This window comes from Halosimplex marinum, from assembly GCF_051414075.1.
Lineage (GTDB): Archaea > Halobacteriota > Halobacteria > Halobacteriales > Haloarculaceae > Halosimplex > Halosimplex marinum.
Genome location: NZ_JBLKNY010000005.1, coordinates 487527 through 544958, shown reverse-complemented (window position 1 = coordinate 544958; position 57432 = coordinate 487527). Strand labels below are relative to the sequence as shown.

Genomic DNA, 57432 nt, shown 5'->3' with positions numbered 1-57432 from the left:
GCGGGCGCCGACGCCGTCGTCCAGGCGTGGCTCCCCGGCGAGGAGGCCGGCAACGCCGTCGTCGACGTGGTCTTCGAGGGCCACGACTCCGGCGGCCACCTGCCGGTGTCGATGCCCAAGTCCGTCGGGCAGCTCCCGGTCCACTACAGCCGCAAGCCCAACACCTACAGCGAGACGTACGTCTACGACGACGCCCAGCCGGTCTACCCGTTCGGCCACGGCCTCAGCTACGCCGAGTTCGAGTACTCCGACCTCGATCTGTCGGACGTGGAGGTCGAGCCCTCGGGCACGTTCACCGCGAGCGTCACCGTCGAGAACACGGCCGACCGCGACGGCAGCGACGTGGTCCAGCTGTACGTCTCCGCCGAGAACCCCGACCTGGCCCGTCCGGTGCGGGAACTGGTCGGCTTCGAGCGCGTCGACGTCGACGCCGGCGAGTCGACGCGGGTCACCTTCGAGCTGGGCGCGAGCCAGCTCGCCTACCACGACCGCAACGCCGACCTCGCCGTCGAGGCCGGCGACTACGAGCTCCAGGTCGGCCACTCGGCCGAGGAGATCGCCGAGACCGCCCGCCTGTCGGTGACCGACACGAAGCGGGTCCCGCGGACGAGCCGCCGCTACTTCACCGAGACGAGCCTCGACCGGGCCTGACCGGTCCTCCGGTCGCCGTTTCTACCGCCTCGGGCCGACCGTCCGCGCCCGGCACCTGCATCGCGGCCACCTTGCACGTTCATTATCGAACGTGATACAACCGTCCGTCGACAGAACGACCCCCGTTTCACGCGCGCACGCGGGGACAATTTTATTTGTGATCTGTTTCTCTCCGTCCTTTCGGTCGCGGGTGCGGCGTCGCGAGCCCGGCACGTCACGAGTCGTGTTCTCACGCCTGATAGCGCTCGTCGACGGGACGGCCGAGGGCGGCGGTCGGTCCTTCGCCGGTGTGGCAATCCTTTTCGGGGGCCCACGTCAACCGACGGGCATGGTTCGGGCGTCGGTCGACGACGGAGGGATCGGCTCGTGAGCGAGCAGGGCGACGAGCAGACGGGCAGGGAGGCGGCGGCCGAGGCGCTGTGCGAACAGAACCGGAAGATCCTCGGCGTGTTCACGATCGCCGTCGTGTTCCTGCTGCTCCAGCTCCCGTACCTGGTGGTCACCGACGCGGATTCGTCGCTGTTCGTCGTGGCGGTGATGAACGTCGTCGGGAGCGCCGCGTTCGCCCTCCTCAGCGGCTGGGCGCTGTGGTTCTGTCGACAGCGGGCTATCTGAGGACGGGCGGAGCGAATCCCGACTGGGGTGGTCGGGATCCGATCCCGCCGGCTGGGTGGCTACGGGCCGTGGGACCGACGGGAGAAATCCGGGGGGACAGTCAGGCCGACGACGTCGCGCGGGCGTACAGCTTGTTCGCCAGCAGGAAGCCGTACGCGGTCGCCCCGAGGATGATGAGGGTCGTCCCGAAGATACCCAGCATCGCGGCGAAGACCTTGTGTGCGAGGACGATCCCCTCGACCTGTCCGAACGCCTGGTACTGGTCGGGGATCCCGTTCATCAGCGAGATCGGGCCGGCCTCGCCGCCGATGACGATGGCGGGCGTCCCGTTGATGAGCGTGGCTCCCAGGACGATACAGCCCACGCCCATCACGATGATCATCAGCGAGACGTTCCCGGTCATGAAGTAGTACAGCCCAAGCAGGTACGCCCGGACGCCGTCCGCCTCCTGCCGGCCGCGTTCGAGTTCCTGTCGCATTGCGATAGACTGTTTCACACACCTATTTGAAGGTTGCGCTTGCGGGCGCGGCCGCGTCGCGCGCCTCGGCAAGATCAGCGACGGCCCCGTATGAAATAATCAGGAAGTTTTATATAGAGCTGGCAGAAGGTAGAGGTATGCGGAAGCCTGACAGCATCCGTGACAAGGAGTTATCGCGACGCCGGTACGCGCAGATACTGGCTGGAATGGGAGCCGCGGGCGTGGCTGGCTGTGGGAGCGACGGTGGATCCACCGACACACCCGGCTCGGACGCTACCCCGACACCGACGCCCAGCGGCGACGGTGGCGACGGCGGCGACGGCGGCGACGGTGGTGACACCGAGACCGACAGCGCCACCGCGACCGCCGAGGAGCCGGTGACTCGACAGATCAACTACGCGGTGGCGAACTCGCCGGACGTGTTCAACTGGAACCCCTGGACGCCCCAGGACAACACCATCGGCGACCTGTGGATGTCCGACCTCCACGGGCTGCGGAACGTCCACACGACGAACCTGTCGTACTCCGGGACGACGGTGCCGTCTCCGCACAAGCCCAACCACGAGGAGATCGAGATCATGACGTGGATCTCGGGCTACGAGGTCGAGCCGCCGTACGACTGGTACGACCACCACGACGAGCGGTCGGCCTACTGGAACGGCGACCCCCACGACGCGGTCGCCCGCGAGACGCACAACCACGTCCACTGGTTCCAGGACGGGAACAAGTTCACCGAGGGCGCGACGTTCAACGAGCGCGCCGAGTCCCAGTGGACCCACCACATGTGGCAGGCGAAGGGGTCGGTCCCCGAGCAGGACCCGAACCCGACGGCACGGGTCGTGCTACGCTCGAACGCCGGCCCGGTCGACGGTAACCCGCCGATCCACCCGGACTTCACCGAGCCGTACCTCGAACGGTACCGGGACGCGGGCAACTCGGACCAGGTCAGCTCGATCACGGACGAGCTCGTCAGCGACCGGATCAGCCTCGACCGCATGGCCATGGAGGGCGGCACCGACGAGATGCTCGCCGGCACGGGTCCCTACCGGCTGGAGTCGATGGACGACGTGGGCTCCGAGCGGGTGATCCTCCACCTCAACGAGGACCACCCCAACGCCGAACACACCAACGTCGAGCGGCTCGCGCTCTACTGGGCGGAGGGCGACCGGCGTCAGACGCTCGTCAACGAGGGCGTGCTCGACGTCGACTCCGGGGCCGTCACCGACAGCGGGGCGACCACCCGCGAGACGCTCCCGGACCACGTGCAGGAGTTCACCCGGTGGCTGCGCGCGACGGGCGGCGACGTCTGGCAGCTCAACTGGCAGAACGAGCACCTTCAGAACCTCTGGGTGCGCCGCGCGCTCATCGAGGCCATCGACTGGAACGCCGTCTCCGCGAACGGCTGGGGCGAGGACGCCTCCCAGGTCACCCAGCACGACACCTTCCTGCTGGACGCCCAGTCCGAGAGCACCTTCTCCGAGGACTTCCTCGATAGCCTGCACCTCTACTCGCGGTCCTCGAACAAGGAGAACGCCAACGAGTACATGCGGCGGGCGGGCTACAGCAAGCAGGGCGGCCAGTGGGTCGACCCCAACGGCAACCCCGCGTCGATCGACCTCTCCTCGCGGTCGGGCAGCCCCGCCAACGTCCAGGGCGCCCAGACCATCCGCGCGAACCTCGCCAACTGGGGCTTCGGCGTGAACTTCACCACGATGGGCTGGAACAACTGGTCGACCTCGATCAACCCGAACGAGGGGCTCAACTACGACTCGACCATGTTCTGGCACGGCGACCCGTACGTCTTCCAGTACTACCACGACCGCGGCGCGTGGTGGGACCTGGGCCTGGTCGCCGGCAGCCCGACCGGCAACCCCTTCGACGCCGACCCCGAGGACGAGGTCGACACCCAGGGCAAGCCGATCGTCCAGGACGTGCCCAACGAGCCCGGCGCCTTCGAGGCGCCCGACGAGGCCGGCAAGTCGCCCGACCTCGACAACGCGACCGAGGTCAACCTCGTCGAGACCGTCAACCAGATCCGCGCGCCCGGGAACAGCGAGGAGGAACTGCAGGAACTGTACCGCACCTGCGCGAAGTACTACAACTTCTACGTCCCGCACTTCGTCTTCCACCAGTACCTGATGGGGTCGTTCGGCGACGTCCGCGACTTCGACTGGCCGGACCCCTCGGCCCGCGCGTTCGACTACGAGCGCTCGTTCGGTATCGAGGACGTGCTCGTGCTCGGCGGCATCGCCCAGGCCAGCACCGACACCGACTTCGAACCGCCGCAGTAAGCGGCTGACTCCCCGTATCGACCGCCGACCACCCGGGTCGCCCGGGCCGACGTTTCTCTCCGTTCGTCGCCCGACAGCGAGAGCGCTCGCTACGGTTCGATCCGTACTCTCGGAACACGGCGGGGTCTCGCCGTCCGCCGGCCCGTCACTCGTCGGTCGCCGGGCGGATCGCGCCGTGTTTCAGCATGTGGAAGATCGGCTGGCCGGCGGGGCCGGCGGTCCCGTATTCGGGGTCGGCGTCGTAGGACGGCCACTCGAAGTCGCGGGTGTTGCCCCAGAGGCCGTCGACGGCGTTGCCCAGGTAGATGTCGGGGAGGGCGTCGTTCCACCAGGTCGCGAACGTCGCGACGGCGTCGACGGTCGCGGCCCGGTCGTTCGGCGCCTCGATGGTCCGCCAGGTCTCGAGGAGGTCGACCGTCCGGCGTTCGCCCTCCGGGGCGTCGACCGCCCCGGGCGTCCGGGGGACCGAGACCTCGACGGGTTTGCCGCGACTGCCCGCCTCGGCGTCGGGGCCCGAGACGCCGTAGCCGACCGTGGTGGCCCCGTCGCTGGTCACGTCGTAGACGCTGTAGGGGTCGCCGTCGAAGTTCCAGACGACGATGTCGTGGGTGTGGTTCGAGACGGCGGCGTAGACGTTGCTGTTCGTGAGCCGGTCGGTCTCGACGTCGAAGCCGAACCGCGAGAGGCTCGACGCGACGACCTCGGTCGCGGAGACGAAGTCCGACCACACCGGCGTCGCGATCCGGATCCGCGGCCGCTCGCCGTCCGGACCGCGCCAGTCGCCGTTCCGGTCGCGGCTGTAGCCCGCCCCGCGCATGTACTCGGCGGCGGCCTCCTCGTCGGCCTCGACGGGGTAGCGGTGGAGCTGTTCGCGGACCTCGTCGGGGAGCCACCGGCGCGCGGCGGGCGCGGAGAGACCGGTCTGCCGTTCGATCGGCTCGCCCCAGTCGGCCACGTCGACGATCTGGTCGACCGGGACGACCGAGAGGACCGCCCGCCGGACGGGGCGGCGCCCGAGGTGTGGGTCCCGCCAGTCGAGCACGAGCTTGGTCCCCGAGTCGGTCGGGTAGGTCGCGAGCTGTTCGAGGTTCTCCGGCGGGTCGCCCCGCTCGTCGGCGAGGTCTCCGGTGCCGCCGTCGAGCCACCCCTTGTCGACGAGGTTCTCGATCGAGACCGACTGGACGACGGGGAACCACAGCCGCGGGACCGCGACCTCGTCGGCGCGGGGATGGTCGTCGTAGCGCTCCAGCATCAGCCGGTTGATCGACACCTCGACCAGTTCGTAGGGGCCACAGCCCAGCCCCTCGTCGGCGAGCGTCTCCAGCCCGGGGCTGTCGGTCCGGAGTTCGGCGACGACCTCGGTGCGGCGCTCGTCGGTCCCGGCGTCGCGGAGCCGCTCCAGCCACGGCTCGTAGCGGTCGACCCGGGTCCGGACGGCGCCGCCGACGGCCGTCGAGAGCGCGAGCGGTCGGTCGAGCGGTCGGTCGAAGCGATACCGGAGGGCCCGGTCGTCGCGGAGCTCGACATCGTAGCCCCGGTCGCCGGCCACGAACGACCCGATGCGCTCCTCGACCCACGCGTCGCGGGCGGTGACGGGGTCGCCCGACCACCACGTGTACCCGTCGGCGTAGGTGACCGTCGCGGCGTCGCCGTCGACGTCGAGCGACTCGACCACCTCGCCGAGCCGGCGGTCGCCGCCCGGCGTGGTGTAGGACTCGGCTTCGAAGAGGATCGAGTAGAAGGCCGCGGGGTCGGAGGAGGACCACGGCCCGACGTGGACGTTCTCGGGGACGTACGGGAACTGGAAGCCGAACACCCGCGGCGAGTCGACGATATCGTTCGGCTCGGTGCAGCCGGCCACCGACCCGGCCAGGCCGGCGCCGACCGCGGCGAGGTACGCCCGCCGGCTCAGACCGTCGCCCGCCCGCCCCTCGGAACCAGGATCCATCGCCGCGAGGTTATGGACGACCCGCCTTAAGGCCTCCGGGGCCGAGATCCGTCCGCGGGCGGTTCGTCCGGGAGTCCCCCCGCGGAAACCCGAGACGCTCCGGGTGCGAACGGATCTCTCCCTCCACCGACCGCGCGGGGAGCGCCCATCGCTACCGAGCGGATCGCGCCATCCGCGCTCCGGCAAGCGGAAAAGACATATAGGGTCGATCGTACAAGTCGTAGTATGGATGATTATGTGTCACAGGAAGCCCTGCGGTTCGTCGTGATCGGGCTCGTGGCGATGGCGGCCGTCGCCGTCGGCGCCGCGACCATCACGGCGACCGTCGACACCGGGGCGGCGGCCGGTGGCGGGCAGGATCCGGCCCAGGATCCCAACGAGCAGCGGCAGAACCAGGGCGGCGGAAACGGTGACGGCCCGGGCGGCGGGGACGGTCTCAACCGCAGCGGGGACCCCTCCGGCGGCGACACGGTCCAGTACACCACCTGTATCGAGCCGCTGACGACGTGGTACGGCGGACTCGTGTACTTCGGCGCCGCCGCGATGCTCGTCTTCCTGATCAAGCGGCGCTACTCGTTCGGCGCGGCGTTCCTCGGGCTGTACGCGCTCGCGCCGCCCGTGCTCCTGGCGTACTTCCTGGGGACCGACTGCGCGACCGTCGGTGGCCCCGGGCTGGGTAACAGCACGGCCAACGTCGGGACCAACGCGTCCGCGTCGCCGGTCGCGTCGATGGACGTGCCCCCCGCGGCCATCCTCGGCGTGTTCGGCGTCGTGCTCGTCGCGACGGCCGCGGTCCTGTTCCGCGCCTCCGGCGACCAGGCGATCACCACCATGGAGGAGGAGGCCGTCGACGAGGGCGAGGGCGCCGACGTGATGGACCTCGCTCAGGCGGCCGGCCGCGCCGCCGACCGGCTCGAAGAGCACAACGCCGACGTGGACAACGAGGTCTACCGCGCGTGGTGGGAGATGACGAGCATGCTCGACGTGCCCAACCCCGACAGCGCGACGCCCGGCGAGTTCGCCGAGGCCGCGGTCGACGTGGGGCTGGGCGAGGACGACGTGGCCGAGCTGACGCGGCTGTTCGAGGAGGTCCGCTACGGCAAGCGCGACGCCGAGAGCCGCGAGGACCTGGCCATCGACGTGTTCCGCAACATCGAGCAGGAGTACGGCGGTACCACCGACTCGTCGGTCGGCGAGGAGGGTGACGATGGATATTGAGACGATCCTCAACCGCATACTGATCGCCATCGGGGCGATCCTCTTCGCCGCCGCGGCGGCGATGATCGTCGTCCCCGACCTCTCGAGCGCCCTCCCGTCCGCGACGCAGGGGGTCTTCCTGGTCGGGATCATCGCGCTGGTGACCGGGCTGGGCGTCGTCCGCCGGCGGCTCCGCGGCGAGGTCGAGGAGACGGTCACGCCCGACCCCGAGCGGCCCGCGGGCAACCCGATGCCCGGCGAGGACGTCGACCGGATGCTCTACGAGATGACCCACCTCCGCCAGGGGGTCACCGAGAACCGCGAGCACCTCGAGGAGCGGCTGGAGAATCTCGCGGTCGCGGTCATCCGCAACCGGGAGGACTGCTCGGTCGAGGAGGCCCGGCGCATCCTCGAGGCGGGCGAGTGGACGGACAACGAGACCGCCGCGGACTTCTTCCGGGGCGAGCGGACCGCTGCCGAGGAGGCCGGCCTGTCGGAGTCGCTGCTGTCGGGCACCGACGACGTGGCCGCCTTCGAGAACCAGTTCCGCGTCACCGTCGAGGAGCTCATCGAGGTCGGCGACGTGGACGTGAGCCACGACGTCGACGTCAAGGAGGGCGACGACCGCTCCTTCTTCGACCGCCTGCTCGGCCGCTCGGCCGACGACGGCGACGAGGACGACGCCGTCGAGTCCAACTGGAACGAGCCGAACTCCTCGGTGCCGACCTTCGACACGAGCGAGCCGTTCGAGGACGTGAGCCTGCAGCACACGAACCGCTGGCTCGGCGTGACGGCGTTCGCGCTGGTCGCCGTCGGCGCCGGCGTGATGACGTTCACCCCCGGCCTGATGCTCGCCGGGACGGTCGGCATCGCCTACACCATCTACGGGCGCGTCTCCGCCGTGCCCAAGACGGAGGGGCTGGTCGTCGAGCGCGAGTTCGACACCGACGACCCCGAGCCGGGCGACCTCGTCGAGGTGACGCTGACGGTCCGCAACGAGAGCGGGTCGATGCTGCCCGACCTGCGGATGGTCGACGTGGTGCCGGACTCGTTCGTCGTCACCGACGGCGTCCCGCGCCTGCACACGGCCCTGCAGTCGGGCGCGCAGGCCCAGCTGGAGTACACCGTCCGCGTCGAGCGCGGCGAGTACGAGTGGCCGCTGCTCGTGGTCGCGCGGGACTTCAGCGGCGGCGTCGAGCGCACGTCGCTGGTCACGCCCGACGCGGGGATGCGGGTCACCCCGCCGCTGCGGGTCACCAACGACGTGCCGGTGCGCGCCCAGACCACGCAGTACGCCGGCGACGTCGACACCAAGCAGGGCGGCGCCGGGCTGGAGTTCCACTCCGTCCGCGACTACCGCCCCGGCGACCCGATGAACCGCATCAACTGGAAGCAGGTCGCCAGCACCGGCGAACTCGCGACCATCGACTTCCGCCAGGAGAAGGCCGCGACGGTCACCATCCTGTTCGACACCCGACAGAGCGCGTACATCTCGGCGGGCGTCGACGAACCGCACGCGGTCGACCACTCGGTCCACGCAGCCAGCGACATGTTCGGCGCGCTGTACGACCAGGGCAACCTCGTGGGCGTCGCCGCCTTCGACACGGTGCCCTGCTGGTACGCGCCCGGCGCCGGCAGCGAGCACCTGGAGAACGCCCGGGTCCTGTTCGCCCAGCACCCGGCGCTGTCGCCGCGGCCGCCCGAGCGACAGGACCACGAGAGCCAGTACATCGACCCGATGACCCACGTGCGCCGGCGGCTGCCGAGCACCTCGCAGGTGTTCCTGTTCTCGCCGCTGGCGGACGACTACGCGGCCGAGGTCGCCCGGCGGCTCGACTCCGAGGGCCACCTGGTCACCGTCATCAGCCCCGACGTGACCGTCGACGAGACGGTCGGCCAGCGGCTCACGCGCATCGAGCGGACCGCGCGGGTCCGGTACCTCCGCGAACGGGGGATCCGCGTCATGGACTGGGACCCCGACGAGCGCCTGTCGCTCGAGGTCGAGAAAGCACAGACGAGGTGGGCATAATGAGTTTCGACATCCAGGACGACGAGTTCAACGCGGTCGAGGTCACTCACTCGCCCGCACGGTTCAGTAGTATCATCGCGGTCGCCGCGGCGCTGCTGGCGGTCGTGACGACGGCACTGGTCGCGCCGCTGTCGGCGCCGGTCGGCCTGTTCGGCCTCGCCGGCGTCGCCGCCGGCCTGTTCGTCTTCGAGTCCGAGCGGCTGACGGTCGCAGGCACGGGGATCGTCTTCATCGGCATCGTCGTCGCCGGCTTCTTCGGCGACGTGCCGGAGTTCCTGCTGTTCGCGGCGCTGGCGACGATCATCTCGTTCGACCTGGGAGGGAACGCCTTCAGCGTCGGGCGTCAGATGAGCGACCAGACCGAGACCCAGCGCGGCGAGGCCGTCCACGTCGCCGCCACCGTCTTCGTCGGCGTCATGGCCGCCGGCCTCTCCTACGGCCTCTACATCGTACCGTGGGGCTCGCTGACCGTCCCGGCCCTGACGCTGCTGTTGCTGTCGGCGCTGTTTTTCATCTGGTCGATCCGCCAGTAGGCCGGTCGACCGCTTCCGCTCGCGTCTCCCTTTTCGTCCGCTGTTGCACCCCTCGCCGAGTCGCTCCGAGTCCGTTCTCCGACCGTCGCGCCACTGCGACGCAACCGTCGATATCCGGTCGCTGACTGGCGCGTCAGTCAGCTTTCCGTCATGGAAAACCGTCTTACACCGTCAGGGTTAAGAGGCATAGCACGGGCTATCTTACCATGGCACAGAGCGACCTATCCATACAGGAGGCCAGTGACCAGTTGGAGGCAGTCGTCGACGAGATCCAGTCGTCGGTCATCATCGAGGAGGAGTTCCTCGAGACGGTGCTCGTGGGACTGCTCTCGAAGGGCCACGTCCTGCTGGAGGACGTACCCGGGACCGGCAAGACGCTGACCGCGAACAGTTTCGCGACGGCGCTGGGCCTGTCTTTCTCCCGCATCCAGTTCACACCGGACCTGCTCCCCAACGACGTGACCGGGACCTACATCTACAACGAGCAGGAGGGCGAGTTCGAGTTCAACAAGGGGCCCATCTTCGCCAACATCGTCCTCGCAGACGAGATCAACCGCGCGCCGCCGAAGACCCAGGCCGCGCTGCTGGAGGCGATGGGCGAGGGCCAGGTCACCACCGAGGGTGACACCCGCCAGCTGCCCGAGCCCTTCTTCGTCATCGCGACACAGAACCCCGTCGAGCAGGAGGGGACCTTCCCGCTGCCCGAGGCGCAGATCGACCGCTTCAACATCAAGTCCTCCATCGGCTACCCCGACGTGGACGGCGAGGTCGAGCTGCTCCGGCGGCGCAACGACCGCACCTCGACGACCCCGTCGGTCGGGCAGGTGCTCGACCACGACTCGGTCATGAACCTGCAGGCGGTTCCGGACACCGTGACGGTCACCGAGGACATGCTGGAGTACATCGCGGCCGTCTCGCGGGCCACCCGCGACGACCACCGCGTCGAGACGGGCATGAGCCCGCGCGGGACCCAGCGCCTCTACGAGACCGCCCGCGCCCAGGCCGTCATCGAGGGGCGCAACTACGTCACGCCCGACGACGTCAAGACGGTCTCCCAGCCGGTCATCGCCCACCGCCTGGGCCTGACCGCCGAGTCGCAGGTCAACGACGTGGACAAGTCGGAGATCGTCGACGAAGTGCTCGAGGAGATCCCCGTCCCGACCATCGAGGCGCCGGCGTAACGACCAACCGGAGGACACATCATGGGTGTTTCAAACGCGGTTCGGAACCCGGGCTCGTACATCAGCAGGACGCTGAGCCTCTACTGGGCGCTGCTGACCGACCCGGAGCGGTTCTACGACGAGTACATCGGGACGCGGCGCGTCAAATCAGAGTTCGCGCTGGTGCTGGTGACCGGGCTGGTCGGCCTCGTGGGCAACTACCTGATGCTCCAGGAGCTGATCTTCCAGTTCGAGGGCATCCAGTCGGTCGTCATCAACGAGCAGGTCCGCTTCCAGCTCCAGCAGCGCGTCATCGAGCCGCTGCTGGGGGCGTTCCTGCTGTGGATCTGGTTCGGGGTCGGGACGTACTACGTCGCCTGGCTGTACACGACGATCGGCACGACCTACGTTGCGATGAAGCGGGCGGCGTGGGCGCTCGCCCCGATCCTGATCGGCAACCTCATCCACACCGCCGCGATGGCCTACGCCTCGACGACGCTGGAGGTCACCGAGGACGACGTCACCATCGCGACGAGCATCTCCGACGTGGTTGCGGGGTTCGTCTGGTCGCAGGCCAGCGGTGAGACGGTCGTCCTCGCTGCGACCGCGGTCGGGATCGCCTTCGCGGTGTGGACCGGGTACATCAGCGCCTACGCGATCAAGGACGTGCGCGACCTGACGACGACCGAGGCGTACAAGGTCGCCGCCGTCCCGACGCTCGGCTACGTCCTGTACATCGCATACAGCGTCGTCACCGCACTCTGACAGAAGAATTAAGAAGTTGTGACACTCCAACACACACTATGAACTATTACATACGGCGGTTCAGCCAAGCGATCGTGACCTTCGTCGTGGGGATGTTCATCACGTTCGCGCTGTACCGACTCGTTCCGGGTGGGCCGGTCCAGGCGATCATCGCCGACCGGGTCCAACAGATGCAACAGCGCGGCCAGCCGGTCGACACGCAGGAGGTCGCCGAGATGGCCGAACAACTGACGGGGATCAACCCCGACAAGCCGATCCCGATCGCCTTCTACGAGTGGCTCCGGGACATCATCCTCTACCAGGACTTCGGCGAGTCGATCCTGTTCCAGGACCCCGTCTTCGACATCCTCTTCCGCGGGATGCCGTGGTCGATCTTCCTGAGCGTCTACGGGCTCCTGCTGGGCTTTACCGCCACCATCGCGGTGGGCGTGTTCATGGCCTGGCACGAGGGGACCAAGATCGACTCCGGGCTGACGGTGTTCGTGCTCGTGATGCGGTCGATCCCCTACTACGTGGCCGCGATCGTGATGCTGTCGGTGCTGGCGTTCCAGTGGGGACTGTTCCCGACCGGCGGCCGCGCGCCGCCGGCGGCCGACCCCGGGTTCAACCTCGAGTACATGATCGGGATCGCGAGACACGCGGCACTGCCGATCCTGTCGAACTTCATCGTCGGCTTCGCCGGCGGTGCCATCGGGATGCGGGCGCTGACCGTGCGGGTCATCGGCGGTGACTACCTGCGGTCGGCGCGCCTGCGCGGACTGGGTACGAACCGCATCCTGACCCGGTACCTGACCCGCAACTCCATCCTCCCGATCTACACCGGGTTCATGCTCGGTATCGCGGGGATGTTCAGCTCGAACGTCATCACGGAACAGATCTTCCAGTACCACGGCGTCGGCTGGTTCATGCTCGAGGCGGCGGTCAACCAGGACTACCCGCTCGTGATGGCCGCGTTCGTGTTCTTCTCGGGCATCACGGTGACGGCCATCCTGATCGCTGACCTCACCTACGGGCTCATCGACCCGCGGGCCGGGACCGGCGCGACGAGGGAGAGCTTCTAAGATGTCCGAGAAAACACCAAAGAGCGACGGGGGCGTCACACAGGAAAGCATCTTCGGCTCCGACGAGGAGGCCGAGCGCCGCCGGACGCCGCCGGCCGAGCGCGCCCGCCGCGCGTTCGACTTCTACATCGCGACGCCGTTCCGCGTCGCGTGGTCCGACTGGCGGACCCGCATCGGCGGCGTCGGCGTCCTGTTCTACCTGCTGATGGGCACCGTTGGCGTCTGGCTGGTGCCCCCGCCCCAGATCAACGAGGGGCCCTACTACCTCCAGCCGTTCCGCGACTGGTCGATGCCCCTGGGGACCGACAACCTCGGCCGGGGCGTCTTCAAGACGCTCGTCCACTCGACGCCGGCGATGATGAAGATGGCGCTGGCCGGGATCGTCTTCTCGGTCGGCGTCGCGGTGCTCGTCGGCATGATCGCCGGCTACAAGGGCGGCGTCATCGACACGGTGCTGATGACCATCGCCGACGTGTTCATCACGCTGCCGGGCCTGCCGCTGATCATCGTCCTCGCGGCGATCTTCTCGCCGGAGGACCCCTTCATCGTCGGGACCATCATCGCCATCGACCAGTGGCCGGGGCTGGCCAGGATGTTGCGCTCGCAGGTGCTGTCCCTGCGCGAGGAGGACTACGTCGAGGCGGCGCGGTCGATCGGGCTCTCGACGCCGACGATCGTCGGCCAGGAACTGGTCCCGAAGGTCGCGCCGTTCGTGCTCGTCTCCGCGGCGGGCGCCGCGGTCGCGGTCATCTTCCAGTCGGTCGCGCTGTACTTCATCGGCGTGCTCCCCTTCAACTCGTTCAACTGGGGCGTGATGATGCAGCTGGCCTACGAACAGGGCAACGCGATCTCCGCGCCCGGCCGCGCCGGCCACTGGATGCTGTTCCCGCTGCTGGCCATCTCGGGCGTGAGCTTCTCGCTGATCCTCTTCTCGCAGGGGCTCGACCGGGTGTTCAACCCGCGCCTGCTGGCGCGCCACTCCGAGACGGTCCCCGAGGACGAACAGGACGGGGCGGGTGACCTGTGATGCCCGCCCGTGAACCGACCGACCGACCGGAGGTGAGCTGACATGGCAATCGGACAATCGAACCAGTCGACCGAGGAGGAGACCGCGGAGGCCGACGATCCCGACGAGGACATCGTCATGAGCGTCGAGGACGCTCGCGTGCAGTTCGGGATGTCCCGCGGACAGGCGTGGGTGCTCAACGACGTGAGCCTTGACGTCCGCCGCGAGGAGATCTTCGCCGTCGTCGGGGAAAGCGGCTCCGGCAAGTCGATGTTCGCGGCCGCGCTGATGGACGCCGTCGAGGACCCCGGCCACCTCTCGGGCGACGTGACCTACTACCCCCGCGAGGACGAGGGCACCGACACCCCGAGCGCCGACCAGATCGGCTCCTACGACGCCGTCGGTGACGACTCGATCGACGTGCTCGGGATGAGCGAGGGCGAGCTCAAGAACTTCCGCTGGGAGCAGGTCTCGATGGTGTTCCAGGGGGCGATGAACTCGTTCAACCCCACGATGAAGATCAAGGGCCACTTCCACGAGACCATCCAGGCCCACAACGCGGTCCTCGACGAGCGGATGGAGCACGTCCGGGACCTGTTCGAGGCGCTGCACCTCGACCCGGACCGCGTGATGAACTCCTACCCCCACGAGCTGTCGGGGGGGATGAAACAGCGCGCGCTCATCGCGCTCGCGCTGGTGCTCGAACCCGAGGTGCTCGTGATGGACGAGCCGACCGCGGCGCTGGATCTTCTGATGCAGCGGTCGATCATCTCGATGCTCCGGGAGCTGCGCGACGAGTTCGACCTGACCATCGTCTTCATCACGCACGACCTGCCGCTGGTCGCCGGCCTCTCGGACCGCATCGGCGTGATGTACTCCTTCGAGTTCGTCGAGGTGGGCGACACGCGCTCGCTGCTGAAAGACGCGGCTCACCCCTACACCCGGGCGCTGTTGCGCTCGGTGCCGAGTATCGAATCGAACATCGACGAGATGGAGCCCATCGAGGGCGCGCGGCCGGACCCGGTGAACATCCCGACGGGGTGTTCGTTCCACCCGCGGTGTCCGATCGCCGACGACCGCTGTGAGATCGAGGACCCCGACCTCGTGACGGTCGACGAGGACCACGAGGCGGCGTGTTTCTACACGGACCAGGCCCGCGACGAGCTGACCTACACCCTCGACCACGGGACCACGGAGGACGAGAGATGAGCACAGACGAACCCACGGCCGACGACGCGACGGCCGACGACGCGGCCGTCGACGAGGAACCGAGCGACGAACCGATCCTGTCGGTCGAGGACGTGAACGTCCACTACACGCCGGGCGGGATCGTCAAGCGCGCGCTGACCGACAAGAAGGTCCGCGCGGTCGACGGCGTCAGCTTCGACCTCTACGACAACGACATCGTCGTGCTGGTCGGGGAGTCGGGCTGTGGCAAGACCACGCTCGGCAAGACCGCGATCGGCCTCGAACAGCCCACCAGCGGGACGATCACCTACCGCGGCCAGGATATCTGGGACGCAAAGGCCAACCCGCGCGACGCGGACATCGAGTTCACCGAGATCCGCCGCGCGATGCAGATCATCCATCAGGACCCCGCCAACGCGCTGAACTCCTCGCGGCGGGTCAAGGCGATCCTCGCCGACCCGCTCAAGAAGTACCGGACCGAGCTGGGGCCCAAAGAGCGGGAGGACACCATCTACCGCTACCTGGAGTACGTGGACATGATGCCGCCGGAAGACTACGCCGAGCGGTATCCCCACCAGCTCTCGGGCGGCGAGAAACAGCGGGTCGCCCTGGGTCGGGCACTGCTGATGAACCCGGACGTCATTCTCGCCGACGAGGCCATCTCGGCGCTGGACGTGAGCCTGCGCGTCGGGATGATGGACCTGATCCTCGACCTGCAGGACACGTTCGACACCTCCTACATCTTCATCAGCCACGACCTGGCCAACGCCCGCTACCTCGCCAAGCGCGCGGGCGGCCGGATCGCGATCATGTACCTCGGGGAGATCGTCGAGATCGGGCCGCCCGAGGAGATCCTCCAGAATCCCACGCACCCGTACACGAAGGTGCTGAAGTGGTCGACGCCGACCGTCGACCCGGACCTGGCGAAACAGCGCATCCAGGAGGACCCGCCGGTCCGCGAGGTGGACGTGCCCGACCCCGAGGACCCGCCCTCGGGCTGCAAGTTCCACACGCGCTGTCCGGAGGCCCGCGAGGTCTGCACGCAGGAGGAGCCGGGGATGTTCGACACCGCCGGCGAGAGCGAGACCGCCTGCTTCCGGGCGCTGGAGACCCACGAGTACTGGAACAGCGCGGAACTGGCCGACGCGTCCGAAGACGAGTACGACGCCCAGGAGTCGTCCAGCTTCAGCGACTGAGCCGGTCGCGGACGCGTTTCTCTTTTCGATCCGTCCGCGTCGCGGGGCGGTCGCGCTCGGTCCGAAAGCAAATCTTATTTCCCCCAGACGCGGCTTTGAGCACACATGGCACAACAGATGGCCGACGGACCGATGGTGGTCCTCTCCGACGAGAGCCAGCGTACGTCGGGCGAGGACGCCCGGTCGATGAACCTCGAGGCGGGGCGCGCAGTCGCGGAGACGATCCGGACGACCCTCGGGCCGCGAGGGATGGACAAGATGCTCGTCGACCAGGGCGGCAACGTCGTCGTCACGAACGACGGCGTGACGCTGCTGGAGGAGATGGACGTCGACCATCCCGCCGCGGACATGATCGTCGACGTGGCGACCACACAGGAGGAGGAGGTCGGCGACGGCACCACCTCCGCCGTCATCCTCGCGGGGGCGCTCCTCTCGAACGCCGAGGACCTGCTCGAACAGGACATCCACCCCACCTCCATCGTCTCGGGCTACCGCCACGCGGCCGAGACGGTCACCGAGGTGTTCGAGGACATGGCGACCGAGGTCGACCCCGAGGACACCGACGTGCTCGAACAGGTCGCCGGCACCGCGATGACCGGCAAGGGCGCCGAGTCCGCCAAGGACCTGCTCTCCTCGATGGTCGTCAGCGCCGTCCGCGCGGCCGTCCGCGAGGACGGCACCGTCGACCAGGACGCCGTCGACGTGCGCCAGTTCTACGGCGCCTCCATCGACGACTCCGAGTTCGTCGAGGGCGTCCTCTTCGACATCGAGCCGGTCCACCAGAACATGAGTCGGGACGTCGACGACGCCGACGTGCTCGTCTACGAGGGCGACATCGAGGTCTCCGAGACCGAGGTCGGCGCCGAGGCGTCGGTCGGCGACATGACCGACCTGCAGGGCTTCGTCGAGCGCGAGCAGTCCGAACTCGCCGACAAGGTCGACAAGATCGTCGAGGCGGGCGCCGACGTGGTCCTCGCGGACGGCGGCATCGACGAGTACGCCGCCGAACTGCTCGTCGAAAACGGCATCACGGCGTTCCGCCGCGTCGACGACGACCAGCGCCAGCGGGTCGCGCAGGCGACGGGCGCCGACCGCGTCGGCGACCTCGAACTGCTCACCGCCGACCACCTCGGCCACGCCGGGACCGTCTACGAGCGGGTCATCCGCGACCGGACCGTCCGCCGGCAGGCCGACCACGAGTCGACGGTCGTCTTCGGTGACCTCCCCGAGGCCGGCGTCGGCACGATCCTCCTGCGCGGCGGCACCGAGCACGTCCTCGACGAGGTCGAGCGGGCCGTCGTCGACAGCATCGGCGTCGTCTCCGCCGCGCTCGAAGACGGGGCGGTCCTGCCGGGCGGCGGCGCTCCCGAGATCGAGGCGTCGCTCGCGCTCCGCGAGGAGGCCGACTCCGTCGAGGGCCGCGAGCAACTGGCCGTCGAGGCGTTCGCCGAGTCCTTCGAGGACAGCCCCCGGACCCTCGCCGAGAACGCCGGCCACGACGCCATCGACGCCCTGGTCGACATGACCGCCCGCCACGACGCGGGCGACGTGAACGTCGGCATCGACGCCGACACCGGCGAGCTCGTCGAGATGTTCGAGGACGGCGTCGTCGAGCCGCTGCGCGTCAAGACGACGGCCGTCAACTCCGCCGTCGACGCGGCGACGATGATCCTCCGCATCGACGACGTGGTCTCCGCCGGCGACCTCTCGGTCGGCGGCGAGGACGAGGAGGACGGCGGCGGTCCGCCCGGCGGCGGCATGGGCGGCATGGGCGGCATGGGCGGCGCGATGTAACCTCTCTTCTCTAGGTTACATCTTCCCCGTCGCCACGGACGTTCGATTCCCGTTTTCGAGCCGTGGTCGCTTCCGAGTAGAGAACTACTGAACAGCGACTAGCATCCGGCGCCTGTGGCGCCGGTTCGCCGTCAGAGCCTGCGACGAGTCCGCGGTCGTTCGTGAGCCGCTCCGGCAGGGACCGTTCATGCCGACGGGGTCTGTGATGTGTTCGGCCTCGGTGGTGTGTTCGGTCTTGACGGGTACGTCGTGGTTTCGGGGATCGCCCCGACTGGTGCGTTTGAAATAGAGAAACACACCGTTCTCGCAGTGGCGATGTTCGAACGGAAGAAACGGATCGGAATGCGGTTTCGAGCGCGTCGGAACCTTCCGGTTCCGCCGTACTCAGCGGCTCAGGGGACTCGTTCCGGCTTACGGAGCCGGGTCGAACAGGGTCTCGCCTTCGACCATGTTCTCCTCGATAGTGTCGAGGTCGAGGGTCAGGCCGAGGCCGGGCTCCTCGGGGATCTCCATGTAGCCGTCCTCGATGAGGTCGTCCTCGTCGACCAGGTCCTCCCACCAGCCGAGCTCGTAGGAGTGGTACTCGACGGCCAGCGAGTTGGGGATGGCGACGGCCAGTTGCGCGGAGGCCATCGTCCCGATGGGCGAGGAGACGTTGTGCATGGCGACGGGGATGTAGTACATGTCGGCCATGGCGGCGATCTTGCGGCCCTCGCGCATGCCGCCGACGCGCGGGATGTCGGGGGCGATGATGTCGACGGCCTCGTTCTCGATGAGGTCGCGGTTACCGTGGGTGCGGTAGACGTTCTCGCCGGTCGCGGTCGGCGTGGCGGTCGACTGCGTGACCTCGCGCTGGGCGTCGTGGTTCTCCGGCGGGACGACGTCCTCGAGCCACCACACGTCGTACTCCTCGAGGCGCTTGGCCAGGCGCTTGGCGCTGCCGGTGGCGTACGACCAGTGGCAGTCGAAGGCCACGTCCGCGCGGTCACCGACGGCCTCGGTGGTCGCTTCGACGATCTCCGCCTTGTGCTCGATCTCCGGGCCGCGGAGGTGGCGGTTGGCGCGGTCACGTTCGTGACCGGAGGGCACGTCGAGGTCGAACTTGATGGCGTCGTACCCCAGGTCGGAGACGACGCGGTCGGCCTCCTCGGCGCAGGCCTGGGGGTCGGCCTCGTCTTCGGTGTGGAGGTCGCAGTAGATGCGGGCCTCGTCGCGGTACTTGCCGCCGAGCAGCTGGTAGGCCGGCAGGTCGGTGAGCTTGCCCGCCACGTCGTGGAGGGCGATCTCGATGCCGGAGATGGCGGAGATGACCTTCCCGGAGATGGAGCCCTCGCCGGACATCTTCTGGATCATGTGCTCGTAGAGGCGGTCGATGTCCAGGGGGTTCTCGCCGATGAGGAACGGCTTCATCCGCTCGATGATAGCGGTGTCGCCGCCGCCCCAGTAACACTCGCCGTTGCCGACCGGGCCGGCGTCGGTGTAGACGCGCACGAGGATCCACGGGTAGTTCCCGTCGACCATCGTCGTCTGTACGTCGGTGATCTCGGCGTCGCGCGTGCCGCCGCGCTCCTTGGAGACGCCCATCGTCTCCGCCGAGAGGTCCCGCATCGTGTATTCAGCGTTCGGATCGCTGATCTTGTCGAAGTCGACCATGACGGATATAGGTCCAGACGTAACTCGCTTAAAGGTTCTCACATCCGTTCGGAGCCGCGTCGACCGGCGGGATCGAGTTCCGGCGATCCGAGATACGGGCACGGCGTGTCCTGTATGGAAACTCGTAAGTGGCCGCCATCCGACCGTTTACGTGCATGACAGAGACAACGAACCTGTACATCGACGGCGAGTGGGTCCCGGCCGAGAGCGGGGACACCTTCGCTGTCGAGAACCCGGCCGACACGACGGAGACGGTCGCCGAGTACGCGAAGGGCGGTACCGAGGACGCCCAGAAGGCCATCGACGCTGCCAACGAGGCCCAGGGCGACTGGGAAGCCATGCCCGCGCCCGACCGCGGGACGATCCTCCGCGAGACGGCGAAGCTGCTGGAGGAGCGCAAGGAAGACCTGACCGAACAGCTCACCCGCGAGGAGGGCAAGACCCTCTCGGAGGCCAGCCCCGAGGTCCAGCGCGCCATCGATATCTTCTACTACTACGCCGAGAAGGCGGCCGACAACGCGGGCAAGCGCAAGGGCCCGAGCGGCGGCCGCACGTCGGTCTACACGAAGCGCGAGCCGCTGGGCGTCGCCGGCCTCGTCACGCCCTGGAACTACCCGATCGCCATCCCGGCCTGGAAGATCGCGCCGGCGCTGGCGACCGGCAACACGATCGTCCTCAAGCCCGCTTCGGCCGCGCCCGGCCCGGCCGGCAGCATCGTGCAGGCGCTGGAGGAGGCGGGTCTCCCCGACGGCGTCATCAACTTCGTCCCCGGTTCCGGCAGCGACGTGGGCGCCGAGCTGACCTCGAACGACGGCATCGACGCCGTCTCCTTCACCGGTAGCTCCGAGGTCGGCCACCACGTCTACGACGCGGCGACGGACAACATGGCCCGCGCGCAGGCCGAGATGGGCGGCAAGAACCCCGCCATCATCACCGACAGCGCGGACGTCGAGGAGGCGGTCGACATCGTCGGCGCCGGCGCGTTCGGCGTCACCGGCCAGGCCTGTACCGCCTGTTCCCGCGCCATCGTCCACACGGACGTCTACGACGAGTTCGTCGAGGGCATCGTCGAGTACGCCGAGTCCATCGACATCGGCCCCGGCGTCGAGGACCCCGGCATGGGTCCCCACGTCACCCAGAGCGAACTCGAATCCACGCTCGAGTACGTCGACGTGGCGTCCAACGAGGGCGCGAACCTCCAGACCGGCGGCGAGCGGCTGGACGGCGACGAGTACGACGACGGCTACTACGTGAGCCCCGCCGTCTTCACCGAGGTCGAGCGCGACATGCGCATCTTCCAGGAGGAGGTCTTCGGTCCGGTCCTCGCCGTCACCGAAGTCGAGGACTTCGACGAGGCGATCGAGGCCGCCAACGACAGCCAGTTCGGTCTCTCCTCGTCGGTCGTCACCACCGACCTGAACGAGGCCCACGAGTTCATCGAGCGCACCGAAGCCGGCGTCGCGAAGGTCAACGAGAAGACGACCGGTCTCGAACTCCACGTGCCCTTCGGCGGCAAGAAGGACTCCTCGACCAACACCTACCGCGAGCAGGGCGACGCCGGTCTCGACTTCTTCACCGAGATCAAGACGGTCTACCTCAACACGTAGACCGCCCGGCCGTCGACCCACAGCGAGCCTCCGAACCTCCGTCCGGCATCGCCGGACGATTTCTCTTTCGGGTATGATTTCTCCGATTTTAATCGTCTGTACTGCCGAATTTCTCCCGTAGCGGTGTCGGACCGTCGAATCCGTTCTGTTACTGTGAACGAGCACCAGTCACTCCGGTGACCTAACACGCCCGACAGGATGTGGGTATCACCGGAGAAATCGCTTAGAACGCACTATACCGTGTCGACATCTCTGTCTCCGTAGAAGTAACTAATGTTCACGTAATTAGAACATAAGTTCGAATCTCTCGACCAGCGTGCGTCGAACTAGCAGGCATGACAGTACTACGTGTGTAATCCGTATCGGTTCGGGACACTCGCAGTTGTCGTCGGTATCCGGATCGAACAGTCGACGGAGATACTGACCGGCGAACCACGAGAACGCCGCTTGCGACGGATCTCGCCTGCCGTAGCGCTGAGACGGGACGAGGTGCTCCCCGAGAGGGAAGTCCGAATTCAATATAGCGATATTTAGTTTACTAGTCCGACGTCGGGCGCGGGTTTTGACGCCCGTGGAAACTCTCCGGAACGAGACGAGGGGGATCGCGGGTGGGTGAGCGGGTCAGAGGAGCCGATAGATGTGCTCCGCGTACACCTCGCGGACGCGGTCGCCCCAGTCGTGGGTGTAGGTGTCGATGATGTCCTGGGCGACGTCGCCGCGGAGGTACTTGACGATGCCGCGGTCGCCGGTCCGGTCCCGGAGGTGCGTGGTGAAGAAGTGCCGGAAGTAGTGGGGCGTGACGTTCTCCTCGGCGCCGCCGCCGTCCCGGTACCACCCCTGCTCCCGGGCGTGCGTCTCGACGATGTGGTGGACCATGTCGGGGGTGAGCCGCTTGCCCCACCCGTCGGCCGTGCTGACGAACAGCGGGTCGGCGTCCGAGCGCGGATCGGGCCGGACGGCCAGCCACTCGACGAGGACGGCGGCGAGTTCGTCGTCGACGGGGATCGTCGTCGCGCGTTTGCGCTTGTTCGACGCCGTTCGCCGCTGACCGTTGTACCTCTGACCCGCGCTCGGTTCGTCGTCGACGTAGACGGAGTCCGGCTTGCCGTCGAGTTGCGGGCGGTGGGACCACTCGAACGGCGCTCCGGAGAGCGACAGGTCTCGTCTGTCGAGATTGCAGAGCTCACCGGCTCGCATCCCCGTCTTCAGCAGCGTCATCACGACCGCACGGTCCAGCGGGTGGGTCACGCCGGACACGAACGACCGCATCGCCGGGACGGTGATGTCGCGTCGCTCCGGGTCGACGTTGATCGACTCGTCGATCTCCTCCAGGACGAGCGCCATCGGGTTCTCCTCGAAGGCCCCGACTTCGGTCATGTAGCCGTAGAACCGGTGGAGATAGGAGGCGTACGTGGCGACCGTGCTCTCGCCGACGGAGCCGCGCAGCTGGTGGATCCACGCCATGCAATCCCGGTGGTTCGCCCCACCGAGGCCGATCCCCCGGTCGGTCAGGTACGACTCGAACTCGCGGAGGACGCGCTCGTAGGCGTCACGCGTCCGCTGGCTCTTCCCCTGGAACGTGATGTCGTCGAGGAAGTACGCGATCGGATCCTCCGTGGCGGCCGACCCGCGGTCGGTGCTACTCATCGATAGTGTACCCCCCGTTGCGGCCGCTGTATGTGACCCGACCGCTAGATTGCAGTTCCTGGAGCGCTGCCTCGAGCTCGGCCTCGATGTCGTCGGCCACCGCCTCGAGCAGTTCGTCCCAGGACAGATACTCCGCCGATCGGAGCACCGCTACGACCCGGTCTTCCATGCTCATACCCTGGGGGTCAGCGTCCGATGATCGGTCTCCACCGGGATCCTCGGTCGCGGACTCGGGATCGGGCGTTTGGGCCCCTCTCGAATCCGTTTCCGACTCGCCGAACCCGCGGCGGCCAGCCTGTACCATCGTCCTGACAAATTCGCTCCGACTCATCCCGAGTTCCTCGGCGTGGTCGTCCCACTGGTCACGCTGGTAGGCGGGAACGTACGTCCGGACCGTCGCCCGCGAAGTGTCGCGTTCCGACTCTGCCATTGCCGGGGTGTCGTTCCCCTCGACAATCAATCTATCGCCACACTCACGGATAAAAACTCTTATTTGTGAATGGAGGTATTTCATACGCCGCCTCGACTGTATATTAGGCGTGAATTTGGTGCTATAATGAGTTAGTTACCTACGTACACAACTAATATTTGTCGTATGGTAAGCGACAGATCCGCTGTGGTCCAGGGTCGCGGGATACCGGTCCGGAAGGGGGACTTTCGACACCCGTCGGTTTGGTAGTGGGCTTTCGACCAGGCTCTCGACCTGCACAGACCGGTCTCTCGGAGCGCTGTGGCGCGGCAAGATCTGTACGCAATTCCGGGCGGGCTCCGGACGGGAACGGCCGTCAGCGAGTCGGCAGCGGATGCCACGGGGCAAGTACGACTGCGTCGTCGTGCGACAGTCCGGATCCATCGGGAGGATTTCGCAGTCCCGGCCGTCAGGGCCCTCCCGTTCCGTCGGCTGTCCACAGGTCCGGTTGCCGACCTCGAACAGGTCGCCACGAGGGGCGACTCCCCGGGAACTCGTCGGCCGTCGCGAACCTTCCGTGAGCGTCCCGTGTTCGTCACTGCAGCGCCTAACTGGTTCGGAACCGGGGATGCAGGCGGCGACGGTGCGTCACCCGAGCACCTCCAGCGGCTCCGTGTCACCGGCTCTGGTACGCGGGGACGGGCCCCTCGTCACGCTCGGACCGACCGTATCGATCTCGGGACACACGGACCCGCGGGTACCAGTAACTCGGTCGGTCGGCCCGTCGACCGCCTTTCCCGAGTGAACGCCCGGACCGGAGCGCCTTCTGGGGGATGAAGTTCGCGTATCGCCACGGGGACGGGGCCTCGGCCGTCGGACAGGCTTCCCAGGGTCCCCGGAGTCTACCACCGAGGTGGCGGGCTGTCATCTGGTGGACCACTCCGCTACCCCGGGTGTCGACACTCGCCGCTACGCCGTCAATGTCGCTCCCTTCCCCATCCAGAGATCGATCCCACTAGAGGTTCAGACCCCGGTTCACAGCGGGAATAGCCTTGGGTGCCGGGATCGGCCACGCAGTGTCCTGTAGACCGTACCCGGTCGAACTGTCTCCTCGGTGCTCTCGATTCTGAAAATCCCCGGTCCGCGACGAATGGAAGTATAACAAAAAATCCACAAGTGTCTCGAATTCCGTTCGATAGTTTTCGGGTAAACTATATTCCGCTATACGTAATCAGGTGGGCACGCGAAGGTGATCCCCGGTTTTTAGATCGGCGATATCGAAGCGCTACGCTCGTCAGCGGCTCGATTCGTCGATATTCATGAGGGGTCGACACAGTCGACGAACTCGTCGTCGGTCCGCCGCGGGGGCGTGGAGATCGACCCGGACGTCTTCGCGGACGCGACCGGGCGTTCCCGCGGGACGGCATCCGGTCGGCGAGCGTGATCGCCTCTTCGATATCGTGTGTGACGAACAGCCCTCTTGTCCGGTTCGTGCCGGGTGGACAGCAACCCCGATCCGAGCGGCAGCGCGCTGGGCGTTGACACTCTCGAACGGTTCGGCCAGCAGTAACGTTCCCGGGTCGACCGCGAGCGCACGGGCGAGGGCCACGGGCCGTTTCGTGCCACCGGACAGTTCCGACGGGTGCGTCTCCGCCCGGTCGTCCAGCCCGACCAGTTCCAGCGGCTCGCGAACGCGGTCGGTCCGTCGGAGTCCGGGAACGGACCAGTTCGAAGGCGACGTTCTCCCGGACGGACAGCCACGGGAACGGCCGATACTCCTGGAATACCATGGCCCGGTCGGGACCGGGGACCACAACGGGTTCCCCGTCGACGAGGATCCGGCCGTCGGTCGGTGTTTCGAGCCCACCGACGAGGCGGACGAGGGACGTCTCCCCACCGACATCCAACCACGGTCGCGAACTCGCCGGGGTCGACGACGCGACCGACGGCGGTCACAGTCGATGGATCGGACCGCGCCCGGCGTCTAGACCCCCGCCGACGGGGGTGGAGACACTGTCCGGAACGAGTGAACGGAAAGAACGCGCAGCGTCGGTCGGACTCGGTCGATCCGGGTCCGGAGTCGTTACTCCTCGGTCGGTTCGTCGGCGTCGTCGGGCCCGCCCGGGCCGGGCGATCCGGCGCCGGTCTGGAAGACGAACTCGTGTTCCTCCTCGGTCTCGAAGTTGCCCAGCCCGTCGCCCAGGTACTGGGCGTAGCGGGTGAGCTCCTCGGCGCGCGAGGAGACCTCGTTGAGTTCGGCGGCCTGCTCCTCGGCCGCGCCGGCGACGTTCTCGCTCTCGGACATCGTGTCCTCGGCGAGGTCGGCGGCCTCGTCGATCATGCTCGCGACCGCCCGGATGCTGTCGAGCGAGTCGCCGAAGTCGACGTTGGGGTTGTCCGCCGCGAAGTCCTCCAGCTGTGCAGCGACGCCGTCCATCTCCTCGGAGATGTTCTGGAGCCGCTCCTTCTGGTCGTAGGCGTCGTCGGAGATCTTCTGGATGGAGTCGGCGACCTGTTCGCTGGCGTCGCGGACCGTCTCGGCGCTCTGCTGGACCGACTGGCCGCTCTCCTCGACCTCCTCGGCGAAGGTCTTGAGCTGGCCGGTCGTCATCTCAAGCTCGGTCAGCATCTCGTTGAACTCCTCGGCGATCCGGTCCATCGCCTCGTTCTCGCCCTCCGGCTCCATGCGCTGGGTGAGGTCGCCGCGGGCGCAGGCCTGCATGATCTCCGAGTACTCCTCGGCGCGGTCCTGGAGGTAGTTCGACAGCTCCATCGCCTCGGCGCGGGAGACCTCCGCCTCCTTCCGGGCGCGTTCGGCCTCGTCGATCTGCTCGCGCAGCGAGTCGCGCATCGACGCGAACCCGGCGTAGAGCTGGCCGATGCTGTCGATGCGGCCCGACTGGATGTCCACGTCGAGGTTGCCCTCCTCCATCTCCTGGGCCTTGCCCTTCAGGCGGTCGATGGACGAGGAGGTGTTGTAGCCGAGGGCCGCGCCGATGAGCAACATCACGAGCACGGCGCCGGCGGTCGCGATCATCCCGAACCGCTGGACCTGCTGGACGTCACCGAAGAGCACGTCGGTCGGCGCGTGGACGAGCACCGCCCAGTCCTCGGAGCTTCCGGGGACGAGGACGGGCGCGTACCCGACCGCGTACTCCTCGTCCATGACCTGGTTGTTCGTCCGGCTCGACATGACGCCGCTGAGGTTGTTGGTGAGCCCGAGCGCCCTGTCGATGGCGCGCTGGTCGCCGTACGCGGTCAGCGTCTCGTCGGTGTCTACCTCCGGATCGCTCGCCCGCTCGTCGACCAGGATGGTCCCGCTCGCGTTGACGACGGTCGTGAAGCCGCCCTGGGCGCGGTCAGTTCCCTGGAGGTTGCTCGCGATGTCGGTCGTGGCGACCTCGACGAGCAGGACACGCTCGGTCGTGCCGTTGACCAGGCTCGCGAAGCCGACGACCGGCACCCCGTTGGGGCTCTGGTAGACGCTCGACACCTTCACCTCGTTCGTCTCGGTGAAGCTCCGTTCGGTGACCCAGTCGCGGACCGTCCCGTCGACGTCCGACCCCGGCGCGACGGTCTGACTGGCGACGAACGTGGTCTGTCCGGTGCCGCCCTGGATGAGATGCATCGAACTCACGTCGCTCGGCATCTGACTCCGCTGGCGTTCGCGCAGCGTCTCCGACATCGCGTCGCCGTCGTTGCCCCTGTAGGCGGGGTCGCCGGACGCGAGCCGGGTCGACAGCCGGTTGCTCTCCAGCCACTGACCGACGAGGTTCGACTCCTGAACCGCGAGCCCGCGGTACTCACTTTCGACCTGGTCGCGGGTGTGGTCGACGAACTGCTGGGTGCCGACGAGCCCGACCGCGCCGATCGCCAGCCCCATCACCAGCAACACGATGAGGAACTTCAGCGCGAACCGCTTCCTGACGAAGTCCGGAACGACCGTCCGGACGACGCCCATCGCTCCGCCGCCACTGCCGCTGTCGCCGTCTTCGTCACTCATGTGTCTCGCCTCCGTTCGGTCGTCGGTCGATACCCCGCCGTCGAGTCACCGTCCGGGGAGACCCCGGGGCCTGACTCGATAGCTCGGTTGTACCCCGATTGCCCATGGGGTTCCATGTCCGACTATCTCATATATAGCTTTGGAGTAAGGTGAGGGCAAATATGACAACGTGACACGTAACTTGGCCGAACGGACGGGGCCGCCGGGGATCCCCCCGGATTTAAGCCGAGCCCCCACCCAGCGACGAGTATGACAGATCTCGTCACGGTCGGCGAGTCGATGCTCAGGCTCTCGCCGCCGGACCACCAGCGCCTCGAAACGATGGACGAACTCGACGTACACGTCGCGGGCGCCGAGAGCAACGTCGCGGTCGCCGCCGGGCGACTCGGCCTCGACGCCGCCTGGGTGTCGAAACTGCCCGACTCCCCGCTGGGCCGGCGGGTGACCAGCGCCCTGGGCACCCACGGCGTCGACGCCGACGTGGTCTGGGACGACGACGCCCGCATGGGCACCTACTACGTCGAGATGGCCGGCAAGCCCCGCGGGACGAACGTCATCTACGACCGCGCCGACTCGGCGGTCACCACCGCCACCGCCGACGAACTCGCCACCGGCCGGATCGCCGAGGCCGACGCCTTCCACACCACCGGCATCACCCCCGCTCTCTCCGAGACCCTGCTGGAGACGACGGCGGACCTCCTCGAACTCGCCGGCGACCACGACACGACGACCGTCTTCGACGTGAACTACCGCTCGAAGCTCTGGTCGCCCGCGGAGGCCCGCGACACGCTGGAAGAGCTGTTCCCCGATATCGACGTGCTCGTCGTCGCCGTCCGGGACGCCCGGTCGGTCCTCGACCGCGAGGGCGACGCCGAGGCCATCGCCCGCGAGCTGGCCGCGGAGTTCGACTTCGAGCTGACGCTGGTCACCCGCGGCGGCGAGGGGTCGCTCGCGCTCCACGAGGGCGAAGTACACGAACAGGGCGTCTTCGAGGCCGACGAGTACGACACCGTCGGCACCGGCGACGCCTTCGTCGGCGGCTTCCTCGCCTCGTGGCTCGACGGGGGGTCGGTCCCCGACGCCCTGGAGTACGGCGCCGCCGCGGCATCGCTCAAGCGGACGATCCCCGGCGACATCGCGCTGGTCACCCCCGAGGAGGTAGAGCGCGTGGTCGAGTCCGGCGAACAGAGCGGTATCTCGCGGTAACCGGGCGGTTCGCCGTCACTCGCTCGCCTCGAACGCCCGAACGAGCTCCTCCGGGAAGGTCCCGGGCGAGAATATCGACACGACGTCGCCGGTCTCGATCCGGGTGTCCCCGTCGGGCGTGATGCGGTCGTCGCCCCGCTCGATGCTGACGACCAGCGCCTCGTCGGGGAGGAGCCCGTCGCTGTTGGCGCCTTCGAGCGTCCTGCCGGTGATCGCGGCGTCCTCCTGGACGGTGAACTCGACCACCTCGGCGCCGCCGACAACGCTCTGGAAGTCGGTGACCGCCGACCGGGGCGAGTCGACCTCGGGCGCGAACGCCCCGTAGGGCTGGGTCGTCTCCTCGCGGACGATGTCCTCCCGCTCGATCGTCAGCCCGGCCGCCGACAGCTGCTGGGCGATCCGGTTGATCTCGCCCGTGTCCGACCCGACGGCCGTGACGACGACGTTCTCCTGTCCGGCGAGCAGTTCTCGCACGCCGACGACGCCGGGCGTCCCGAGCACTTCGTTCGCGATGGCCGACCGCTCGCCCACCGGCGCCGTGCAGGTGAACTGCGTCGTCATCTTCCCGTCGGTCGCCTCGTAGTCGATGTCGGCGTGGTAGCCGCGGATGATCCCCGCCTCCTCCAGCTGTCGGATCCGGTTGCGGACCGTCGCCGGCGTCACGTCGACCTCCTCCGCGATCGTCGGCGCCGACGTGTTCCGCGCGTCGCCCGCGAGGTAGTAGAGGATCCGCTCGTCGATCTCGTCGATCCGGTAACTCATACCGGCCGTTGTTTCGGATCGGCAAAAGGAGTTGTGCGTTCCGATCGGAGGTATCCCGTTGGTACCGTATATTATGCGCCGTGAGTTTCGAATCGGTAATTGAATACGTCTTAATTTCCGGCTCGAAAATATATGCGACAGATTTTTGTTCCGGCATCGAAAACGAACAGATATGACGGGCGACGAAACGAGTTCGCCACTGGAGAAACTGCGGGACTACTACGACCACGAGGAGCTCGTCTGTCCCGACTGCGGGTACGAGGACGAGCGGGGGAGCTGGGACAGCGAGACCGACGGGGGAGTGGTCGAGTACACCCACGAGTGTCCCGAGTGCGGCGCGGTCAGGGAACACACGCTGGAGGTCGGCGACGAGTGAGTGCGGGACGGGGCCCGCCGAGCGGCGTTCGGCCCTGATCGACACTGTTACACGACCGGCCGCGATGAACGGAGAACGATGAGAGGGGTCGTCGACCGCACGGGGGTTCGCAACCGGCCGGGCGCGGAGCCGCGAGAACGCGGACACCCGCCGTACGGGGAACGGGCGACGGCGTCCGAACAGACGAGACGCGAGGCCCGACCCCAGCGATGAACTCCGACATCCGCGTCGACTGGCGGGCGAGCGTCAGCCTCACCGGGAGCGTCGTCAAGTGGCTCACGGTGCCGATGCTGTTCCCGGTGGCCCTGGCGCTGTACTACGGCCGGGGCATCGAGGCGTTCCTGGTGACCGTCCCGCTGGCCCTCGCGGTCGGCTGGTCGCTGGAGCGGCTCCACGACGACCCCGGGGCGGCGCTGGGCGCCCGCGAGGGGTTCCTGATGGTCGCGCTGACGTGGCTGCTCGTCAGCCTCGTCGGCGCCGTCCCGTACGTCGCGGAGGGGTGGCTGACCGCCTACGGGTCGGCCTCGACGCTGCGGTGGCCGGTCAACGCCCTCTTCGAGTCGATGAGCGGGTTCACCACCACGGGGTCGACCGTGATGGGCACCATCTCCTTCGAGGGCCACTCCCGGGCGCTGCTGATGTGGCGCCAGCTCTCCCAGTGGCTCGGCGGAATGGGCATCGTCGTCCTCGCCATCGCCATCCTCCCGGAGCTGTCGGTCGGCGGCGCCCAGCTGATGGACGCCGAGGCGCCGGGCCCGGGCATCGAGAAGCTCACCCCGCGGATCGCCGAGACCGCCCGTACCCTCTGGGGGCTGTACCTCGGGCTGACCGCCCTGGAGGTCGTCGGCCTCTACGCCTTCCACCTGGTCGGGGTCGCGCCCGAGATGACCCTCTACAACGCGGTCGCCCACGGGTTCACGACGATGCCGACCGGCGGGTTCTCGCCCGAGGCGCGCTCGATCGAGGCGTTCTCCGCGGTGGTCCAGTGGTTCGTGATCCCGTTCATGGTCGCCGCGGGGACGAACTTCGCGCTGTTCTGGCACTGCTGGAACCGCGACCTCCGGACCGTCGTCGAGGACGTGGAGTTCGGGTCGTACCTGGGTATCATCGGCGTGCTCGCCGCGCTGGTCGCGGGGCTCCTGTTCACCGCCCCCGGCCACGACGCGCTCACGGGCGCCGTCGAACCGTCGCTGCGGCACGCCCTCTTCCAGGTCACGTCCATCGTCACCACGACGGGCTACGCGAGCATGAACTTCGACCTCTGGGGGCGACAGGCCAAGTTCGTCCTCCTGTTCGCGATGTTCGTCGGCGGTTCGGCGGGCAGTACCGGCGGGTCGATCAAGGTCATCCGCTGGGTCGTGATCGTCAAGTCGCTGTTCCGCGAGCTGTTCACCACGGTCCACCCCGAGGCGGTCAAGCCCGTCCGCCTCGGGGACACGGCCATCGACGAGTCGACGATCCGCGGCGTCTACGCCTTCACCCTCCTGTACCTGGTTATCTTCGCCGTCGCGACGGTGGTCGTCGTCCTCCTCGGCCACACCGGGGAGCCCCTGTCGGTGTTCGAGGGGACCAGCGCCGTCGCCGCGACGCTCGGCAACGTCGGCCCCGGCGTCGGCGTGGTCGGCCCGATGGCGAACTTCGAGGGGTTCCCCGCCGTCTCGAAGCTGCTGATGGTCTTCCTGATGTGGATCGGCCGCCTGGAGGTCTTCCCCGTCCTGGTCCTCCTCACGAGAGCCTACTGGCAGTCGTAGGTGCTTACGATCGGCGTTTTCGGCGGACTTTCGTCGAACGGCTTTCGCGAGATGCACCGTCAGGACTCGCGCCACTTGTGGCCGCACTCGACGCAGGTGAACAGCCGGACCTCGTAGGAGCCGCCCGGCTTCGGCAGCATCTCGTAGTCGGCCCGGTCGCTGTCGCAGTCCTCGGCCGGACAGGGCTCCCGCATCGTCTCGGTGGAGCCCTGAGTCGCGTCGGCCACGGCGGGCGCCCCGTCGTCCCGCTGTCCGTCCCGGGTCGCCATCGCCGCTTCCGCCTGCGAGTCCCGCGACTCCTCGTGCTCACAGGAGCGACACACCCACGTGTCGCCCTCCGTGTGCATCATCGAGCCACACTCGTCACAGAATTGCATACAGAGGACACACGGTCGTCGGATATATGTGTTAATCTCCGATCCCTCTCGGATTTCAGGCGACTGTTCGTGCACACTGAGCAATAGATTCAGGTTCAACAGGTGTGAAAGAACACGCCTTCTACGACACCCTTCGAAACGATTGTCGACGAGGATTTCAGAGGAGTGTCGCTACAATCTGGACAGAAAACCCGATCAGCAACAACCCTAGCCCGAGCCGCCGGATATACCGCGCCTCCCACTCTCTTACGAGCTCAGAAAACTCTCTTCGACGAAGTGTAGAATCGCGGTACTCAACACCATTAGGTACCGATATCACATAATTCCTCCTACCCACCCTGTTCGAGCGAATATCACCTGAGACCTCACGCTCCAAGTACTGTTCCAAAATCTCAGATATATCGTTGTAACCCTCTTCACCTTCTCTCAACCAGACCTCCTGTCCATCGGTTTTGGTTGTCATCTCGATTCTCGCCTTTTCCACATGTTTTGTGCGAGGACAGTAGTTGACGAAATCCTTGCGACAGCTCGGCAAGTCTGCGATGGCAACCACGGTAGCGCCGATGATGTCCAAACTCAGTCCGAGCGCAGTAATCGAGAACATACGTGCTCATATCGCTCATGTGAATTTGGAATGTCGCAGAACAAAGACCCACGCTTATGTTAGTAGATGGGAACAAGAAGACATGGACGAAACAGGGACTTGCGGGAAGTGTGCGTCCGAGATCTCCACAGAAGCAACGAAATGCCCCAACTGCGGATATGAACCCAGTACCGACAGTGCAACCGGCAGAAGCATTATGATGGTAATCGGACTGCTTCTGACTGGAACCATCATCGGTGCTGTGATCGGAATCCCACTCCTCTATTTCGGGTACAAATCTCACAAATACCACAACACACTGAAACCGACGAACACAGACCCTGAAGACACAATCTCGTTCAGAGAACTAATCGACTTCTAACCAGAAACTTAGAAATCAGTATCGACGTGCTTCACGATAGAGAACCGGAACTTCTCGTGTGGAACCCAATGCTCCATCCGCTCAGGAGTCCCGCCCTCGTCTTCATACTTCTCAGCTTTCTCAATCAGGACTCTCGCTAATTCTTCCATCGTCACCCCACCTTTCGCCTCAATTTCTTCGATTGCCTCAGCCGTGACAGGGTGTGTGCGGTCAGCATCAGGGTTTGGCCCAGAAATCTTGTAGAGGCTGTCAGGGTCGTCTCGGTCGAGATAGCTATTCACTCGGTCCATCGTCTCAATAGACGCTCGCTCGGTCCACACGATGGTTTCGAGGAGGCCATAGTCAAGATCCACCTCGTCTTCTAAACTAGCGATGATATCGTCTTGGCTGTACCCGTCTGTACTCTCCAGCGTCTCTTTCAGCTTCTGAGCGATGATACAGGCTTGATCCTCGGTTACGTCGTAGTGTTCGTGGATGATGGTTGTGCGTTTATCGACGTTTACCCTGTCTTCGACGGCCCACTCTGGAATATCGAATGCGCTAGTCACATCAGTCGTATCTCCTCCTGCTTCTGTTTCTGCTTCTGCTTCTGCTTTTGCTTCGTTGTCGCCTCCGAGAGTGTTTGTAACTTTATCGAACAATCCCATGTGCAGTGGATGATGCTAAATCAGTATTAAATTGGTGTCTAAGTTTCCTATAGTTAGCATCCGGCGCGGAGCGCCGGTTCACCGGATGCGAGCGACCGAAGGGAGCGAGTCGTCCGGTTTTTTCACCCATGTTTTTGGCCGGGGGGTTCCCGCAGCGAGCGAAGCGAGCGAGGAAACCCCCCGGCGAAAAAGATGGTAGACAAACCCTATATCCCTGCCGCGGGAAGGCGTTCGCATGAACCGAACGCCGACGCCGCGGGGGGTATCGATCTGAGATGCGCAGCGCGAAGATAGTCTGCACGCTGGGGCCCGCCAGCGAGTCCGAGGAGACGATCGAGGCGCTCGCCGAAGAGGGCATGTCCGTCGCGCGGATGAACGCCAGCCACGGCACGCCCGAACACCGGCGGGAACTCGTCGACCGCATCCGAACGGTCGACCGCCGGACCGACCGGCCGGTCGCGGCGATGCTCGACCTGCCCGGCCCGGAGGTCCGGACGGCGCCGATCCGCGACGAGATAACGCTCGAAGGCGGGTCGACGGTCCGGTTCGTGGAGGGCGACGAGGCGACGCCCGAGGAGATCGGCGTCTCGCACGACATCTCCGCGGTGGAACCGGGCGACGTGGTCCTGCTCGACGACGGGCGCATCGAGACGACCGTCGAGTCGGTCGACGACGGCGTCGTGACCGCGACCGTCGAGAGCGGCGGCGATCTGGGGGCGCGCAAGGGCGTCAACGTCCCCGGCGTCGACCTGGGGCTGCCGGTCATCACCGACCAGGACCGGGAGGAACTGCAGGTCGCGGCCGACAAGGAGGTCGACTTCGTCGCGGCGAGTTTCGTGCGCGACGGCGAAGACGTCTACGAGATCACCGACGCGCTGGACGAACTCGGCGCGGACATCCCCGTCATCGCGAAGATCGAGCGGGACGTGGCCGTCGAGAACCTGGAGGGGATCATCGACGCGGCCTACGGTGTGATGGTCGCCCGCGGGGATCTGGGCGTGGAGTGCCCGCTGGAGGACGTGCCGATGATCCAGAAGCGGATCATCCGGAGGTGCCACGAGGCGGGCGTGCCCGTCATCACCGCGACGGAGATGCTCGACTCCATGGTGACGGCCCGGCGACCGACGCGCGCGGAGGCGTCGGACGTGGCCAACGCCGTCCTCGACGGCACCGACGCGGTGATGCTGTCGGGCGAGACGGCCATCGGCGACCACCCCGTCCGGGTGGTCGAGACGATGAACCGGATCGTGAAGGACGTCGAGGAATCCCCGGAGTACGCCGAGAACCGCGAGCAGCGGGTTCCCACTGCCGACGAGACGCGGACCGACGCGCTCGCCCGCTCGGCCCGCTTCCTCGCCCGTGACATCGACGCGGCGGCGATCGTCGCGGCCAGCGAGTCCGGCTACACCGCGCTGAAGGCCGCGAAGTTCCGCCCGTCGATCCCCATCGTCGCCTCGACGCCCAGCGAACGGATCCGCCGCCGGCTCGCACTGTCGTGGGGCATCATCCCCAAGAGTTCGCCCTACACGGCCGACGGCGCCGACGCGGTCATCAACAACGCAGTCCAGTCGGCGCTGGACACGGGCGCGGCCGACAGCGGCGACACCGTGGTCGTCCTCTCGGGCATGATGACCGAGCTGGAAGGGGTGAACACGGCGAACATGCTGAAGGTCCACGTCGCCTCCGAGACCATCGCCTCCGGGCGGTCGGTCGTCGAGGGGCTCGTCTCGGGCGAGTTGCACTGGACCGACGACGGCGACCTCTCGGCGCTCCCCGAGGGGGCGATCCTGGCGGTCCCGGAGGAGTTCGACGGGGAGTTCACCGGCGACGTCGAGAAGCTCGCGGGGATCGTCGACCGCCACGGGGGGATGACCAGCTACGCGGCCATCGTCGCGCGCGAACTCGACGTGCCGATGATCTCCAACGCCTCGCTGCCCCGCGACGTGGAGTCGGGGGCCGTCGTGACGCTGGACGCCGAGCGCGGCATCGTCTACGACGAGGCGATCCAGAGCCGTGCGCGCGAGCGCGCGGCCGAACGGGACCTGTAGAGGACGGCGGACGCCCGGAAGGGGGCGGCGAACGACGAAAGCGCCGCGGGACAGGAGGAGGGTCCCGGTCGAAGGTGGCCCTGCGGGCCCGCAAAGGCGCGAGGGCGCCGCTCCCGGTTCTCGAAGGAGGTACTCGCGGGCGGGTGAATATGTGCAGTTAAGTAGCGGAGGGTACACCGTCCAGGTACCATGGCCACCTACGCAGGGGTCGACCTCGGCGCGACGAACATCCGCGCCGTCGTGGGGGACGACTCGGGGACGGTCGTCGCGTCCCGGCGGACGGGGACGCCCCAGGGACCGAACGGCATCGCGGTCACCGAGGCGGTGCTCGACGCGCTCCGGGGGGCTGCCGAGGAGGCGGGCGTCGACCCGACGCGGATCGCCGCCGTCGGCATCGGCTCCATCGGCCCGCTCGACCTCGCGGAGGGAGCGATCGACAACCCCGCGAACCTCCCCGACACCATCGACCGCATCCCGCTGACCGGCCCCATCGGGGAACTCGTCGACAGCGACGACATCTATCTGCACAACGACACTACCGCCGGCGTCATCGGCGAGCGGTTCTACTCGGAGCGCAACCCCGACGACATGGTCTATCTCACCATCTCAAGCGGCATCGGCGCCGGCGTCTGCGTCGACGGGTCGGTCATCCAGGGGTGGGACGGCAACGCCGGCGAGGTCGGCCACATGACCGTCGACCCCAACGGCTTCATGACCTGTGGTTGCGGGGTCGACGGCCACTGGGAGGCCTACTGCTCGGGCAACAACATCTTCCGCTACGCCCGGCGGCTCCACGACGAGGACCCCGTCGACACGTCGATGCCCCTGGAGAGCGCCGACTTCTCCTCGGCGGACGTGTTCGCCCACGCCGCGGAGGGCGACGCCTTCGCCGAACACGTCCTCGACCAGGTGACCCGGTGGAACGTCATCGCCATCGCCAACATCGTCGACGCGTACGCCCCGCTGGTCATCTACGTCGGCGGCGCCGTCACGCTCAACAACCCCGAGCGGACGCTCGACCCGATCCGCGAGCGCCTCGACGACGTGGTGTTCGGGAACGTCCCGGACGTGCAGCTGACCACGCTCGGCGACGACGTGGTCGTCAAGGGCGCGCTCGCCAGCGCGATGACCGGCGGCACCGGCGACCGCTCGCGGGTCCGGTAGCGCTATTTTCGTTCGGGCGAGAGCGTCGGGAGCAGTTCGGTGTGTCGGTTTCCGGCAGGATCGTGGTGAATTCCCGCTCGGTACGTCGTGCGAATGTCAAGGTGCGTTTAGTTGGGCGATGCCTGTGGCACAACTGCTCTTTCACTACTATCGGGAGCCCGCTCCCAGCTAAGCACACTCTGCTTCTCGATACGCTCACTCTCTAAATGGAACGATCAGCGTGACCAATTATCCGGCTATCTCTGAGAATTGTATCTACCAACACAGACGGCCTTTTGAAATTCATATACGGAAAGTGGATGCATCTATAGCCAATCTACTCCTCTATCTATTCATTTGACGGCGACAGATTAATTTATCGAGGAGTCCACTGGTCGAGTATGTATGCAACAGCCGGAACTCGATTCTAACGCCCCTGGCGAACTCGTCTCGTACGGCCGGCGGTCGTACTACAAGCCCGATCCGCTGCCACCGTCCCGAGACCTCGCTCTCGGGAACGATTTCTACGAAACGCTCTCAGACGCGACGTTCTGGCTCGGGAAACTCAGTGGCGTGAGTCTCGAACTCGATTTCCCGCCAGTACTCTACACGTCCCTCCTCCGTAAGGAAGCCATGGAATCCGCCGAAATCGAAGGCGCTGACGTCGACTACGACGCTCTCTACAGTCTCGAAACGCGCTCGTTTGACGCCGGCGAAGAGGAAGTCAGCACCGAATCCACGAGGGGCCAACGGAAGGACACGCAGGAAGTCCTCAACTACGAAGACGCTATCGAGGACGGTATCGAGGCACTCGACCGAGGCGAAGACCTGACCGTCGAACGGCTCCACGAGTTCCACGAGACGCTTCTCACGGGCGTTCCAGACGACCGCGTCGATACCGATACGCTCGGCGCGTACAAGACGAAACCGAACCATATCGGTGACTTCCTCCCACCCATTCCAGGCCAGGTCGACGGCCTGATGGACGCATTGTTCACCTACTACAGAACTGGCGGAAGCTACCACCCGCTCGTGGACGTCGCGCTCTTCCATTACCAATTCGAGACCATCCACCCGTACGGCGACGGGAACGGTCGTCTCGGCCGACTCCTCATCACGCTCCAGTTGTACGACGCTGGCTTTCTCGAACGCCCGAATCTCTACCTCAGTGAGTACTTCAATCGAAACAAGCCGACGTACGTCGACCGGTTGGCGGCCGTTCGATACGATGGCGATTGGGAAGCGTGGCTCTCGTTCTTTATCGAGGGCGTCGCTCGGCAGGCCCACGAGTCCGTCGACCGAACACTCTCGCTAGCCCACCTCAGGCGTCAGTACGACGCCGAGTACGGGGGAAAGTCGTACACGAAGAACCAGCTCGCAGTGAAGCTCTTCGAACAGCCCTACGTCACGAGCAAGACAGTGCAACGGCTCTTCGACGTCGAGCAACCGACGGCGTCGCGAGCGATCAACGACCTCGTCGACGAGGGAGTCCTCGAGGAAGTGACCGGAAAGGGACGGAACAAGGAGTATCGTGCCCGCGAAATTTTCGAGATCCTCGAGCAACCACCGCAGACCTACTGACCACGGTGGCGGCGTGCCGGACGGTGTCGTGTGGCGCTCGAACCCTGTGAGCCCCGTGAACGACCGCAGTGGTTCGAGACGGCGACCCGTCTCGTCACTGAGCGAACCGGAGATTCGAGAGGTCAGCGAGGGCGTCGCTCTCGCACGATGCCGAATCCTCGATCTTCGGGCAGCTCGCCAGAGCGTGCTCTGACGGTGAACCGTCTCGCTCGCTCCGTTCGCTCGGCGGATGCTGGTCCGACGCCTACGTCACCTGTACTGAGCGAATATCGTTGCCCGGAAACGGTGGTAAAACTCTCGTCCGATACCCACTCGTTCGCGGCCGGTATCACCCACGTAGGTCGTACAGTCGGCGGAACGCCGTCGGTGGGAAGCGCAGTTCGACGCGGCTGGGCGGGCGGCCCTGGCCGTCGGTGGCCTCGGCCTGGACGCGCTCGACGACGCCGACCTCGGCCATCTCGTAGAGGTAGCGCTTGACGGTCCCGGGCGAGAGGTCGACCGCGGGGACGGCGCTTATCGCCTCGGTGGTCGCGGTGACCGAGGCGCGGTCCTCGGCGGGGAGGTCGACGAGTTCCCGGAGGACGAGCTGTTTGTTCGCCGGGAGCGCGAGCACGCGGGCCAGCGAGACCGACTCCCGTGGGACCTCCTCGGTCGCGGCGGTCACGTCGGCCTCGGCGAGGCGGGCCCGTTCGTCCTCGGTCGCCCGGACGGCAGCGACGAACAGCGCGGCCATCGCGTCGTGGGCGTTGCCCTCGGCCCACTCGGCGATCCGGCGGGCGAGGTCGTGGTCGAGGCCCTGCCGGGTGAGCCCGAGCGAGGCCCGCGTCATCAGCAGGTCGACGAGCGTCTCGCGGCGGTAGCGGTCGACGCGTATCTCCGCGGCCGTGTACTCGGTCAGCACCGTCTCGTCGGGGTCGCGGCGGCCGACGGCGAGCCAGCTCACGTTGCTCGGGAGGCCGGCGAACAGGTCGACCAGCTCCTCGCCAGTCGTCCCCTCGGGCTCGCAGACGTGGTCGACGGCGACCACGACGCCCGTGCCGGCGTCGCCCAGCAGGTCGTGGAGCCGCTCGCGTAGCTCGGCGGTGGAGATGCCGTGTTCGGGGACCGGCTCCTCGACCAGCGCGTCGAGGACGCCGCGGTAGAAGGCGAACTCGCTGGTCGTCTCGCGCAGGTCGAGGCAGGCGAACGCGGGCGAGGTGGGCGTCGCCGCGCGCGTGCTGGTGTGGATGATCGACCGGGTCTCGGTCGACAGCCGGTCGAGGTGGGCGAACAGGGCGGTGACGACGGCGGACTTGCCGGCGCCGAACGGTCCCGAGACGTACGCGTTCGGCGGGAGCTGCCCGTCGAAGACCGGGTCGAGGTGGTCGAGCAGGCGTTCGAGCGTCGGCCCGCGGTCCGAGGGCTCCTCGACGTGGGCGACCGGCGACAGCGACTCGTAGTCCTCGACGAGGCGGCGGCCGCCGGTCCGTCGCTGTCGCCGTTTGATGCGCGCGTCGATGTCCATGGGAGTCCGGGTGAACGGTTGTGAATCAGTTCCGTCTCGGTATATAAATCAGGTGGTCCGCGCGCCGGCGGGGGACCGCGGCGGGGCGGTCAGAGGTACCCCGCGTTCGGCAGGACGCCCAGGATCGCCAGGACGCCGACTGCGAGCATCGCGAGGGCGATGGCCATCGCGGGCGGGTCGATGTGGGTGCCCGAGTGGGCGTAGAAGATCCGCTGGGTCACCTCGCCGAGCAGGCCGCTGACGGCGCCGAAGACGCCGGCGGCCACCAGCGCGACGACGCCCCCGGCGACGGGGTCGACGACGACCGCGCCGACCGCGCCGACGAGCGTGATGTGGTGGGTCACGGGGATCTTCTCGACGCCGAGGTTCAGGAACAGCAGGCTCATCGCCGAGATGGCGTAGCCCATGAAGACGCTGCCCGTCTGGATCCAGATGTAGCCGCCGAGGATCCCGCCGACGAGGCCGATGGCGGTGACGCCCGACCACTTGTACTGGTGGGGGAGCCACGGTTCGGTCGCAAGTCGGTCGGCGTGTTCCTCGGGCACCTCGCCGCCGTCCGTGGCCATCCGCGGCTCCTCGCGCTCGAAGGGCGACATATCGAGCAGGCTCCCGCCGGCCGAGCGGCCGACGATCGGGTAGCCGAAGACGGCCCGGGCGATGAACGCGCTGGCGACGACCGCCAGCGCGATGGAATCGGTGACGCCCGTCCCGTCGACGACCAGCACCGCCGCCGAGAGCTGGTTGATGACCACGCCGATGACGCCGAAGACGGCGCCGACCGCGAGGATGTCCGGCTTCGTGCCGAACGCGTAGAGGATGTTCTTCCCGAAGTGGTAGTCCCAGCCCTCGGGTTCCATCTCGGGGTACTTCTTGCCCGCGTACGCGGACGCCGCGACGCCGCCGGCGAAGGCGACGTGCGGGCCGGTGACGGCGCCGAAGCCGATGACGCCGGTCACGCCCGCGGCGAGTTCGCCCTGGCCGATGGCCGGGAGGGCCATGACCTCGCGCTGGAGGATCGCGAGCCCCTCACCGAGGAAGACGACGAAGCCGGTGAAGACGAACGCCGGGAGCGCGCCCAGCGCCGCGCCGAACGCGCCGCCCGCCATCGCCGTGATCAGCAGCAGGATGAACTGTTCCCACTCCATGCCGATGACCGGCACCTGGAGGGCCGTCTCGTACATGGATCACTCCTCCCGCGCCCAGTCGAGCGAGCGCTCGACGGCGTCGTCCCAGCGGCCGTACATCCGGTCGGCCTCCTCGGCGTCCATCTCCGGAGTGAACTCCCGGTCGACCTGCCAGTTGTCCCGTAGCTCGTCGACCGAATCCCAGTAGCCGACGGCCAGGCCGGCGGCGTAGGCCGACCCGAGCGCGGTCGTCTCGTCGACCTCCGGCCTGGCGATCTCCGTCTGGATGATGTCCGACTGGAGCTGACAGAGGAAGTCGTTCTTGACCGCGCCGCCGTCGACCCGGAGGCTCGTCGTCTCGACGCCGGAGTCGGCCTCCATCGCCTCGGCGATGTCGCGGGTCTGGTAGGCGATCGATTCCAGCGTCGCGCGGACGATGTGCTCCTTCCGGGTGCCGCGGGTCATCCCGACGATGGTGCCGCGGGCGCGGCCGTCCCAGTGAGGTGCCCCGAGCCCGGTGAACGCCGGGACCATGTACACCCCGTCGGTCGACTCCACGGAACGGGCCAGCTCGGCCGTCTGGGCGGCGTTGTTGATCAGGTCCACGTCTTCCAACCACTCGATTGCGGCGCCGGTGATGAAGATCGACCCTTCCAGGGCGTACTGGACGGGCTCGCCGGACATCTGGAAGCCGATGGTCGTAAGCAAGCCGTGTTCCGAGGAAACGGCCTCGTCTCCGGTGTTCATGAGGTAGAAGGAGCCGGTGCCGTAGGTGTTCTTGGCGTCGCCGGCGTCGAAGCAGGTCTGACCGAACAGGGCCGCCTGCTGGTCGCCGAGCGCGCCCGCGACCGGGACCTCGGCGCCGAGGAAGCCGTCCGGGTCGGTCGAGCCGTAGGTCGCCTCGTCTGAGGAGGGCCGGACCTCGGGGAGCATCGACTCGGGGACGCCGAACTCCTCGAGGAGTTCCGGATCCCAGTTGAGGCCCTCGATGTCGTAGAGCATCGTCCGCGAGGCGTTGGTCACGTCGGTGATGTGCTCGCCGGTGAGGTTGTAGATGAGCCAGGTATCGATGGTGCCCATCATCAGTTCGCCCGCGTCGGCGCGGTCGCGGACGCTCTCGCCGCGGGAGCTCTGGAGCTTCAGCGGCTCGGCGTTGTCGAGGATCCACTCGGCCTTCGTGGCGGCGAAGTAGGCGTCGGCTTCCAGCCCGGTCTTCTCGCGGATCCACCCGACCTTGTCCTCCTCCTCCAGCTGTTCGACGCGGTCGGTGGTGCGGCGGTCCTGCCAGACGATGGCGTTGTGGACCGGCTTGCCCGTCTCCGCGTCCCAGACGACCGTCGTCTCGCGCTGGTTGGTGATCCCCAGTGCCTCCAGCTGGCTCGCGTCCAGCCCGCCGTCGCGGAGGCCCCGCGTGACGACCTCCTGCGTGTTCTCCCAGATCTCGATGGGGTCGTGCTCGACCCACCCCGGCTCGGGGTAGATCTGCTCGTGCTGTTCGTATGCGTTCGCGACGACCTGGCCCGCGTGGTCGAACACCATGAAGCGGGTGCCGGTCGTCCCCTGATCTATCGCGCCGATGTACGTGTCTGCCATTGTCTGTCACCGTGTGGCGGGAAGTTTACTTCGACTGCCGCCCTGATGGTAAACAATATCAGGAATCATTATAAATGTTACTGACGGTCGGGTATCGGAGAGTAAAATAAGCGCCCGGTACCGCAGTAGCGTCCGCGGATAGCGGTACCACGCGGGTCGGGATCGAACGGATCTATCGGATTTTATCGCTTTCATACCCGGATATTGGGGAAGAAGACCCATTCGCTCTGTGCGGCCGAACGGGGTGATACCCACTGTGAGGGGTGCGGGATGACACCGGCGGAGAGGTAGAATCATTTTATTTACCGATGGGTGGTTTCCGCCGATGAAGTAAAGTGGGTGGGCTCCGAACGCCGTGGTAGATGGCATCGACACCCCACATCGCGGTGCTCGGGGGCGGTTCGACGGGCAGCGGCGTCGCGCGCGACCTGGCGATGCGCGGGTTCGACGTGACGCTCGTCGAGCAGGGAAACCTCACGCACGGGACGACCGGGCGGATGCACGGGCTGCTCCACAGCGGCGGCCGCTACGCGGTCTCCGACCGGTCCAGCGCGCGGGAGTGCATCGCGGAGAACCGGGTCCTCCGGGACATCGCCGCCCACTGCGTCGAGGAGACCGGCGGCCTGTTCGTCAAGCGCCCCGAGGACTCCGAGGCGTACTTCCAGGAGAAGCTCGACGGCTGCGAGGCCTGCGGGATCCCCGCCGAGGTGCTCTCCGGCCGGGAGGCCCGCGCGATGGAACCCCACCTCGCCGAGGATATCGACAGAGCGATCTGGGTCCCCGACGGCGCCGTCGACCCCTTCCGGCTCGTCGTCGCCAACGCCGCCAGCGCCGTCGAGCACGGCGCGCGCGTCGAGACCCACTCCGAAGTGACGGACCTGCTCGTCGAGGACGGACAGGTCGTCGGCGTCGAGGTCGAACACGCCTCCGGGCCGGGCCTGCGCGTCCACGGCACCGAGGGCGGCCGCGAGGAGATCCGCGCCGACCACGTCGTCAACGCCACCGGCGCCTGGGCCGGCCAGATCGGCGACATGGCCGGCGTCGATATCGAGGTCCGCCCCTCGAAAGGCGTGATGACGATCATGAACGTCCGGCAGGTCGACACGGTGATCAACCGCTGTCGGCCGAAGGGCGACGCCGACATCGTCGTCCCCCACGAGACCACGGCGATCCTCGGGACGACCGACGAGGAGGTCGACGACCCCGAGGACTACCCGGAGGAGCAGTGGGAGGTCGACATGATGATCGACACCCTCTCGGAGCTGATCCCCATGCTCGAAGAGGCCCGGACGATCCGCTCCTTCTGGGGCGTCCGCCCGCTGTACGAGCCGCCGGACGTGGGCAGCACCGACCCCACCGACATCACGCGCGACTTCTTCCTGCTCGACCACGACGATCGCGACGACCTGCCCGGCATGACCAGCATCGTCGGCGGGAAGTTCACCACCTACCGGCTGATGGCCGAGCAGATCGTCGACCACGTCTGCGACCGCTTCGGCGTCGACGCCGCCTGCCGCACCGCCGACGTACCGCTCCCGGGGAGCGAGGACTTCACCGTCCTCCGGGACTACATGGACGAGTTCGGCCTCCAGTCGCCGATCGGCCGCCGCAGCGTCGAGCGCCTCGGCTCCCGGGCCGACGAAGTGCTCGACACCAACGGGCCGAACCCGGTCGTCTGCAACTGCGAGGGCGTCACGCGCGCGGAGGTACAGGACGCCATCGAGGGGTCGGGCTCGGACCTCAACGCCGTCCGCATCCGGACGCGGGCCACGATGGGCAACTGCCAGGGCGGCTTCTGCGCCCACCGGCTCGCGGGGGAACTGGAGGACAGCTACGACGAGCCCACCGTCCGCGAGGCCTGGGACGAACTGCTCCAGGAGCGCTGGAAGGGGCAACGGCACGCGCTGTGGGGCCAGCAGCTCTCGCAAGCGATGCTGAACTACGCGCTGCACGCGACCACGCAGAACCGCGACCGCGACCCGGCCGACGCCGAGGGGACCCTCGACTTCGCGGCGTTCGACGGCGGGCCGAGCGAGGCGGGCGACCGCCCGAGCGACGAGAGCGCGGGCGACGCCGGCCTCGCCACCGACGGAGGGCGCGATGGCGATTGACTCGGAAGTCGTCGTGGTCGGCGGCGGGCTCGCCGGCGGGTTCGCCGCACTCTCGGCCGCCCGCACGGGCGCGGACGTGCGACTGCTCTCGTACAAGCAGAGCACGCTCGCGCAGGCCTCCGGGCTCGTGGACGTGCTGGGGTACCCGCCGGACGGGACTGCGAGCGACGGGGACGGCGGTCCGGTCGTCGACCCCTACGCGGCGATCCCCGATCTCGCGGACGAACACCCCTATCGGACGGTCGGCGTCGACGGCGTCCGTGAGGCGATGGCGGTCTTCGACGAGGTGGCCGACCGCTACCGCGGCGCCCACACCGACCGCAACGCCCTGCTCCCCACGCACGGCGGAACGATAAAGCCGACAGCGCGATACCCAGCCGGCGCCGCGGCGGGCGTCGCCAGCGACGACCGCGACGCGCTGCTGGTCGGCTTCGAACGGCTGGTCGACTTCGACGCGACACACGCGGCCGCCCACCTCGAAAACGCGGGCGTCCCGTTCGAGGTCGAGGGCGCGACGATTTCCTTCCCCGGCGATCTGAACGCCGACGCGAAGGTGACCCGCTACGCGAAACTCCTCGACGAGGACGCGCCGGTCGAGACCCGGTCGGGCGGGCAGCGCCGTGCCCGCGACGCGCTCGCGGCCGCGGTCGAACGCCACCTCGACGGCGCCGAGCGCGTCGGCTTCCCCGCGGTGCTGGGCGACGACGACCCCGCCGCGGTCCGCGAGTCGCTCGAAGCGGCGCTGGGGGTCCCCGTCTTCGAGGTGCCGATGGGGCCGCCGTCGCTCCCCGGCCTGCGACTGGAGGACGACCTCTACGCGGCGCTGGACGCCGCTGGCGTCAGTATGGAGACGGGTAACCCCGTCGTCGACTACGAACCCGACGGCGGGGGCGACGCCGCCGGGCGGATCGCGTCGGTCTCGATCGACCGCAACGGGGCGAAGATTCCGTTCTCCGCCGACCAGTTCGTCCTCGCGACGGGCGGGCTGATCGGGAAGGGGGTCGGCTCCGACCGCGATGGCGTCGAGGAGCCGGTCTTCGACTGCCATGTCCCCCATCCATCGGACCGCTACGAGTGGTTCGACACGGACGCCTTCGGCGACCACGAGTTCGCCCGCTTCGGCGTCCCGACCGACGGCGACCTGCGGCCGCTCGACGCCGGCGGCGACCCCGAGTTCGGGAACCTCCGGGCCGCCGGCTCGGTGCTGGGCGGCTACGACTTCGCGGCCGAGAAGTCGGGCAGCGGCGTCTCCATCGCGACCGGACACGCGGCCGGCAGGGCCGCAGCGGAGGCGGTCCGATGAGCGGCGACGGTGCGGAGAACGGGACGGAAGGCGGTGCAGCGGACGATGCGGACTCCGATCCGGGAGACGAGACGGACCCGGGACCGCCGCGCGTTCCCGACGGGGGTACAGCGAGCGGCGGCGCGGGCGACACGACGGGACCCATGAGCGACACCGACCACACCAGCGACTTCGAACCGGCGGCACCGAACCCCGACGAGAACCACGAGGCGACCCAGGTTTTCGGGGAGGCCGAGGAGTTCGACCTGCGCCCGGGCGCCGACTCCTGTTACAAGTGCTCCTCCTGTGACACCAGCTGCCCGGTCGCGGAGGTCGACGACGACTTCCCCGGGCCGAAGTTCCAGGGCCCCGAGCAGTGGCGGCTCACCCAGACGGACGACGACTACGAGGTCGACGAGTCGGTCATGTCCTGCTCGAACTGTATGCGCTGCGACGACGCCTGCCCCTCCGGCGTCCCGCTCAGTCAGATGCACAACACCACGCGGGGCCGCTACGTCGACGAGCAGATGAGCAAGCTCTCGGTCGAGTACTGGCGCAACCGGATCCTCGCCAACTACCGCACGTCGGCCGCCCTCGCGAGCAAGGTCCCCCGGCTCGCGTCGTTCGCGATGAACTTCGGCCCGGCCCGCTGGGTCATGGAGAAGACCCTCGGCGTCACCAGCGAGCGCGACTTCCCGGAGTTCGCCGCGGAGACGTTCACCGACTGGTGGCAGGCTCGGGGCGGCGCCCAGGTCCAGTCGGCCGACAAACGGGTCGCGTACTTCCACGGTTGCTACGCCGAGTACAACACCCCGGAGGTGGCGAAGGCGCTCGTGCGGCTGTTCGAGCACTTCGGCTACCAGGTCGCCGTCCCCGAGCAGGGCTGTTCGGGCACGCCGATGTTCGCCAACGGGATGTTAGACGACGCCCGCCGCGACGCGGAGACCAACGTCGCGTCGCTGTCGGCGCTGGTCGAGGAGGGCTACGACGCCGTCTGTTCCTGCACCTCCTGCTCGATGAGCCTCCGCCAGGAGTACCCCGAGCTGTTCGACTTCGAGGGCACGGCGGAGGTGGCCGCCCACACCTACGAGGCCGTCGAGTACCTGCGGATCCACGAGGACCTGTCCGGCGCCGTCGCCGAGGCCGACGTGGACGGAGAGCTCGCCGAGGAGTTCGCCTACCACGCGCCGTGTCACGCCCGCAACCAGGGGCTGGACCGCCAGGCCGTCGAACTGTTCCGGGAACTGGACGGCGTCGATATCGAGGACGTTGGCGACTCCTGTTCGGGCATCTCGGGCACCTACGGCTGGAAGGAAGAGAAGTACGACTACTCGATGGAGATCGGCGAGGAGATGTTCGAGCACATGGAGTCGACGGAGGGCGAGACCGGCATGACGGAGTGTCCCACCTGCGCGATGCAGATGGAACACGGCACCGGCTACGAGATCCGCCACCCGCTGGAACTGCTCGAAGCCGCGCTGGTCGACGGGCGCTGAGGCGCAGCCACACCCTTCGGCGTCGTCACCCACTCCGGACGAAGGTAACCGGGCAGGGCGCTTCGAGCAGGACCTTCTGGGCCGTCGACCCGAACACGGCCTTCCCGGAGGGGCGGCGCTTGCGGCCGCCGACGAAGACGAGGTCGGCGTCGGTGGTCTCCGCGAGCCCGACGACCTCCTCGCCCACGCCACCGACGCGACCGCGGATCCGCACGTCGAGTCCGGCCTCCGAGAGGCGGTCGCGGAACGCCTGAACGGTCGTCTGCCGGGCTGCGACCGCGTCGGGTTCGGCGTCGTCCCCGAAGCCCAGCCGGTCGCCCGCCTCGGCGAACCGCTCGCGGGAGAACACGTGGCCGAGGACGACCGTGGCGTCGGCCGGCCCCGCCACGTCGCTGACGGCGGTCACGATCGGGTCGGCGCGCGCCTCGTCGCCCGGGCCGACGGCGACGAGGACAGTGTCGAGTGCCATACCGATCGGTTGCCGTCCGCGCCGCAAGCGCCTTTCGTCGGTTCATCCGCGTCGGTACCGACGAACGACGAGTAAGGAGTTCCTACCCGGTGTTCTTCATCCCCGCGGCGATGCCCTGCACCGTGAGCCGCAGGGTCCGCTCCTCGGCCTCGGTGAGGTGCGACTGGTCGAGCAGGCGCACCTGCAGGAGGTTGAGGGGGTCGACGTAGGGGTTGCGCCGGGCGAGGTTCTCGGCCAGCCACTCCCGCCGCAGGAGACTGTCCCGGTCGGTGATCGTCTTCACCAGTTCGACGGCGGACTCGTACTCCTCGCGGATGCGCGGGAAGAACTCCGCGCGGAGCTCGTCGGGCGCGAGGTCCGCGTAGCGCTCGGCGATCTCCATCTCCGAGCGGGCCAGCGCCAGCGCCGCGTTGTCCAGCGTCGTCTGGAAGAACAGCCACTCGTCGTACATCTCCCGCAGCGTCTCCACGTCGCCGCCCGAATCGAGGTACGCCTCGATGCCGGTCGCCAGCGAGTACCAGCCGGGGAGGATACAGCGGGCCTGCGTCCACGAGAACACCCACGGGATCGCCCGCAGGTCGTCGACGCTGCGGTCCTCCGAGCGAGAGGCCGGCCGCGACCCGAGGTTCAGGTCCTCGATGACCGTGATGGGAGTGGCCGTCTCGAAGAAGTCGACGAACCCGTCGGATTCGAGCAGGTCGACGTACTCCGCGCGGGCGGCCTCGGCGGCCGTTTCCATGGCCTCGGCCCACTCCTCGGGCACGTCCTCGACCGGCTGTTCCATCGCGTTGTGCCGGGCGCGGATCTGGGCGTCGAGCATCTGTTCGAGGTTGCGCTCGGCGATTTTCGGGTTGGCGTACTTCTCGGAGATGGTCTCGCCCTGCTCGGTGAACTTGATCTGCCCGGAGACGGTCTCGTTGGGCAGGGCGAGCATGGCGTCGTTCATCGGGCCGCCGCCCCGGGAGATGGAGCCGCCGCGGCCGTGGAACAGCCGCATCTCCACGTCGTAGTCGTCGGTGATCGCCGCGAGCCGGCGCTGGTTGCGGAAGAGGCTCCAGTTCGCTGCGAGGAAGCCGTTCTCCTTGTTGGAGTCGGAGTAGCCGAGCATGATCTCCTGGACGCCGCCGCGGGCCTCCAGCGCCTGCTGGTAGGCCTCGTTCTCGAACAGCGTCCCCATGATGCGCCGGGCGCCGTCGAGCGCGTACTTCGACTCCAGGAGCGGGACCACGTCCAGCCCGCAGTAGCCCGGCAGGTCGACGACCCCGGCCTGGTCGGCGAGGAAGAGCACTTCGAGGACGTGGGACGGCTCCTCGCACCAGCTGATGGCGTAGGTGTCGATGGCGTCGACGCCGTAGTCGTCCTGCCACTCGGCCGTCTTCTCGAAGCGGCGGAGCACGCGGGCGGCCTCGTCGGAGAGGCCCGCCCGGTCTCCCAGGTCGACCACGGGCTGGTCCTGCAGGATGGCCTCGGTGAGGAAGTCGACGCGCTCGCCCTCGTCCATCGACTCGTAGTCGATCCCCTCGCGGTCGACGGCCTCGGCGATGGCGTCCGTGTGTTTCGCGCGGTGGTCGCGCAGGTCGAGGCTGGCCAGCGAGAAGCCGAAGGTGTCGACCGTGCGGTAGAGGGGGTCGACGTGGGCCTCGGCGATGACGTCGCCGCCGTTGGCCCGCAGGCTCTCGGCGATGGCCGCGATGTCTTCGAGGAACTCGCTCTCGTCGCCGTAGCCGCCGGGGCGCACGTCGTCGACGCGGAGGACGCGCTCGCGCATCAGCTTGAGCAGTTGCCGGTAGGGCTCGTCCGGGTAGCGCTCGCGGGCCGCCTCCGCCACGGCGGGCAGCCGCTCGCGGTGGTCGGCCAGCCGCTCGTCGAGGCGCTCCCCGGTCTCGATCTCGCTCGCGTCCTGACTGAGGACGCCCGACAGCGTCTTCAGCCGGTCGCGGTACAGCGGGACCGCGACCGCCCGCTGGCGGTCGAGCGTCTCCTCGGTCACCTCGGGCGTGACGAAGGGGTTGCCGTCCCGGTCGCTCCCGGCCCACGAGCGGAACTCGTAGAGCTTCGGCACGTCGACCTCGCCGTCGAACTCGTCGTCGACGGCCCGCTCCAGGGCGTCGTACACCTCGCTGATGACCTCGAAGAGGACGTTCTCCAGGTACCACTGGACGTTCAGCGCCTCGTCGGTCACGTCCGGCCGGCGCTCGCGGACCTGCGCGGTCTGCCAGAGGCTGGTCACCTCGGCCTCCAGGTCCCGCTCAACCACGGCCTGCTCGTCGCGGGTCAGCCGCACCTCGTCGAGCCGTTCGAGGTCGTCGGCGACCGACCGGAGCTTCGCCTTGACGGTCTTCCGGCGGGCCTCGGTCGGGTGGGCCGTGAACGTCGGCTGGATGAGCACGTCGTCGAGCACCTGTTCGACGGTCTCGGCGTCGAGGTCCCGCTCGGCCAGTTCCTCGACGGCCGCGCGGACGCTGTCCTCAAGGGTCCCCTCGTGGCTCCCCTCGCGGATCTCCCGGACGCGCTGGCGCTCCTCGGCGAGGTTGATCAGCTCGAAGTACGTCGTGAACGCCCGCGCGACCACGTCGCTCTCGGCCGGCGAGAGTCCGTCGAGCGTCTCGTCGATGGCCGCCCGGTCGTCGGCGTCGCCCCGCCGGTAGTCGATCGCCGCCGTGCGGATCTGTTCGACTATTTCGAACGCAGATTCGGATCGCTGGTCCCGAATAATCTCGCCGAGCAGCTCGCCCAGCTCCCGTACGTCCCGGTTGATCTCTCTGTCATGCAATTCCATAACAATGCGTCTCAGGGCCACTCCTAAAACGTTAGCGGATTTCGACATCCCACAGGGACGTACGTGTAAGACCGGTTCCCCGTGGCGAACCCGGTTACCGGGACTGGATCGACCGACGGAATCAACCCGGAACGGGTTCGGGAATACCGAATCCAGCATCTCGGCGAGTATCGGCGCGATACCGCGAACGAGCCGCGGAATCGGGGACGACTAGCGGGCGGTCGGCGTTCGGCGAGTCCGTCCGAGGTTCACACGTGAACGTCCGGGTTGAAGGGGTGGGGGTTCGATACGTCGACCATGGCGTACGCGACGAACGACGGGACCCGGATCGCCTACGACGTGGCGGGCCCGCCGGAGGCGGAGGCCGTGACCTTCCTGGAGGGGCTGGCCTACGGGACCTGGATGTGGAACCGGCAGCGCGAGGGGCTCGACGACTACCGGACGGTCGTCGTGGACAACCGGGGGACCGGCGACTCCGACGCGCCGGAGGGCCCCTACACCGTCGCGGAGATGGCCGCCGACCTCGAAGCGGTCCTCGACGACGCGGGGATCGAGCGGACGCACCTGGTCGGCGCCAGCCTCGGCGGGATGATCGCCCAGCGCTACGCGATCGATTACGACCGCGCCGAATCGCTCGCGCTCCTCTGCACGACCCACGGCGGCGAGGAGTCCGTCCCAATCCCCGATGAGACGCAGGCGCGGATGCTCTCCGTTCCCGAGGAGTACGGACCCGCGGAGACGATCCGCCACAAGATGAAACCGGCGTTCACCGACGAGTTCTGGGCGGAGAATCAGGATGTCGTCGAACGGATCGTCGACTGGCGGCTGGAGACAGACCCGTCGGAGGACGCCTACGAGTGGCAGAGCGCGGCCGCGGTCGGCTTCGACGCGAGCGACGAACTGGCGGCGATCGACGTGCCGACGCTCGTCCTCCACGGCACCGCCGACCGGGTACTGCCGCCCGAAAACGGAAGGCTCCTGGCGGAACGGATCCCCGACGCGGAACTCGTCGAGGTCGAGGGCGGGTCGCACCTCTTTTTCGTCGAGCGCGACGGGCGGGTGACCGACGAACTCCGGGAGTTCGTGGCGGATGTCTGACTGGGTCGGCGCCTGGAGCGAGAAGCGCGCCGCGCTCTCGCCCGACAGGGTCGGGCTCGTCGACGCCGCGACCGGGACCGAGTACACCTACGCCGACCTCGACAGCCGGGCGAACCGCTGTGCGCGGCTCCTCGCGGAGCACGATGTCACGAAATCCGCGGACGACGCGCCCGCCGACGCCGGCGGTCGCGTCGCGGTCGTCTCCCGCAACCGCCCGGCGTACGTCGACCTGTTCTTCGCGACGGGCAAGACCGGCGGGGTCCTCGCCCCGCTGTCCCACCGGCTGGCCGCGCCGGAACTCGCTGAGCTTCTGGAGGCCGTCGACCCCGAACTCGTGGTCGTCGAGGAGCCGTTCGCGGACCTCGTCGGCGACGCGGCCGATGAGGAGGCCTGGGACGCCGAGGCGCCGATCCGCTCGCTGCCAGTCGAGGACAGCGGGGACGATGACGGAAGCGCGGGCGAAGCGACCTGGGAGTCCTACGACTCCGCCCTGCCCGCCGACGACTCGTCCTTCGACGGCTCCTCCGTCGACGCCGACGATCCCCACCTCTTCCTCCACACCGGCGGGTCGACGGGGACGCCGAAGGAGACGGTTATCTCCCACGAGGCGCTCGTCTGGAACTCGGTGAACACGATCACCGCGTGGGGCCTGCGCGACGACGACGTGACCCCGATGGTGTTCCCGATGTTCCACACCGGCGGCTGGAACGTCCTCACGCTCCCCCTGTTCCACATGGGCGGGGCGGTGGTGATCGACCGCGAGTTCGACCCCGGGCAGATCCTCGGGATCGTCGAGGAGCGGTCGGCGACCGTCCTCGTGGCCGTCCCCGCCGTCCTCCGGATGATGACCGAACACGACCGCTGGGCGGAGACGGATCTGTCCTCGCTGCGGTTCGTCAAGTCCGGCGGCGGTCCCTGCCGGGAGTCGGTGATGGAGGCGTGGTGGGACCGCGGCGTCGACCTCTCGCAGGGCTACGGGCTGACGGAGTGTGGCCCCAACAACTTCGCGATGCCCGACGACTGGCCCCGGGAGAAGGCCCACACCGTCGGCGTGGCGAATATGCACGTCGACGCGCGCGTCGTGGACGACGACGGCGAGGAACTGCCCGCCGGCGAGATCGGCGAACTCCAGCTGCGTTCGCCCCACGCCGCCGACGGCTACTGGGCCGCCCCCGAGGAGAGCGCCGAGACGTTCGGCGAGTGGGTGTCGACCGGCGACCTGGCCCGCGTCGACGGCGAGGGGTACGTCTCCATCGAGGGGCGCAAGAAGAACCTGTTCGTCAGCGGCGGCGAGAACGTCTACCCCGCCGAGGTCGAGGACGCCGTCGTCGACCACCCCGACGTGGCCGACGCCGTCGTGATCCCGGTCCCCGACGAGCAGTGGGGCCAGGTCGGGAAGGCCGTCGTCGAACCCGCGAACGGTGAAACAGCGCTGACCCTCGACGACCTCCGGACGTTCCTCGACGGCCGGCTGGCCCGGTTCAAACACCCCAGACACCTCGCGTTCGCCGACGAACTCCCGACGAGCGGGCCCGACAAGATCGACCGCGAGGCCGTCGCCGCCGAGTTCGGCGAGTGATCTGCGGGACTTCTCGGTCCGTTTCGGCCGCCTTCGTATCACTTATGCCGGTCGCGTGCGCGCACTCGCCCATGGATCTGCAGGAGTACCTCGACGACTTCACGGAGCGCGACTGGCCACAGGCGGAGGACGGAACGGTGCGGTTCGCGATGGTCGGCCTCGGCTGGTGGACGATGGAGTTCGCCATCCCCGCGACCGAAGTGCTCGACCACCTGGAGACGACCGTCGTCGTCTCCTCGACGACCGAGAAGGCCGAGGGCGTCGCCGACGAGCACGAGAGCATCGAGCACGGGCTCACCTACGACGAGTTCACCGAGGGCGAGGCGACCGACGCCTACGACGCAGTCTACATCGCAACGCCCAATGCCCTGCACCTGCCCTACGTCGAGGCGGCCGCCGAGTTCGGCAAGGACATCCTCTGCGAGAAGCCCCTGGAGGCCAACACGGAGCGCGCCGAGCAACTCGTCGAGGCCGCCGAGGGCGTGACGCTCGGCGTCGAGTACCGGATGCACGTCCAGCCCGCCGTCCGGATGATGCGCAAGCTCGTCGACGCGGGGTTCATCGGCGACGTGGCGATGGTCCACGGCAACATGTCCCAGCCCCTGCTGGACATCAACGACAACTACGACCAGTGGCGGCTCGACCCCGACATGGCCGGGCCGGGCGCCTCCGTCACCGACCTGGGCATCTACTCCGTCAACACGACCCGGTTCGTCATCGACGAGGACCCCGTCGCCGTCACCGCGACGGACTGGTCCGGCCACGAGGCCTTCGACGAGGTGCCCGACGAGCGGGCCGCCTTCACCGTCGAGTTCCCCGATGGCGTCGTCGCCGCCTGCACGGCCAGTCAGAACACCCAGGAGACGAGCAACCTCCGCATCATCGGCACCGAGGGGGAACTCCTGCTCGAAGACGCCTTCCTCTCCGGCGACCGCGAGCTGACGATCACCCGCGGCGAGACCACCATCACCACCGAGTTCGACGGCATCGAGGAGACCCGCCGCTCGCTGGGATACTTCGGCGACCACGTCCTCACCGACACGCCCATCCTCGGCGACGGCGAGCACGGCCTCGTCGACCAGCGCGCCATCGACGCCATCTACGAGGCCGCCGAGACCGGCGAGCGCGTCGAGCTGTAAGGTCGCTTCTCCACAGTTTCCTCGGTCGGGGTGTCGACCGGTCGGGACGCCCGTCGCACGACTTACTCGGGGGACGCGAGTCCGAACAGCCCCGCGTAGACGAGTCCGATCGACCCGCCAAGGGTGACGTTGTAGCCCCAGCTAAAGGCCCACAGGCCGCCGCCCACGACCCACGAGACACCGATCGACGACAGAAACGAGACCAGACCGATAGCGAGGGGGACCAGGGCGCCGATCGGCCCCTTCCGGTGTCGAAGGGAGCCGACAGCTCCACCGACGGCGAGCGACAGGATCGGGAGGTCGGCGGGCTGATAGCCTCGTGCCGCGAGCGGCGACGCGTCCAGCGGGACGCGCATCCCGGTGTGCAGCGGGCCGTACCAGGGCCACGCCAGCCACGTGCCGAGACAGAGTAGCGCGCATCCGAGGAGTGTCCAGCCCGTCAGCAGAGTGCGCCGGCGACCGGCCGCGAGTCGGATCCGCCGACCGAGCAGCCACGCGGCCGGAAACACCGCCCACCAGACCACCGTCGCCGCCGCACCGCGTTGTGACGACGCGAGCGCGACCAGCGCAACGCCGACCGTCCAGAGACCGCCGAGCCACCGGACAGGCACGCCCGTCGGGATCCGCTCGCGGTCGGTCATGCGAACCGTGCTTGCTCCGAGCGGCCGAAAAAGGGTACCGATCGGTCGCCAGCCGATGAAATCGGTCGTAGCAGGAGTGGGGCGACCGGAGGGGGTCGCCCCCGTGTCAGAGGCACAGGTGGATCGGTTGGCGGACGATGCGACAGCGGCGCAGTCGGGGGCGGCGTCGGGCCGAAGCGTCAGCGGGTGGGGACCTGACAGGGCGACGTGAGAGCCGTCGCACCCACCGAACTGCGCGCACTTGTGGATAGGCGGGACGGGTTTGTAGTTTCTATCTCGGTACCATCTATTGTATGGATACCATCCATACTATCGTTACTCTCTAAATGACGGTTACTCTCCGGAGTGTGGAAACGAACGGGCGAGACCGAGCGGTCAGAGCTTGTGGCGGAAGGCGTGGAGGACGTTCTGTCCGGTCTCGGTGAGCCGGATCTGCTTCTGTCGGCCGACGCGTTCGACCTCGACGTAGCCGTCGTCGACCAGCGGGTCGACGATGTTGGCGTTCAGCAGGGCGAACTTCGCCTTGTCGTTGGCGGGGTCGGCGTCGGCGATGAAAGACAGCCGTTCCGACTCCGCGTACTCGATGAGGTCGGACTTCTTGGCGGTGTAGGTGTCGTCGTTGGTCTCCTCCAGGTACGCGAGGACGGCGACCTGGTCGCGGGAGACGGCCTCGATGGGGTAGGAGGGGAGCACCTCGTCGTCGCGCATCCCGCGGGTGCGGGGGTTCTCCTCCAGGTCGGGGACGTGTTCCTCGGCGCGGACGTAGTAGGCGGTGGCGTCGGTGGCCATACAGGCGATAGCGCTCCCGATGGCGGCGAGTTTCCCGCCGCTGGAGACGTTGACGCGGACGACGTCCTGCTCGTGGTCGGCGGCGACCGTCGTGACGACCGCCAGCACGTCGTACAGGTCCGAGAGGTTCGTCTCCCGGAAGCGGATCGTTCGACCGTCGTCTTCCAGTTCCTCCACGAGCGCCTCCTGGTAGGGCGTCAGCGGGGTGTGTTCGCCGTCGGCGGCGAGCAGGTAGACCACGTCCGCGTCGTGCTTGCGGAGCGGCCGGAGGATCCGGTCGTGCTCGTACCCCAGCGGCACGACGTGGACTTCGTCGATGGTTCGCATACCCTGGGGCGCGGCCGCCCCCGACGAGAACGTTTCGGTGGCCGGCCCGTCGGCGAGCGCGGGACGCCGCCACACACCGGCCGAAGACCTATCGACCTGCCGGGGATACGCCCTGTCGATGACAACCGACGAGGAGGCGGGGGGCGGGACCGACTGGGATCCGACTCACGAGATCGTCTCCACGGGCGACCTCGCCGACGAGGTCGCGGCCGACACGCGCCTGGTCGCCGTCGCCTGCGAGTTCGGCGATCGGGCGTTCCTGACGATGGCGACCGACGACGTGAGCGACCGGAGTCCCCACACACAGCGGATACTCGACGGGCGACTCGACCGCGTGGACGACGACGCGGACCGCGACCGGGCGGACGACGCAGAACCCGACCGGGGTGACGACGGGGCGGACCCCGGGTTCGGTGGACCGACGTGGCGGGCGACGCTCCCAGAGATGGGCGACGCGCTGGTGCGCGCTCTGACGGTCGCGAATCCCGAGACCGACGGCCCGCTCGGCGCAGCGCACTGGCGCCGCTGGGACGTACAGCGGGTCGAGGTCCGCCGCGGCGGGCGGCCGATCTACCGGTCGGTCCCGCACCACTCGCTGTTCGAACTCGACGCGGCGGAACTACCCGCGTTCCCCGACCGGGTGCGCGAGCGCCTCGCCGACCTGCCCTGTGCCGTGGTCCCGACGGGGCCGGTCGCGACCTGGCCCGGCGGCGAACTGAACCACCGGGCGCTCCGCTTCGAGCCCGGTTCGGGCGTCTCGCTGGAACACGTTCGCCGCGTCGCCGTCGACCGCGACCGCCGCGACCTCGTCGTCGACTGGGAGCCCGTCGGCGAGCGCGTCGAGCGCGAGCCCAGTCGGGTGCTTCGCGGGCTGTTGCGGGCGTTCGCGTGGACCGTCGCCCGTCTCGACGGACCGGAGGACCCGCCGCGGCGGCTGTCGTTCACCGACGCTGACGACTTCCGGCGGGCGGTCGAGGGGATCGAGACCGTCCGCGAGCGGGTGGGTTACGACTTCGCCGTCGTCGAGGTGTGAACGGATGGCGCCAGTCTTTACAACCGGAGCCCCCCGAGTGGTGGCATGGTCAACGTCAGGGACCCCGAGGCGCTCCGGGACGAACCGGAGGTCGACTTCCGCGAGCAGGAGCAGGTCGTCGACGCCGAGGAGTTCGAGCAGGCCGTCGAGAGCGCGGAGAACCAGAGCGGCATGGTCGTCGTCGCGGTCACCGACGACCGGGACCGGCTGCTGCTGGTCGACTCCGAGTGGGTCGACGGGTGGACGCTCCCGAACGGGCCGGTCGGCGCCGACGAGGACTGGGCGGTCGCCGCCGACCGCTGGAGCGAGGACGAACTGAGCTTCCCCGTCCAGATCGAACGGCCCGAACTGGTGATCCGCACGGAGACACGCGCGGAGGGC

General features: G+C 67.9%; 47 protein-coding genes (2 of these 47 running past the window's edge). 29 read left to right on the top strand and 18 right to left on the bottom strand.

Annotation, left to right across the window (positions count from 1 at the left end):
- A protein-coding gene (locus ACMGFI_RS16100) for a glycoside hydrolase family 3 N-terminal domain-containing protein (protein WP_436910854.1) crosses the window boundary here: on the top strand, positions 1-651 show its final stretch. The gene continues 1710 nt to the left of window position 1, outside the view; 651 of the gene's 2361 nt are visible here — the last part of the coding sequence; its start codon lies beyond the left edge, outside the window; it ends in the stop codon at positions 649-651.
- A 366-nt stretch (positions 652-1017) separates the two neighbouring features.
- Complete coding sequence (locus ACMGFI_RS16095; protein WP_436910853.1) at positions 1018-1266, top strand: hypothetical protein; 249 nt, start codon at positions 1018-1020, stop codon at positions 1264-1266.
- A 100-nt stretch (positions 1267-1366) separates the two neighbouring features.
- Here the strand turns inward: ACMGFI_RS16095 and ACMGFI_RS16090 are convergent, their stop codons facing one another.
- Positions 1367-1744: a hypothetical protein gene (locus ACMGFI_RS16090; RefSeq protein ID WP_436910852.1), complete on the bottom strand. Its 378-nt coding sequence runs from the start codon at positions 1742-1744 to the stop codon at positions 1367-1369.
- A gap of 137 nt (positions 1745-1881) precedes the next feature.
- Here ACMGFI_RS16090 and ACMGFI_RS16085 point away from each other — a divergent pair, with 137 nt between their 5' ends.
- Entirely contained in the window at positions 1882-4035 is a 2154-nt protein-coding gene (locus tag ACMGFI_RS16085) for an ABC transporter substrate-binding protein (protein ID WP_436910851.1), read from the top strand.
- A 145-nt stretch (positions 4036-4180) separates the two neighbouring features.
- Here the strand turns inward: ACMGFI_RS16085 and ACMGFI_RS16080 are convergent, their stop codons facing one another.
- Positions 4181-5983 (bottom strand): ABC transporter substrate-binding protein, encoded by a 1803-nt coding sequence (locus ACMGFI_RS16080; RefSeq protein WP_436910850.1) that lies wholly within the window; start codon positions 5981-5983, stop codon positions 4181-4183.
- A gap of 225 nt (positions 5984-6208) precedes the next feature.
- On the opposite strand from ACMGFI_RS16080, the gene ACMGFI_RS16075 reads away from it, so the two are divergent.
- The 10 genes from ACMGFI_RS16075 to thsA all read left to right on the top strand — a co-directional run bounded on the left by ACMGFI_RS16075 (position 6209) and on the right by thsA (position 17912).
- Complete coding sequence (locus tag ACMGFI_RS16075; RefSeq protein ID WP_436910849.1) at positions 6209-7201, top strand: DUF4129 domain-containing protein; 993 nt, start codon at positions 6209-6211, stop codon at positions 7199-7201.
- The gene (locus tag ACMGFI_RS16070; protein ID WP_436910847.1) at positions 7191-9209 is read left to right on the top strand and encodes a DUF58 domain-containing protein; all 2019 of its coding nucleotides are present in this window, start codon (positions 7191-7193) and stop codon (positions 9207-9209) included. Before ACMGFI_RS16075 ends, ACMGFI_RS16070 begins: the two co-directional genes overlap by 11 nt.
- Entirely contained in the window at positions 9209-9742 is a 534-nt protein-coding gene (locus ACMGFI_RS16065) for a DUF7519 family protein (RefSeq protein ID WP_436910845.1), read from the top strand. Before ACMGFI_RS16070 ends, ACMGFI_RS16065 begins: the two co-directional genes overlap by 1 nt.
- 206 nt (positions 9743-9948) lie before the next feature.
- Positions 9949-10923, top strand: a complete 975-nt coding sequence (locus tag ACMGFI_RS16060; protein ID WP_436910843.1) for an AAA family ATPase — start codon at positions 9949-9951, stop codon at positions 10921-10923.
- Positions 10924-10944: 21 nt separating this feature from the next.
- A complete protein-coding gene (locus tag ACMGFI_RS16055) occupies positions 10945-11667 on the top strand; it encodes a YIP1 family protein (RefSeq protein WP_436910842.1) in 723 nt (240 codons plus the stop codon).
- Between the two features lie 38 nt (positions 11668-11705).
- On the top strand, positions 11706-12728 hold the full coding sequence (locus tag ACMGFI_RS16050) for an ABC transporter permease (RefSeq protein ID WP_436910841.1): 1023 nt from the start codon (positions 11706-11708) through the stop codon (positions 12726-12728).
- A 1-nt stretch (position 12729) separates the two neighbouring features.
- On the top strand, positions 12730-13755 hold the full coding sequence (locus ACMGFI_RS16045) for an ABC transporter permease (protein ID WP_436910840.1): 1026 nt from the start codon (positions 12730-12732) through the stop codon (positions 13753-13755).
- A gap of 42 nt (positions 13756-13797) precedes the next feature.
- Positions 13798-14943, top strand: coding sequence for an ABC transporter ATP-binding protein (locus tag ACMGFI_RS16040; protein WP_436910839.1), 1146 nt, complete (start codon positions 13798-13800; stop codon positions 14941-14943).
- Positions 14940-16118 carry an oligopeptide/dipeptide ABC transporter ATP-binding protein gene (locus tag ACMGFI_RS16035; protein WP_436910838.1) on the top strand — a complete coding sequence of 393 codons (1179 nt, stop codon included), beginning with the start codon at positions 14940-14942 and terminating at the stop codon, positions 16116-16118. The genes ACMGFI_RS16040 and ACMGFI_RS16035 overlap by 4 nt, the downstream gene beginning before the upstream one ends.
- Before the next feature lie 117 nt (positions 16119-16235).
- Positions 16236-17912 carry a thermosome subunit alpha gene (gene thsA / locus ACMGFI_RS16030; RefSeq protein WP_436910925.1) on the top strand — a complete coding sequence of 559 codons (1677 nt, stop codon included), beginning with the start codon at positions 16236-16238 and terminating at the stop codon, positions 17910-17912.
- 411 nt (positions 17913-18323) lie between these two features.
- On the opposite strand, the gene ACMGFI_RS16025 is transcribed toward thsA, so the two are convergent.
- Positions 18324-19565 carry a mandelate racemase/muconate lactonizing enzyme family protein gene (locus tag ACMGFI_RS16025; protein ID WP_436910837.1) on the bottom strand — a complete coding sequence of 414 codons (1242 nt, stop codon included), beginning with the start codon at positions 19563-19565 and terminating at the stop codon, positions 18324-18326.
- A 155-nt stretch (positions 19566-19720) separates the two neighbouring features.
- Between ACMGFI_RS16025 and xacF the strand changes: the two genes are divergently transcribed.
- Positions 19721-21172, top strand: a complete 1452-nt coding sequence (gene xacF, locus ACMGFI_RS16020; RefSeq protein WP_436910836.1) for a 2,5-dioxovalerate dehydrogenase — start codon at positions 19721-19723, stop codon at positions 21170-21172.
- Between the two features lie 621 nt (positions 21173-21793).
- Here the strand turns inward: xacF and ACMGFI_RS16015 are convergent.
- The 4 genes from ACMGFI_RS16015 to ACMGFI_RS16000 form a co-directional block, all read right to left on the bottom strand.
- Positions 21794-22819: a tyrosine-type recombinase/integrase gene (locus tag ACMGFI_RS16015; RefSeq protein WP_436910835.1), complete on the bottom strand. Its 1026-nt coding sequence runs from the start codon at positions 22817-22819 to the stop codon at positions 21794-21796.
- The gene (locus ACMGFI_RS16010) at positions 22812-23249 is read right to left on the bottom strand and encodes a DUF5805 domain-containing protein (RefSeq protein WP_436910924.1); all 438 of its coding nucleotides are present in this window, start codon (positions 23247-23249) and stop codon (positions 22812-22814) included. Before ACMGFI_RS16010 ends, ACMGFI_RS16015 begins: the two co-directional genes overlap by 8 nt.
- A gap of 1273 nt (positions 23250-24522) precedes the next feature.
- Complete coding sequence (locus ACMGFI_RS16005) at positions 24523-25131, bottom strand: ATP-binding cassette domain-containing protein (protein ID WP_436910834.1); 609 nt, start codon at positions 25129-25131, stop codon at positions 24523-24525.
- 180 nt (positions 25132-25311) lie between these two features.
- Entirely contained in the window at positions 25312-27231 is a 1920-nt protein-coding gene (locus tag ACMGFI_RS16000; protein ID WP_436910833.1) for a HAMP domain-containing protein, read from the bottom strand.
- 249 nt (positions 27232-27480) lie between these two features.
- Between ACMGFI_RS16000 and kdgK1 the strand changes: the two genes are divergently transcribed.
- Complete coding sequence (gene kdgK1 / locus ACMGFI_RS15995; RefSeq protein ID WP_436910832.1) at positions 27481-28437, top strand: bifunctional 2-dehydro-3-deoxygluconokinase/2-dehydro-3-deoxygalactonokinase; 957 nt, start codon at positions 27481-27483, stop codon at positions 28435-28437.
- Positions 28438-28452: 15 nt separating this feature from the next.
- Here the strand turns inward: kdgK1 and ACMGFI_RS15990 are convergent, their stop codons facing one another.
- Complete coding sequence (locus tag ACMGFI_RS15990; protein ID WP_436910831.1) at positions 28453-29199, bottom strand: Lrp/AsnC family transcriptional regulator; 747 nt, start codon at positions 29197-29199, stop codon at positions 28453-28455.
- A gap of 172 nt (positions 29200-29371) precedes the next feature.
- Here ACMGFI_RS15990 and ACMGFI_RS15985 point away from each other — a divergent pair, with 172 nt between their 5' ends.
- On the top strand, positions 29372-29575 hold the full coding sequence (locus ACMGFI_RS15985; RefSeq protein ID WP_436910830.1) for an HVO_0649 family zinc finger protein: 204 nt from the start codon (positions 29372-29374) through the stop codon (positions 29573-29575).
- Positions 29576-29784: 209 nt separating this feature from the next.
- Positions 29785-31326 carry a TrkH family potassium uptake protein gene (locus tag ACMGFI_RS15980; RefSeq protein ID WP_436910829.1) on the top strand — a complete coding sequence of 514 codons (1542 nt, stop codon included), beginning with the start codon at positions 29785-29787 and terminating at the stop codon, positions 31324-31326.
- Positions 31327-31385: 59 nt separating this feature from the next.
- Here ACMGFI_RS15980 and ACMGFI_RS15975 read toward each other — a convergent pair whose 3' ends face one another.
- Both ACMGFI_RS15975 and ACMGFI_RS15970 read right to left on the bottom strand, forming a co-directional pair.
- Complete coding sequence (locus ACMGFI_RS15975; protein ID WP_436910828.1) at positions 31386-31703, bottom strand: RPA12/RPB9/RPC11 RNA polymerase family protein; 318 nt, start codon at positions 31701-31703, stop codon at positions 31386-31388.
- Between the two features lie 157 nt (positions 31704-31860).
- Positions 31861-32277: a hypothetical protein gene (locus ACMGFI_RS15970; protein WP_436910827.1), complete on the bottom strand. Its 417-nt coding sequence runs from the start codon at positions 32275-32277 to the stop codon at positions 31861-31863.
- A gap of 112 nt (positions 32278-32389) precedes the next feature.
- On the opposite strand from ACMGFI_RS15970, the gene ACMGFI_RS15965 reads away from it, so the two are divergent.
- Positions 32390-32668 (top strand): hypothetical protein, encoded by a 279-nt coding sequence (locus ACMGFI_RS15965; RefSeq protein ID WP_436910826.1) that lies wholly within the window; start codon positions 32390-32392, stop codon positions 32666-32668.
- A gap of 8 nt (positions 32669-32676) precedes the next feature.
- On the opposite strand, the gene ACMGFI_RS15960 is transcribed toward ACMGFI_RS15965, so the two are convergent.
- Positions 32677-33315 (bottom strand): hypothetical protein, encoded by a 639-nt coding sequence (locus ACMGFI_RS15960; RefSeq protein ID WP_436910825.1) that lies wholly within the window; start codon positions 33313-33315, stop codon positions 32677-32679.
- Positions 33316-33590: 275 nt separating this feature from the next.
- Between ACMGFI_RS15960 and pyk the strand changes: the two genes are divergently transcribed.
- From pyk to ACMGFI_RS15945, 3 genes are all read left to right on the top strand, one after another.
- Complete coding sequence (gene pyk / locus ACMGFI_RS15955; protein WP_436910823.1) at positions 33591-35363, top strand: pyruvate kinase; 1773 nt, start codon at positions 33591-33593, stop codon at positions 35361-35363.
- Positions 35364-35552: 189 nt separating this feature from the next.
- Positions 35553-36527 (top strand): ROK family protein, encoded by a 975-nt coding sequence (locus tag ACMGFI_RS15950; protein WP_436910822.1) that lies wholly within the window; start codon positions 35553-35555, stop codon positions 36525-36527.
- Positions 36528-36911: 384 nt separating this feature from the next.
- Entirely contained in the window at positions 36912-38087 is a 1176-nt protein-coding gene (locus ACMGFI_RS15945; protein ID WP_436910820.1) for a Fic family protein, read from the top strand.
- 328 nt (positions 38088-38415) lie between these two features.
- Here ACMGFI_RS15945 and ACMGFI_RS15940 read toward each other — a convergent pair whose 3' ends face one another.
- From ACMGFI_RS15940 to glpK, 3 genes are all read right to left on the bottom strand, one after another.
- Positions 38416-39591: a Cdc6/Cdc18 family protein gene (locus ACMGFI_RS15940; RefSeq protein ID WP_436910819.1), complete on the bottom strand. Its 1176-nt coding sequence runs from the start codon at positions 39589-39591 to the stop codon at positions 38416-38418.
- Positions 39592-39680: 89 nt separating this feature from the next.
- Positions 39681-40772 carry a DUF7973 family transport facilitator gene (locus tag ACMGFI_RS15935; protein WP_436910818.1) on the bottom strand — a complete coding sequence of 364 codons (1092 nt, stop codon included), beginning with the start codon at positions 40770-40772 and terminating at the stop codon, positions 39681-39683.
- A 3-nt stretch (positions 40773-40775) separates the two neighbouring features.
- Complete coding sequence (gene glpK, locus ACMGFI_RS15930; RefSeq protein ID WP_436910817.1) at positions 40776-42308, bottom strand: glycerol kinase GlpK; 1533 nt, start codon at positions 42306-42308, stop codon at positions 40776-40778.
- 362 nt (positions 42309-42670) lie between these two features.
- Here glpK and glpA point away from each other — a divergent pair, with 362 nt between their 5' ends.
- The 3 genes from glpA (at position 42671) to ACMGFI_RS15915 (ending at position 47197) form a co-directional block, all read left to right on the top strand.
- Complete coding sequence (glpA, locus tag ACMGFI_RS15925) at positions 42671-44419, top strand: anaerobic glycerol-3-phosphate dehydrogenase subunit GlpA (protein WP_436910816.1); 1749 nt, start codon at positions 42671-42673, stop codon at positions 44417-44419.
- Positions 44409-45722, top strand: a complete 1314-nt coding sequence (gene glpB / locus ACMGFI_RS15920; protein WP_436910815.1) for a glycerol-3-phosphate dehydrogenase subunit GlpB — start codon at positions 44409-44411, stop codon at positions 45720-45722. Before glpA ends, glpB begins: the two co-directional genes overlap by 11 nt.
- Positions 45723-45865: 143 nt before the next feature.
- Entirely contained in the window at positions 45866-47197 is a 1332-nt protein-coding gene (locus ACMGFI_RS15915) for an anaerobic glycerol-3-phosphate dehydrogenase subunit C (RefSeq protein ID WP_436910923.1), read from the top strand.
- 25 nt (positions 47198-47222) lie between these two features.
- On the opposite strand, the gene ACMGFI_RS15910 is transcribed toward ACMGFI_RS15915, so the two are convergent.
- Positions 47223-47666 (bottom strand): universal stress protein, encoded by a 444-nt coding sequence (locus ACMGFI_RS15910; protein ID WP_436910814.1) that lies wholly within the window; start codon positions 47664-47666, stop codon positions 47223-47225.
- 82 nt (positions 47667-47748) lie between these two features.
- The gene (gene ppc / locus ACMGFI_RS15905; protein ID WP_436910813.1) at positions 47749-50445 is read right to left on the bottom strand and encodes a phosphoenolpyruvate carboxylase; all 2697 of its coding nucleotides are present in this window, start codon (positions 50443-50445) and stop codon (positions 47749-47751) included.
- Between the two features lie 297 nt (positions 50446-50742).
- On the opposite strand from ppc, the gene ACMGFI_RS15900 reads away from it, so the two are divergent.
- From ACMGFI_RS15900 to gfo6, 3 genes are all read left to right on the top strand, one after another.
- Positions 50743-51543, top strand: coding sequence for an alpha/beta fold hydrolase (locus ACMGFI_RS15900; RefSeq protein WP_436910812.1), 801 nt, complete (start codon positions 50743-50745; stop codon positions 51541-51543).
- Entirely contained in the window at positions 51536-53122 is a 1587-nt protein-coding gene (locus ACMGFI_RS15895; RefSeq protein ID WP_436910811.1) for an AMP-binding protein, read from the top strand. Before ACMGFI_RS15900 ends, ACMGFI_RS15895 begins: the two co-directional genes overlap by 8 nt.
- 71 nt (positions 53123-53193) lie before the next feature.
- Positions 53194-54261 carry a D-xylose 1-dehydrogenase Gfo6 gene (gene gfo6, locus ACMGFI_RS15890; RefSeq protein WP_436910810.1) on the top strand — a complete coding sequence of 356 codons (1068 nt, stop codon included), beginning with the start codon at positions 53194-53196 and terminating at the stop codon, positions 54259-54261.
- Between the two features lie 62 nt (positions 54262-54323).
- Here the strand turns inward: gfo6 and ACMGFI_RS15885 are convergent, their stop codons facing one another.
- Positions 54324-54902 (bottom strand): hypothetical protein, encoded by a 579-nt coding sequence (locus tag ACMGFI_RS15885; protein WP_436910808.1) that lies wholly within the window; start codon positions 54900-54902, stop codon positions 54324-54326.
- A 375-nt stretch (positions 54903-55277) separates the two neighbouring features.
- Positions 55278-56018 (bottom strand): HFX_2341 family transcriptional regulator domain-containing protein, encoded by a 741-nt coding sequence (locus ACMGFI_RS15880; RefSeq protein ID WP_436910807.1) that lies wholly within the window; start codon positions 56016-56018, stop codon positions 55278-55280.
- 118 nt (positions 56019-56136) lie between these two features.
- Here ACMGFI_RS15880 and ACMGFI_RS15875 point away from each other — a divergent pair, with 118 nt between their 5' ends.
- Positions 56137-57051, top strand: coding sequence for a hypothetical protein (locus ACMGFI_RS15875; protein WP_436910806.1), 915 nt, complete (start codon positions 56137-56139; stop codon positions 57049-57051).
- 45 nt (positions 57052-57096) lie between these two features.
- A protein-coding gene (locus ACMGFI_RS15870; protein WP_436910805.1) for an NUDIX hydrolase crosses the window boundary here: on the top strand, positions 57097-57432 show its 5' portion. It continues 303 nt past the right edge of the window; 336 of the gene's 639 nt are visible here — the first part of the coding sequence; it begins with the start codon at positions 57097-57099; the stop codon falls past the right edge of the window.

What these genes read in the sequence shown, in the direction of transcription:
- ACMGFI_RS16090 (WP_436910852.1), bottom strand. Translation starts at nt 1,744, where the DNA reads ATGCGACAGGAACTCGAACGCGGCCGGCAGGAGGCGGACGGCGTCCGG.
- ACMGFI_RS16085 (WP_436910851.1), top strand. Translation starts at nt 1,882, where the DNA reads ATGCGGAAGCCTGACAGCATCCGTGACAAGGAGTTATCGCGACGCCGG.
- ACMGFI_RS16080 (WP_436910850.1), bottom strand. Translation starts at nt 5,983, where the DNA reads ATGGATCCTGGTTCCGAGGGGCGGGCGGGCGACGGTCTGAGCCGGCGG.
- ACMGFI_RS16075 (WP_436910849.1), top strand. Translation starts at nt 6,209, where the DNA reads ATGGATGATTATGTGTCACAGGAAGCCCTGCGGTTCGTCGTGATCGGG.
- ACMGFI_RS16070 (WP_436910847.1), top strand. Translation starts at nt 7,191, where the DNA reads ATGGATATTGAGACGATCCTCAACCGCATACTGATCGCCATCGGGGCG.
- ACMGFI_RS16065 (WP_436910845.1), top strand. Translation starts at nt 9,209, where the DNA reads ATGAGTTTCGACATCCAGGACGACGAGTTCAACGCGGTCGAGGTCACT.
- ACMGFI_RS16060 (WP_436910843.1), top strand. Translation starts at nt 9,949, where the DNA reads ATGGCACAGAGCGACCTATCCATACAGGAGGCCAGTGACCAGTTGGAG.
- ACMGFI_RS16055 (WP_436910842.1), top strand. Translation starts at nt 10,945, where the DNA reads ATGGGTGTTTCAAACGCGGTTCGGAACCCGGGCTCGTACATCAGCAGG.
- ACMGFI_RS16050 (WP_436910841.1), top strand. Translation starts at nt 11,706, where the DNA reads ATGAACTATTACATACGGCGGTTCAGCCAAGCGATCGTGACCTTCGTC.
- ACMGFI_RS16045 (WP_436910840.1), top strand. Translation starts at nt 12,730, where the DNA reads ATGTCCGAGAAAACACCAAAGAGCGACGGGGGCGTCACACAGGAAAGC.
- ACMGFI_RS16040 (WP_436910839.1), top strand. Translation starts at nt 13,798, where the DNA reads ATGGCAATCGGACAATCGAACCAGTCGACCGAGGAGGAGACCGCGGAG.
- ACMGFI_RS16035 (WP_436910838.1), top strand. Translation starts at nt 14,940, where the DNA reads ATGAGCACAGACGAACCCACGGCCGACGACGCGACGGCCGACGACGCG.
- thsA (WP_436910925.1), top strand. Translation starts at nt 16,236, where the DNA reads ATGGCCGACGGACCGATGGTGGTCCTCTCCGACGAGAGCCAGCGTACG.
- ACMGFI_RS16025 (WP_436910837.1), bottom strand. Translation starts at nt 19,565, where the DNA reads ATGGTCGACTTCGACAAGATCAGCGATCCGAACGCTGAATACACGATG.
- xacF (WP_436910836.1), top strand. Translation starts at nt 19,721, where the DNA reads ATGACAGAGACAACGAACCTGTACATCGACGGCGAGTGGGTCCCGGCC.
- ACMGFI_RS16015 (WP_436910835.1), bottom strand. Translation starts at nt 22,819, where the DNA reads ATGAGTAGCACCGACCGCGGGTCGGCCGCCACGGAGGATCCGATCGCG.
- ACMGFI_RS16010 (WP_436910924.1), bottom strand. Translation starts at nt 23,249, where the DNA reads ATGGCAGAGTCGGAACGCGACACTTCGCGGGCGACGGTCCGGACGTAC.
- ACMGFI_RS16005 (WP_436910834.1), bottom strand. Translation starts at nt 25,131, where the DNA reads ATGTCGGTGGGGAGACGTCCCTCGTCCGCCTCGTCGGTGGGCTCGAAA.
- ACMGFI_RS16000 (WP_436910833.1), bottom strand. Translation starts at nt 27,231, where the DNA reads ATGAGTGACGAAGACGGCGACAGCGGCAGTGGCGGCGGAGCGATGGGC.
- kdgK1 (WP_436910832.1), top strand. Translation starts at nt 27,481, where the DNA reads ATGACAGATCTCGTCACGGTCGGCGAGTCGATGCTCAGGCTCTCGCCG.
- ACMGFI_RS15990 (WP_436910831.1), bottom strand. Translation starts at nt 29,199, where the DNA reads ATGAGTTACCGGATCGACGAGATCGACGAGCGGATCCTCTACTACCTC.
- ACMGFI_RS15985 (WP_436910830.1), top strand. Translation starts at nt 29,372, where the DNA reads ATGACGGGCGACGAAACGAGTTCGCCACTGGAGAAACTGCGGGACTAC.
- ACMGFI_RS15980 (WP_436910829.1), top strand. Translation starts at nt 29,785, where the DNA reads ATGAACTCCGACATCCGCGTCGACTGGCGGGCGAGCGTCAGCCTCACC.
- ACMGFI_RS15975 (WP_436910828.1), bottom strand. Translation starts at nt 31,703, where the DNA reads ATGCAATTCTGTGACGAGTGTGGCTCGATGATGCACACGGAGGGCGAC.
- ACMGFI_RS15965 (WP_436910826.1), top strand. Translation starts at nt 32,390, where the DNA reads ATGGACGAAACAGGGACTTGCGGGAAGTGTGCGTCCGAGATCTCCACA.
- ACMGFI_RS15960 (WP_436910825.1), bottom strand. Translation starts at nt 33,315, where the DNA reads ATGGGATTGTTCGATAAAGTTACAAACACTCTCGGAGGCGACAACGAA.
- pyk (WP_436910823.1), top strand. Translation starts at nt 33,591, where the DNA reads ATGCGCAGCGCGAAGATAGTCTGCACGCTGGGGCCCGCCAGCGAGTCC.
- ACMGFI_RS15950 (WP_436910822.1), top strand. Translation starts at nt 35,553, where the DNA reads ATGGCCACCTACGCAGGGGTCGACCTCGGCGCGACGAACATCCGCGCC.
- ACMGFI_RS15945 (WP_436910820.1), top strand. Translation starts at nt 36,912, where the DNA reads ATGCAACAGCCGGAACTCGATTCTAACGCCCCTGGCGAACTCGTCTCG.
- ACMGFI_RS15940 (WP_436910819.1), bottom strand. Translation starts at nt 39,591, where the DNA reads ATGGACATCGACGCGCGCATCAAACGGCGACAGCGACGGACCGGCGGC.
- ACMGFI_RS15935 (WP_436910818.1), bottom strand. Translation starts at nt 40,772, where the DNA reads ATGTACGAGACGGCCCTCCAGGTGCCGGTCATCGGCATGGAGTGGGAA.
- glpK (WP_436910817.1), bottom strand. Translation starts at nt 42,308, where the DNA reads ATGGCAGACACGTACATCGGCGCGATAGATCAGGGGACGACCGGCACC.
- glpA (WP_436910816.1), top strand. Translation starts at nt 42,671, where the DNA reads ATGGCATCGACACCCCACATCGCGGTGCTCGGGGGCGGTTCGACGGGC.
- glpB (WP_436910815.1), top strand. Translation starts at nt 44,409, where the DNA reads ATGGCGATTGACTCGGAAGTCGTCGTGGTCGGCGGCGGGCTCGCCGGC.
- ACMGFI_RS15915 (WP_436910923.1), top strand. Translation starts at nt 45,866, where the DNA reads ATGAGCGACACCGACCACACCAGCGACTTCGAACCGGCGGCACCGAAC.
- ACMGFI_RS15910 (WP_436910814.1), bottom strand. Translation starts at nt 47,666, where the DNA reads ATGGCACTCGACACTGTCCTCGTCGCCGTCGGCCCGGGCGACGAGGCG.
- ppc (WP_436910813.1), bottom strand. Translation starts at nt 50,445, where the DNA reads ATGGAATTGCATGACAGAGAGATCAACCGGGACGTACGGGAGCTGGGC.
- ACMGFI_RS15900 (WP_436910812.1), top strand. Translation starts at nt 50,743, where the DNA reads ATGGCGTACGCGACGAACGACGGGACCCGGATCGCCTACGACGTGGCG.
- ACMGFI_RS15895 (WP_436910811.1), top strand. Translation starts at nt 51,536, where the DNA reads ATGTCTGACTGGGTCGGCGCCTGGAGCGAGAAGCGCGCCGCGCTCTCG.
- gfo6 (WP_436910810.1), top strand. Translation starts at nt 53,194, where the DNA reads ATGGATCTGCAGGAGTACCTCGACGACTTCACGGAGCGCGACTGGCCA.
- ACMGFI_RS15885 (WP_436910808.1), bottom strand. Translation starts at nt 54,902, where the DNA reads ATGACCGACCGCGAGCGGATCCCGACGGGCGTGCCTGTCCGGTGGCTC.
- ACMGFI_RS15880 (WP_436910807.1), bottom strand. Translation starts at nt 56,018, where the DNA reads ATGCGAACCATCGACGAAGTCCACGTCGTGCCGCTGGGGTACGAGCAC.
- ACMGFI_RS15875 (WP_436910806.1), top strand. Translation starts at nt 56,137, where the DNA reads ATGACAACCGACGAGGAGGCGGGGGGCGGGACCGACTGGGATCCGACT.